The organism is Pseudomonas sp. AMR01 (genome assembly GCF_041946035.1).
GTDB classification, from domain to species: Bacteria; Pseudomonadota; Gammaproteobacteria; order Pseudomonadales; family Pseudomonadaceae; genus Aquipseudomonas; species Aquipseudomonas antarctica_B.
Map to the genome: position 1 here is coordinate 1 of NZ_JAUTYR010000025.1, position 57671 is coordinate 57671.

The window sequence follows — 57671 nt, forward strand, 5'->3', positions numbered from 1 at the left end:
AAGTGAATGGCCGCCTGCGGCGGTTCGCGAGCAAGCCCGCTCCCACAGGTGACCGTGTTTTAACTGAATAAATGCGGCCGAATGTGGGAGTCAGATTCAGGGCGAGTCGCCGGAGCAGGCTGCCTTGGCGGGGCATCGGTTGGCCAGCCGGGTAATTCAGGTGCCGGGGGCTTTAATTCCCAAGTGAATGGCCGCCTGCGGCGGTTCGCGAGCAAGCCCGCTCCCACAGGTGACCGTGTTTTAACTGAATAAATGCGGTCGAATGTGGGAGCTGGCTTGCCTGCGATAGCAGTCTCAAGCCTAACCCCTCAATCGCGGTAAAACACCTGCACCAGGTGATACCCAAACTTGCTCTTGATCGGCCCATGCACCACCCGCAAAGGCTTCTTGAAGATCACCGCATCAATCGCCCCGACCATCTGCCCTGGCCGCACCTCGCCCAAATCTCCACCGCGCTTGCCGGACGGGCAGGTGGAATACTTCTTGGCCAACACATCAAAGGCTTCGCCCTTGGCGATGCGCTGCTTGAGCTGTTCGGCTTCTTCGCCGGTTTTTACCAGGATGTGACGGGCTTGGGCTTTCATCTTGTTACCTTGCAACGCTCAAACGGAAGGGCGCGCGAGTATGCCTGAACTCACTCGACGACGTTGATCATGCTGCGGATTTTCGTCGCCAGCAGGTCGATGGAAAACGGCTTGGCGACCATGTCCATGCCTTCTTCCAGAAAGCCTTGACGCTCAGCGGCTTTCTCGGCGTAACCGGTCATAAACAACACGCGCAAGCCGGGACGATGCTGGCGGGCAATCTCGGCCAGTTGCCGGCCGTTCATGCCCGGCAGGCCGACGTCGGTCACCAGCAAGTCCACGCGCAAGTCCGACTCCAGCAACGGCAGTGCCGTGCGCGCATCGGCAGCCTGGTGTGCGGTGTAGCCCAGTTCATCCAGCACATTCACCACCAGCATGCGCACCGCCGGGTCGTCCTCGACCACCACCACCGCTTCGCCGGCCAGCGCCAACGGTACTTCGCTTGAATGGGCCGGCAAACTGCTTTCCAGCGCGGTGCCATGCAAACGCGGCAGATACAGGCGCACGCAGGTGCCTTGACCGGGTTCACTTTGAATCGTCACGTGGCCACCGGATTGCTGGGCAAACCCATAGATCATCGACAGCCCAAGGCCGGTGCCCTGGCCAATCGGCTTGGTGGTGAAGAACGGGTCGAACGCCTTGGCGAGAATCTTCGGTGCCATGCCGGTGCCGTTGTCACACACGCCGAGCATCACGTAGTCACCGGCCTTGACCGGCTCCAGGGTGCTGATGTCGGTGCCGTCGAGGTAGCTGTTGGCAGTTTCAATCAGGATTTCGCCGCCATCGGGCATGGCATCACGGGCGTTGATCACCAGGTTGAGCAGGGCGTTTTCCAGTTGGCTGGCGTCGGTATTGACCGGCCAGATATCGTGACCCAATTGCACCTTGAGCCCGATGTGCGCGCCTTTTGTGCGCCGGAACAAATCCTCCAGTGACACCACCAACTGGTTCGGGTCGAGCGGGCGACGGTCCAGCGACTGGCGCCGGGAAAACGCCAGCAGCCGGTGGGTGAGGGCGGCGGCGCGGTGTGCGGAGGACACCGCTGCGTCGGTAAACCGACCGATTTCGTCGCTGCGCCCGGCGGCGATGTAGCGCTGCATCAGGTCCAGGCTGCCAATGATGCCCGTGAGCATATTGTTGAAGTCATGGGCGATGCCGCCGGTGAGCTGGCCCACCGCTTCCATTTTCTGCGCATGGCGCAGGGCGTCTTCGGCGCGCTCGCGCTCGAACATCTCGTTTTGCAGGCGTTCGTTGGCCTCCGCCAGCGCCTGGGTGCGCTGGGCCACGCGTTCTTCAAGGTTTTCGTTGAGGTGGCGCAGGGCTTCTTCGGTGAGTTTGCGTTCGGTTTCATCGATCACAAAGATGTAAAACCCGTTCACCGAGCCGTCGCTGCTGAAGCGCGGCAGGTACTTCATCAGCGCATGGCGCGGGCGACCGTCGCGGTGTGGCGTGATGGTCATGAAGCTGCAGGCCTTGCCCTTGAGTGCGGCGGCGATCTTGTCTTCGCGCCCGGAATACACGTCATCGCCCAGCACTTCGCGGATGGTCTTGCCGTACAGCTCCTCGGGCGTCATGCCGTACCATTCCAGGTACGCGCTGTTGTTCAGGCGAAAACGCTGTTCGTGGTCGACATAGCCGATCAGCACCGGCATGGCGTTGATGATCAACTGCAGCTCGGTCTGGCTTTGGCGCAGGGCCTGTTCCGTGTGCTTGCGCTCGGTCAGGTCCAGCGCGGCACCCAAAAACCGCGTCGGGCGGCCCTGCTGATCCTTGTAGCAGCGGCCTCGGGCGAACACCCAGCGCACCTGGCCGTCGGCTTGCAGCAGGCGATATTCTTCCGCGTATTCGGTGCCAAAGGTGATGCAATGCTTGATGCTGCGCGCCACCGTGCCGCGGTCTTCAGGGTGCACGCCGTGCAGGTAGTCGCTTATCGGCAAGCGGCCGGCGTCACTGGGGTCGACGCCATGCAGGTAGGCGAAGTGGGCGTCGGCGATAAAGTGGTCTTCACCGATGTCCCAATCCCAAGTGCCCACTGCGTCAGTGGCGGCCAGCGCGAGTTGCAGGCGTTGTTCTGTGTTGTGCTGGGCTTTCAGGCTGTCTTCGGAGCGCTGTTGCAATTCAAGGGTTTTGCTGCGGCGCTCGTTGGTTTCGATGGCCGTGACCAGGATGCCGGCCACGTTGCCACTTTCGTCGCGGACCGGGCTGTACGTCAGATCGAGCCATATTTCGGCGTCGCGGTTATTGCGCTGCAGGACGAAGCGCTTTTCGCTGAAGGTGCGCACCTGGCCGCCGAGGACCGCCTCATAGACTGGCGCAGTAAAGCTTCGCAGCTCCGGCCAGGTTTCATGCGTCGCCTGGCCCATGGCCGCAGGGTGCTTGTTACCCGCCAGCATGGCAAAACTGTCGTTATACAGTTGGGTGAGTTGGTCGCCCCACAACAGCAGCATCGGCATCGGCGAGTGGACGACAATGTCGACCGCCGTGCGCAGGCTTTGCGGCCAGTCATTGGCCTCACCGAGTGGGCTTTGCGCCCAGTTCAGCCGCGCGATCAAGGCGGCAGCGCTGCCGGTGGATGTTCCATTCATGAAAAAGCCCTACGCGTAACGCTTTGAAAAATGACAAAGACCGATTATCCCGCGAGTCGGGAACGGCTGACTACCCCCGAAAAATAGCATGACTTGGGGCATTTTCTTCAAATGAGTGCGCCAGCGCTGAAACCTTTCATCAAAACGCCCAATTGTGGGAGCTGGCTTGCCTGCGATGGCGGCGTGTCAGTTGGCTAATGTGTTTCTGATTCACCGTCATCGCAGGCAAGCCAGCTCCCACATTTTGATCCGCTGTGTGTCGGACATCGGGGTTTACTGGGCCAGCCAGCCGCCATCGATGTTCCACGCCGCGCCGCGCACTTGGGCGCCGGCTTCGCTGCACAGAAACAGTACCAGTTCGCCCAACTGCGGTGGCGTCACAAACTCCAGCGATGGCTGCTTCTCTGCCAGCAAATCATGCTGGGCCTGCTGCGGGTCCACGCCTTTGGCCACACGGTCATCAATCTGCTTCTGCACCAGCGGCGTCAGCACCCAACCCGGGCAAATCGCATTGCACGTCACGTTACTGGTGGCCGTCTCCAGCCCTACCACTTTAGTCAACCCGATCACCCCATGCTTGGCCGCCACATACGCCGCCTTGCCCACCGAGCCCACTTGGCCATGCACCGAGGCAATATTCACGATACGCCCCCAACCCTTGGCTTTCATGCCCGGCAAACTCAGGCGCGTGCTGTGAAAAACCGCAGACAGGTTGATCGCAATAATCGAATCCCAACGCTCAGCAGGGAAGTCTTCCACGGCGGCCACATGCTGGATGCCGGCGTTGTTCACCAGAATGTCCACGCCGCCGAACTCGCGCTCTGCATAGGCGATCATGTCGGCGATCTGCGCCGGGTCGCTGACGTCCGCCGGGTGATGCCCCACCTTGACGCCAAGCGCCTGCACCTGGGCGACTACCGCGCTGGCGTCGCCGAAGCCGTTGAGGATCAGGTTCGCCCCGGCCTTTGCCAGGCTCAGCGCGATGCCCAAACCGATGCCGCTGGTGGAGCCGGTAACCAGAGCCGTCTTGCCGTTCAATGTCGTCATGAAAACCTCACACAATGCCGGTGGCGTAGAAAGTACCAATCACCACGAACACCGCGAGGGTCTTGATGATCGTGATGCCGAAAATATCCTTGCAGGATTCGCTGTGGGTCAAACCGGTCACCGCGCCGTTGTGGGGCAGGGTGTCCATGCCGCCGCTTCCACAATCGGGCGCCCCTACAGAGGAATGTGCGCCGCCGCCAAAAGCTCTTTGGTGTAGGCATGCTGCGGTGCTTCAAACACATCATGGCTGGCGCCGCGCTCCACCACCTTGCCGTCCTTGATCACGATCATGTCGTGGGCCATGGCACGCACCACGGCCAGGTCATGGCTGATAAACAGGTAGGTCAGGCCATACTTTTCCTGCAGTTCGCGCAGCAGCGCCACCACTTGTTTCTGCACCGTGCGGTCCAGCGCCGAGGTGGGTTCATCCAGCAGCATCAGCGCCGGCTTGAGCACCAGCGCACGTGCGATCGCAATACGTTGGCGCTGGCCGCCGGAAAATTCGTGGGGGTAACGGTGGCGGCTGTCGGGGTCGAGGCCGACGTCCTTGAGCACCTGAACCACCTGCGCATCACGCTCGGCCAGGCTGCACGGCGCGTGCACTTCCAGGCCTTCGCTGATGATCTGTTCCACGCTCATGCGCGGGCTAAGGCTGCCGAACGGGTCCTGGAACACCACCTGCATCTGCTTGCGCCACGGGCGCATTTGCTGGTGAGTCAGCGGGTCGAGCGCCTCGCCCTGAAAGCGGATGCTGCCAGTGGAATCCAGCAAGCGCAGGATCGCCTGGCCCAGCGTGGATTTACCCGAACCGGACTCGCCGACAATTCCCAGGGTTTTGCCACGCTGCACGCTGAGGCTGATGCCGTCCACGGCCCGCAACCAGGTTTTGCGCGTGAACAAACCGCCACTGAGCGGGAATTGCACAGTCAGGTCGTCCACCTGCAGCACCGCCTCGCGTGCGTCACTGCACAACGGCTCACCCGCCGGTTCCGCGTCCAGCAGCAAGCGGCTGTACGGATGTTGCGGCGCATTGAACAAGGCCTGGCAGTCGGCCTGCTCGACAATTTCCCCGGCGCGCATCACGCAGACGCGCTGGGCAATGCTGCGCACCAGGTTCAAGTCATGGCTGATCAATAGCAGTGACATGCCCAGGCGCTCTTGCAGAGACTTGAGCAGCAGCAGGATCTTGCGCTGCACCGTCACATCCAGCGCGGTGGTGGGTTCGTCGGCGATCAGCAACTCCGGCTCACAGGCCAGGGCCATGGCGATCATCACCCGTTGGCGCTGGCCACCGGACAACTGATGCGGGTAAGCCTTGAGCCGCTCCCGGGGTTTTTGAATGCCCACCAATTCGAGCAGTTCGAGGATGCGCGCCTGCGCCGCTTTGCCGCCCAGGCCCTTGTGCACCAGCAGGGTTTCGCCAATTTGTTTTTCGATGCTGTGCAGCGGGTTGAGCGAGGTCATCGGCTCCTGAAAAATCATCGCAATGCGGTTGCCACGCAGTTTCTGCAAGGTGCCGGTGGAGGCGCCGACCATTTCCTGGCCGCGATAGCGGATCGAACCTTTGGTTTCGGTGCCGGCCTCAGGCAGCAATTGCAGGATCGAATGCGCCGTCACCGACTTGCCCGAGCCCGACTCGCCGACCAGCGCCAGGCACTCTCCGGCGCGCACATTCAGGCACAGGTCTCGCACCACGGTCTGGCCGTTGAAGGCGACGCTGAGGTCGCGGATCTCGATCAGGTTGTCGCTCATACGGATTCACTCATGAACGGGGGTCGAAGGCGTCACGCAACGCCTCGCCGATAAATACCAGCAGCGACAGAATCAGCGCCAGGGTGAAAAACGCCGTCAGGCCGAGCCACGGTGCCTGCAGGTTCTGCTTGCCCTGGGCGATCAGTTCGCCCAGCGACGCGCTGCCGGCGGGCATGCCAAAACCGAGAAAATCCAGGGCGCTCAGTGTCGAAATTGCGCCAGTCAAAATAAACGGCAGGTAGCTCAAAGTGGCGGTCATGGCGTTGGGCAGGATATGCCGCCGGATGATCTTGCCATCGCCCAAACCCAACGCTCGCGCGGCCTTGACGTATTCCAGGTTGCGCCCGCGCAGGAACTCGGCGCGCACCACGTCCACCAGCGCCAGCCAGGAAAACAGCGCCATGATGCCCAGCAGCCACCAGAAGTCTGGCTCTACAAACCCCGACAGGATGATCAGCAGGTACAGCACCGGCAGCCCCGACCACACTTCCAGAATGCGCTGGCCAAGCAAATCGACCCAGCCGCCGTAGTAACCCTGCAACGCCCCGGCGGCTATGCCGATGGCTGCACTGATGGCGGTCAGGGCCAGGGCAAACAGGATCGACACCCGCGCACCAAAGATCACCCGCGCCAGCACATCCCGCGACTGGTCGTCGGTGCCCAGCCAGTTCACCGATGAGGGCGGGCTGGGGGCAGGGCGGCTCAGTTCGTAATTGGGCGTGTCGTCGCTGAACGGTATCGGCGGGAACAGCATCCAGCCGCCGTCCTGTTTAATCAGCTTTTGCACATAGTCACTGCGGTAGTCGGCCTGGAACGGCAACTGCCCGCCGAATTCCTGCTCGGTGTAGCGCTTGAACACTGGGAAATACAGCTCGTTCTTGAAGCTCAGCACCAAGGGCTTGTCATTGGCAATCAACTCGCCGCCAAGGGTCAGGATAAACAGGCCGATAAACAGCCACAGCGACCACCAGCCACGCCGATTCTTTTTGAACCGTTCAAAACGCCGACGGGCTACCGGAGACAGATTAAGCATCAGGCGTTCCTCGCGGCAAAATCGATACGCGGGTCCACCAGGGTGTAGCAGAGGTCGCCGATGAGTTTTATCAAGAGGCCGAACAGGGTGAAGATAAACAGTGAGCCAAAGACCACCGGGTAGTCTCGGGACACCGCCGCTTCGTAGCTCATGCGGCCAAGCCCGTCGAGGGAGAAGATCACTTCGATCAGCAGGGAGCCAGCGAAGAACACGCTGATAAACGCCTGGGGAATCCCCGAAATTACCAGCAGCATTGCGTTGCGAAACACATGGCCATACAGCACGCGACGCTCGCTCAAGCCTTTGGCACGGGCGGTGACCACGTATTGGCGGGTGATTTCATTCAGGAAGGAGTTTTTGGTGAGGATGGTCAAGGTCGCAAACCCGCCGATCACCAGCGCGGTGACGGGCAGTACCAAGTGCCAGAAATAATCGGCAATCTTGCCGACGGTGCTCAGTTCCTCGAAGTTCTCCGACACCAACCCGCGCACCGGAAACCAGTTCAGCGACGTGCCGCCGGCAAACACCACAATCAGGAACATCGCGAACAGGAACGCGGGCATCGCATAACCGATCACAATCGCCGTGCTGCTCCAGACATCAAAGCTGCTGCCGTGGCGCACCGCCTTGCGAATACCCAGGGGGATCGACACCAGGTAGGTGATCAATGTGGCCCACAGGCCAAGCGAAATGGTCACCGGCATCTTTTCCAGGATCAGGTCGATGACCGTCGAGCCGCGAAAGAAGCTGTTACCAAAATCCAGCCTGGCGTAGCTCTTGAGCATCAGCCACAGGCGTTCCGGGGCGGGCTTGTCGAAACCGTATTGTTTTTCGATGTCTTTGATCAGCTTGGGGTCCAGACCACGGCTGGCGCGCGAGCCGCTGCTGACGCCCTCGCCGGACGAACCACCGACATTGCCGCCGCCAATGCCTTGCAGGTGTGCGATGGCCTGTTCAACCGGCCCGCCGGGCGCGGCCTGCACGATCACGAAATTCACCAACAGGATGATCACCAGCGTCGGAATAATCAGCAGCAGGCGCCGCACGGTATAGGCGAACATCAGCGCGCACCTCCGCGTTTTTTCAGCTCGGCTGTCATTTGTTCATTCGTCAGTGGCGTGGGGCTGATTTCCCACCAGGTTTCCAGGGCTTCATCGTTCTTCGCCTCGATGGCCGGGCGGCCGAAGCGGTTCCACCACGCGGCGGACGTGCCGGGCGGGTAGTAGTTGGGAATCCACAGGTAACTCCATTGCAGCACCCGGTCCAGGGCGTGAGCGTAGGTGAGCATCTGCGCCTGGTTATTGGCCTTGACCAGGCCTTTGATCAGGCTGTCGACGGCCGGGTCTTTGAGCACCATGTAGTTGTTGGCGCCCGGGTCGAACGCGGCGCTCGAACCAAAATAGTTGTACAGCTCCAGGCCGGGTGACGTGGTCACGGGAAAGCCGATGACGATCATGTCGTAATCGCGCGTCATCAGCCGGTTCACGTATTGCGACGAGTCGATACGGCGGATGTTCAGGGTAATACCGATTTGCGCCAGGTTGCGTTTGTACGGCAACAACAGACGCTCCATGCCGGGCTGCGTATTAAGGAAGGTGAACTCAAGCGGTTCACCCTCGGCGTTCACCAGTTTGTCGCCCTTGGGTTTCCAACCGGCTTCTTCGAGCAGGGCCAGGGCTTGCAACTGTTTGTCGCGAATCATGCCGCTGCCATCGGTGACCGGCGCCTTGAAGACCTGGGTGAACACTTCGTCGGGCACTTGGCCGCGCAGCGGTTCAAGAATCTCCAGCTCCTCCTGTGTCGGCAACTGGCTGGCGGCCAGCGGGCTGTTGGAGAAGAAGCTCTGCTGGCGAATGTACAGGTTACGCATCATCTGCCGGTTGGCCCATTCGAAATCCCATAGCATTGCCAGCGCCTGGCGCACGCGGCGGTCCTTGAACATCGGTTTTTGCACATTGAACACATAGCCCTGGGCCGGTTGCGGCATCTCTTTGGCCAGGTGCGCGCGTTGCAGTCGGCCATCGTCGAGGGCCGGACCGTTGTAGCCGATGGAATAACCGGTGGCCGAGAACTCACGGTTGAAGTCATACGCGCCGCCGCGTAGCACCTGGCGCGCCACTTCGGTGTCGCCGAAATACTCAAGGCTCAGGTGATCGAAGTTGTACAGGCCACGGCTGACCGGCAAGTCCTTGCCCCACCAGTTCGGGTCGCGGGTGAAGGTAATGGTGTTGCCGGCGTCGATCTTGCTGACCTTGTACGGGCCGCTGCCCAGCGGGGCTTCGTAGCCGCCACCATTGGCAAAATCGCGAGTCTTCCACCAATGCTCGGGAAACACCGGCAAGGTGGCAATATCCAGGGGCAGGGTGCGGTTTTCGTTGCTGGAAAAATCGAAACGCACCTGGCGCTCGCCTTCGACTTCGACGTGTTTGACGTCAGCAAACAGGGTGCGAAAGCGCAAGCTGCCTTGGGTCATCAGCAGGTCGAAGCTGTAGCGCACATCTTCGGCGGTGATGGGCGTGCCGTCGGCAAAGCGTGCCTTGTGGTTCAGGTAGAAGCGCAGCGACAGGCCATCATCGGCGCGCTCCATCTTCTCGGCGACCAGGCCGTAGACCGTATAGGGCTCATCGAGGGAACGCTGGGCCAGGGGCGCATACAGCCAGCCATCAATTTGGGAAACGCCAATGCCTTTATCGATGTAGGGCAGTACATGGTCGAAACGCCCGATCTCGATGGCCGAACGTTTGAGGCTGCCGCCTTTGGGCGCATCGGGGTTGGCGTATTCAAAATGAGTGAAGCCGGCGGGGTACTTGGCCGGTTCGCCGTATACCGTGAGGTAGGGCTGCGGGGCCGCGATCACGGCCGAGCTGGCCAATAGCAGGGCCAGCGCAGTGCTGAGCAGTGGTGTGAAAAAAGCCAATCGCATTATCAGCCTTGAGCGCCGGGTAGAGAAAATAAGGACCTGTACGTTAACGCCATCTGCCTCGCCAGTCATCACATGCACAACGGCCCGCCAAAAGGCGGGCCGTTGTTTATAGCATCAGCGCAGACAGGATCAGTCCTGGCGGCTGGTGACTTCCAGCAGGTGGTAACCGAATTGGGTCTTCACCGGGCCTTGCACGGTATTGACCGGGGCGCTGAACACGACGGTATCGAATTCTTTAACCATCTGGCCTGGACCGAACGAACCCAGGTCACCGCCTTGGCGGCTGGATGGGCAGCTGGAATTGGCTTTGGCGATTTCTGCGAAATCAGCGCCGCCTTCGATCTGGGTCTTCAGTTCGTTGCACTTGTCTTCAGTGGAAACGAGGATATGACGGGCGGTGGCTTTTGCCATGGTGAGTAACTCCTTGAATTAAAAAGGGTGAGCCTACCCGATTCAGGTGGTTATTTCCTGGCAAAGTTCCCGCCGATTGCTCGAGCGGTTCAAGAGCGGGCCATGGCGCCGCTGCGAGTCAGCCAACCTATAAACAGCGCAAACAGTCCAGCCTGAGAATTGAACGCCCGCTTTGCCTTAAATTCTTACAGTCAGCCCTTTCAAGGTCTTTGGGAATCTGTCTGAAAGGGCGAACACTATCCCTGTGGCGAGCGGGCTTGCCCCGCGTTGGGCTGCGAAGCAGCCCCAAAACCAGCGCCCGAAGAATGCCTGACCCACCGCATTCTTCTTTCTGGGGTCGCTTCGCAACCCAACGCGGGCGGTGCGACGATTCGACAAGCCCGCTCGCCACAGGTACAGGAATCAGCCAGATATGGTCGATTTCCAAAGACCTTGAAACGGCTGATTCTTACAGTGCATGGGGTGCGTTTCCGGTGAAATATCCAGCAAACGCCGTTCGGGAAGGGTTCAGGCCAGCACGATATAGTCGTTCTGCTGGACTATCGGCCGGTGAGGACCCTGTACCAAGTGGATGTAACGACCGTCTACCAAGTCGATGGGCAGGCAATCGTCGATATCCATCACGGCGTCTGTATGCGGTTGGGACCACTGACGCAGCATCTGCTGCTTGCCCAGGTTCATCGCTTCCCGCGCAGTGCGGGCCACCACCAGCAGGTAATGGTGCGCCTCGCCAAAAGCGTTGGCCTCATAACCGCCCAGGTTGATGAAGTACAGGTGATGCGCGCCGGCCTGGGGCGCCAGAGGGCTGAGTTCGACTTTCCAGCCGTCGACGCCATCGACCATCATCCACGAATCGATGTGCACACCCTTGGGGCTGCCAAACCAACCGTCGCGCAATTGTGAATAAGTGCCCTGCAGCGTATCCGCCACAGCAAACACCACATCGTGAACTTCAATTTTGGCCCGTGGGTGCTTGCCCCCGAGCATGACGACAAACAGCATTGCAGGTTCTTCCCCGTGACTTGGCAGGGGCTAACCATACTTCGATTGAACCCTTTTGTCCGGTCAGTGCCACACTGTTAATCCGCCAATTCATCAGGAGATTGTCATGCGTACCATTGATCTGGCCGGCGTTCCCGTCCCTGTCATCGGCCAAGGGACCTGGCGCATGGGCGAAAACCCGGACCATCGCCGCGCCGAAGTGGCGGCGTTGCAACTCGGCATCGACGAGGGCATGACCCTGATCGATACCGCTGAAATGTACGGTGAAGGCGGCGCGGAAGAAATTGTCGGCGAGGCCATTCGCGGCAAGCGCGACCAGGTTTTTCTGGTGAGCAAGGTTTACCCGCACAACGCCAGCCACAAAGGTGTACCACGCGCCTGCGACGCCAGCTTGCAGCGACTGGGCACGGACTACATTGATTTGTACCTGCTGCACTGGCGCGGCCAGTACCCTCTTGAAGAAACCGTTGAAGCGTTCGAACGTCTGCGTGAAGCCGGCAAGATCGGCCGTTGGGGTGTCTCCAATTTTGATGTGGCAGACCTGCAGGAACTCGCGTCCCCCGTGTGCGCCACCAACCAAGTGCTCTACAACATCGAAGAGCGCGGTATCGAATTCGACCTGTTGCCCTGGTGGCAACAGCATCATTTGCCCTTAATGGCTACTGCCCAATTGCACAAGGCGGTGAGCTGTTGGCCAGCCCCACGCTCAAGCAGATCGCCCATCGCCATGACGTCACGCCTGCGCAAGTGTCTCTCGCCTGGGTCCTGCGCCAGGACGGCGTGATCGCGATTCCAAAGGCTGTTACACCTGATCACGTGCGGCTCAATGCCCGCGCCGCAAACCTCGTACTGGATGAGCACGACCTGGAGGCCATCGACCGCGTCTTCGGCGCGCCCAAACGCAAGCACCCGCTGGCGATGGTCTAGCCGCCAACCGGCAGGCACGGCGCCGTCCCTGGCGACCGTCCCTGCCGGTTTCGACCTTAACCGGCTACCGGGCTGCGCCAGTCATCCGAGCCGGAAGTGCCAGCCACTTCGTGGGTCCAGATGATCTTGCGATAGGTGAAATACACATCCTCCAGATGGGTGAAGTGGGCGTTGTCCGGGTCCTGGCAGTTGGGCATGCGCGATTGAATGTCCACGATGGTCGCGCCCTCCAGCTCAATGGTGAAGTAGTGCTCTTGAGTGCCGGCAGAAGAGGTGCGCAACCATTCCAGCCGGCACGACACTTCTTCGCCCGAGGTCAGCGCGCTGAACAGCAACGGTGAGGATTTATCGAAGACTTTGCTGATCATCAGGGGTTTATGAACCCGTTGGCCGGTGGGCTGGCCCGACTGTGGGTCGCGCGGGATGATCACCTGATGCGCAAACGCCTGCACGAGGATCTGGTCCTCGTGACCTTCCTGATAAATGTTGCCTACTGAGTCCTGGGTAAAAGTACCTGCCGTAATTAAACCTTGTTTGACGCCGGTGATTGAGAGGTACGCGGGTGTTGGCATTATTGGTTTCCTTGCCTGAATAAGTAGGTAGCCCCCACGGCGAATATACCGGGCGGGCAATAACCCCATAACAAGAAGCGTGCCTGAAATATCAAAAGCCAATGAAATAAGGAGGATGAGATTTTATTGGCTTATATGTTTATAGGATATACCGGTTTTAAAGGCTTTTTTGTGTTTGGCATTGCGCAAGTGTGCGCAGTTAGTTGCTCATGCGGTTTTCACGGGCGATTGATATCGTTGCAGCTTGAATAGGGCTGTTTTCAGAAAACAACCTGCGCATATATCTGCGCAGGCCTTTATTGGCGTGGCTTGTAGGAAATTACTTAAGTGCGATTGCTGCCCTTGCTCAAAACTTTTCAAGTGGCTAAGGTTCGCTAACTTCGCTGCAGGCCGAGCGAATATTAAATGGCATTCTGATGCGTAATTGTATTGCGCTAAGTTGGCCGTCTTCGTCTTGCATAGTTACGTGCGGTCCACAATGGTGTATTCAGACACGCTTTGCGCTTATTACCTTGAACTTGCCCGGCACCCTTGCTCGACAACGGAGTTTGCCGGCTGTGATATGCGCTTTTCTATCGAATACGAAACGTTGGAAGGCGAACTGTGCAAAGCACAATCGATTCATGGTGGCAGCCTGCCGGATTGGCAAAAGGTCAGCGATATCAGCGAGCGACTGCTGCGCGAACACTCCAAGGATCTTCGGGTTGCGGTCTGGTTGACCTGGGCCTTGCACCAGCGTGATTCATTTTCGGGGTTGCTGGCAGGCCTCGGTCTGTTGCTGGAGCTGTGTGAGCATCATTGGGCAGGCGTGTACCCGATCAAGTCGCGTACCCGATGCGCGGCCTTTGGTTGGTTAGTGTTGCGGCTTGACCAGCTGTTTGTGCAAAACATTTCGTTGACCGATCAGTTACCCGTGTTCCAGGCACTCCTGGAACACATCGTGCGCCTGGATGAGCTTTGGGGTAAGCGTCTGGGGGACGAAGCGCCTCTTTTGTTACCGATTCGCCGGCAGTTGTCAGAACGCTTGGCACTGGCCACGCAAGCCGCTTCTGAGCCTGCAGGTGTTGCCGGCGTCATCGCTCAGGTCAAGCAGGTCACTACGCAACTGCTTAAACCTGAACAGCCGATCAATAACGAAAAAGACGCCCAAAAAACAGTGCGTGCGTTGCAGGAGCAAGCCCGTCCCTTGTGTGCATGGTGGCTGCGCCAGAGCGCGACTGACCTGCGTGCATTGCGCCTGAGCCGAACGCTGGCGTGGCTCACACTCATCAACTATCCGGACGCCAACAGCGAGCGGGTAACGGCACTGCGTGCTCTTGCGCCAGACAAGCTCAAGCGTTACCAGGCACGTTTTATCCAGGGACAGTATGCCGACCTGTTGCTTGAACTTGAGGTCAGCGTGAGCGGTGCCTTGTTCTGGTTTGACGGCTTGCGCATGGTCTGGGAATGCCTCGAAGCGCTGCACGCACAGTTGGCCATGACCGAACTGGAAATGAATTTCGCCCTGTTGTTGCAGCGCCTGCCCAGCTTGCCTGAGTTCAGGTTTGACGACGGCACGCCCTTTGCCGACCCCGCGACCTGTGACTGGATAGCGCTGCATGTGGCTCGCCACCTGCCTAAAGCCGAACCCGCCAGTGTCGTGACCGATGCGAGTGCCGAGCCCTGGGAGGTTGCCTTGCAAGAGGTGATGTTCAGCCTGCGCCAGGACGGGCTCAAGGCCGCGGTTGCCACGCTCAAGCTTGGCCTGCAGGCGGCGCGCGGAGAGCGTGCCCGATTTCACTGGCGCCTGGCGCTCGCCAGGTTATGCGTGCGTGCCGGCAAACATGAGCTGGGCAAAATTCAGCTCGAACAGCTTGACCTTGAATTGCAGCACGCAGGCCTGGACCGCTGGGAGCCCGACCTGGCTTTTCAGGTCACCCGGCTCTTGTACCGCTGTTATGACCTTTTGCCGCAAGACCACGCCGTGCGCGAACGCCGGGAAGTCACCCATCGCAGGTTGTGCCACTTCGATCTGGAAGCAGTACTTGAATAGGCCTTCGAGCCCACTAAAAAAGGAGAAATACCATGGCCAAAGACGGTTCGGTTGCACCCAAGGAACGTATCAATATCACCTTCAAGCCCGCCACCGGCGGCGTGCAGGAGGAAGTGGAGCTGCCACTGAAGTTGCTGGTTCTGGGTGACTTTTGCGGGCGTGAAGACCCGCGCAAGCTTGAGGATCGAAAACCCATTGGTATCGACAAAAACACCCTTGATGACGTGTTGGCCAAGCAAGCGTTGAGCTTGACGTTAAGCGTACCCAATCGCTTGCAGGAGCATGCCGACGTTGAGGAGTTGGCCATCCAGGTCCGTATCAATTCAATGAAAGACTTCAACCCCGCCAATCTGGTCGAGCAAGTACCCGAATTGCAAAAGTTGATGGCGTTGCGTGAGGCATTGATGGCGCTCAAGGGACCTCTGGGTAATACCCCGAGCTTTCGCAAAGCCATTGAGCAGGCGCTGGCCGATGACACCTCTCGTGCGCGTGTACTCGCCGAGCTGGGACTGAGCAGCCCCACCGCCTGAACCTTTCAGTAAAAGGACACTGACACCATGACGATTACCCAGCACACCCCGCAGCCCGCACATACAGAGGGTGAGTACAGCATCCTCGACAATATCATCGCCCAGACATTGCTGAATGCCGACGATGAGGCGTACAGCATCGCCAAGCGCGGCGTCTCGGCGTTTATCGAGGAACTGGTCAAACCGCATAACCGTGCGGAGCCGGTGAAAAAACGTCTGGTCGACCGGATGATTGCCGAGATCGACACCAAGCTCAGCCAGCAAATGGACGAGATTCTTCATCACCCGGAGTTCCAGGCAGTGGAGTCGGCCTGGAAGGGCTTGCAATTGCTGGTGGACCGGACCAATTTTCGCGAAAACATCAAGATCGAGCTGCTGAATGTCTCACGTCAGGACCTGCTGGATGATTTCGAAGATTCGCCCGAAATCACTCAGTCGGGTCTCTACAAGCATATCTACAGTGCCGAATATGGTCAGTTTGGTGGTCAGCCTGTAGGCGCCATCATCGCCAATTATTTCCTGTCACCCAGTGCGCCTGACGTGAAGCTGATGCAATACGCTTCCAGCGTCGCGTGCATGGCTCACGCGCCCTTTATCGCGGCTGCCGGGCCGAGCTTTTTCGGCTTGGAAAGCTTCACCGGCTTACCCGATCTCAAAGACCTTCGGGACCATTTCGAAGGGCCGCAGTTTGCCAAATGGCAAAGCTTTCGCCAGAGCGAAGATGCGCGTTACATCGCCCTTACGGTGCCGCGCTTTTTGCTGCGAACGCCTTACGATCCTCTGGAGTGCCCGGTCAAAACCTTTGCTTATCAGGAGAACGTGGTCAACAGCCACGAACACTACCTGTGGGGTAACACTGCCTACGCGTTTGCCACTCGCCTGACCGACAGCTTCGCGCGGTTTCGCTGGTGCCCGAACATCATCGGGCCACAGAGCGGCGGCGCCGTTGAAGACCTGCCCTTGCATCACTTCCACAGCATGGGCGAGATCGAAACCAAGATACCGACCGAAGTCCTGGTATCTGACCGGCGCGAATACGAGCTGGCGCAGGAGGGGTTTATCGCCCTGACCATGCGCAAGGGCAGTGATAACGCGGCGTTCTTTTCCGCGAGTTCCGTGCAGAAACCAAAGACCTTCGGCATCAGCGAGGAGGGCAAGGCGGCCGAGCTCAACTACCGTCTGGGTACCCAGCTGCCGTACATGATGGTGGTCAATCGTCTGGCCCATTACCTCAAGGTGTTGCAGCGCGAGCAGTTGGGGTCGTGGAAAGAACGCACAGACCTGGAGCTGGAGCTCAACAAGTGGATTCGCCAGTACGTGGCCGATCAAGAAAACCCCAGCGCCGAAGTGCGAGGGCGCCGGCCCCTGCGGGCTGCGCGCATCGTTGTCAGCGACGTTGACGGAGAGCCAGGCTGGTATCGGGTTAACTTGAGCGTGCGTCCGCATTTCAAATACATGGGCGCAGACTTCACGTTGTCCCTGGTTGGAAAGCTCGATAAAGAATGAGCAGAGGCCAAGGGATGCACCTCAAAAACAGCCTGTTTGAACGGCTTGATCGCGATGCGCCAACCCAGGCCGGGAGCGTGGCGTCCGTCGCCGCGCACCTGGGGAAAATGCTCAGTACCCGCGCTGGCAGCGTCCTGACGCTGCCTGACTACGGTTTGCCGGACCTCAATGACATGCGCCTGAGCCTGCATGAGTGCCTGACCCAATCGCGCGTATTGATCGAACGTTTCATCCAGGCCTACGAGCCGCGGTTGGCGAATGTGCGCGTCAGCGTTTCGCCGCGCGTGGGTGAACCTTTGGCGCTGGCCTTTGCGATCGAAGCCGCGCTGATTGTTGACGGTGTTACTCAGCCTGTTGTGTTTCATGCGCACTTGTTGGATGCCGGGCGAGTAGAGGTGCGTACGGATGAGCTTTAATCGCTACTTCCAGAGCGAACTCAGTGCGCTGCGCCAACTCGGTCGGCGCTTCGCCGAGCGCAACCCCGCGTTGGCACCCTTTCTCGCACAAACGGGGCAGGACCCGGATGTCGAGCGATTGCTGGAGGGGTTTGCGTTTCTGACCGGTCGCTTGCGCCAAAAACTGGACGACGAGTTGCCCGAGTTGACGCATTCCTTGATGCATTTGCTTTGGCCCAACTACATGCGGCCGCTACCGGCTTTCAGCATTCTGCAATTTGATCCCTTGAAAACCGCAGGGCCGACGGTTCGCGTCGCCCGGGATACCGCCGTGGAAAGTGCAGCGGTTGAAGGTGAACGGTGTCGCTTTCGGACCTGTTACGCCACCGACGTTATGCCGCTGCAACTCAGTGGCCTGGATTATATAAGCCAGGGCGAAGGAGCATGGCTTGACCTGCGCCTGAGCCTGAGTGCCGAAGGCAGTTTTGCCGATCTGGCGTTTGACGCCTTGCGATTGCATCTGGCCGGTGACCGCTACGTCAGCCAGGGTTTGTACCTCAGCCTGCTGCGTCATCTGGACGGCATCCGCTTGCTGATGCTGGGCCGTGATGGCTTGCCGGTCCTAGGCGCCGACGGGGAACCCGTGAGCGTGCGCCTGCAGGCAGGTCAGGTCCGGGCGGTGGGGTTTTCGGAGGAGCAGGCACTGATCCCCTATCCGCAGAATACGTTCCGTGGGTATCGCCATCTGCAGGAGTACTTCGCCTTTCCCGACAAATACCTGTTTGTCGATGTCGAGGGGCTGAATGTGTTGCACACACTGCCCCATGAGCTGCTCCAGCAGGTGCATGGCATGGTGCTGCGCTTCGAACTCCGGGCCGAGAGTTACAAGGCCCAACGCCCGACGCTGGACAATGTGAAGTTGTATTGCACACCCATCGTCAATCTGTTCAAGCATGACGCAGTGCCCATTCGCCTGGATGGGAAGAGGGACGAGTACCTGCTGGTGCCGGGGGAATATACGCCGGGGAATGCGGGAGTATTTTCCGTGGACAGCGTCACCGGCTGGCGCCCGGGAGGCTTGGGTTATCAAGCGTACGTTGCGTTTGAATCCTTTGAACATGATTGCGATATCAACCCGTCAACGGCGCCCCCCAGCTACAGCATTCGCCAGCGCTCATCGTTGCAACACGGTGGCCTCGATACCTGGATGGGGTTTGGCGGCCACAAGGGCACAGGTCAGGAAACCCTGTCGATTGAACTGACCTGTACCAATGGCGACCTGCCCAGGCACTTGAAAGCCGGCGAGATCGACCAGCCCTGCGAGCAGGCGCCGGAGTCACTGACCTTTCGCAATATCACTGTGCCTACCGCGAGCTTTGCGCCGCCGCTGGATCAGGATTTTCTGTGGAAGCTCATCAGCAACATGTCGCTCAACTATTTGTCGTTGACCGACATCAACGCGCTGAAAGTGATCCTCGACACTTATGACCTGCCTCGCTATCACGATCGACAGGCGCAAAAAATCAGCGAGACCCGGCTCAATGCCTTGCGCTCAATCAGCCATCAGGCGGTTGACAGGCTGCACCGTGGGTTGCCGATCCGCGGTGTACGGGTGGACCTGACCGTCGACCCGCAGGGGTTTCTCGGTCAGGGCGACATGTTTGTGTTTGCGTGCGTCCTCAATGAGTTTTTCGCGCTCTACGCCAGCCTCAATTCGTACCACGAGTTGCGAGTCATCAGCACACAAGGAGACGTGTACCTATGGCCATCACGGATGGGCCAACAGCCCCTGCTTTGAACCCGTTGTGTCGAGTTATTCGCGAGCACACGCTGTTTCAGGCCGTACTGCAGGTGATGGAGCGATTGCGCGAGGCCCACCCGCTGATGGATGAAGACGCGTTGTATGACCAGCTGGAGTTTCAGGCCAATCCAGGGCTGGGGTTTGCTGCGCACGATATTGATCGTGTGGAGTTTTTTGTGGAGCGTGGGCAAATGCGGGCGCGTCTTCGGCTCAATATTCTGGGGTTGTTCGGGGCCGGATCGCCACTGCCGGCGTTTTACGGTGAACAGGCATTTGCCGAGCACCCAGGCGGCAATCCGACCCGTGATTTTCTCGACGTGTTTCATCACCGCCTGCAACGGCTGATGTTGCCGATCTGGCGCAAATACCGCTACCGCGCCCGCTTTCAAACTGGCGCCCGTGATGCGTTTTCAGAGCAGATGTTTGCGCTGATCGGCCTGGGTGGCACCGCGATACGTGGCGCCGTGCAACTGGACTGCAAACGCTTGTTGCCCTACTTGGGACTGCTGAGCTTGAGGGCTCATTCGGCCGCGTTGATCGAGACCGTGCTGCGGTATTACTTCAAGCATCCCTTGTTGTTCATCGAGCAATGGGTTGAGCGCACGGTGGAGGTCGCCTCCTGGCAACGCAATGATCTGGGCCGCGCCAACAGCGAACTTGGCCAGTACCTGGTGTTGGGCCAGCGGGTTGCCGACCGTAGCGGCAAGTTCAGGGTGCACGTCCTGGCACTGAGTTGGCAGCGCCTTCACGAATTCCTGCCCACGGGCGCGGGCTATCAGCCGCTGTGCTCGCTGGTGCGATTAACCACCCGGGACCCTTTGGAGTACGACGTACGGCTGGTGTTGGCCGAGGGCGAGATCAGGGCGTTGCACATTGGCGCGGCCAATGTCTGTCGCCTGGGCTGGACCAGTTGGTTGGAACACGAGCACGCCGATGGTGTGGTCACGCTTGCTGGCAACTTTCATTAGGGACCGATGATCATGATTAATGTGGACCTGCAACACCTGATACGCACCTTGACGATCCAGGCACGCCGCGATCTTGAACGCTCGTCTGAGCGCTGCGTCCTGCGCGGTGGCCGTGAAGTGTTGGTGGAAGATTTGCTGCTGACGTTGCTGGAGCAAACGGATGGGCTGTTGGTCAAGGCATTGGCGGACGCTGGTGTGCAAATGGGCGAGTTGCAAGCGGCACTGCAACCTCGCAGTGAGCAGAGCGCAACACGCAACCCGGTCTTCGCCCAAGCGTTGGTGCAATGGTTGCAACAAGCGCTAATGGTTGCTCATGTTGAGCTGGGGCAACCGTTTGTTGACCACGCAGCCCTGTTGCTGGCGTTGTTGCGTCACCCGCTGGAGTACTCAGGCACTGGGTTTCACGCAATATTGAAGCGCCTGGATGCAGACCGGGTACGTGATTTTGTATCGAGCCTGGCACCTGAACTTGAACCCGTAGCGACAGAATCATTGTTGCAGCGTTTCACCCATGACCTGACGCAACAGGCCCGCGAAGGCTTGATCGATCCGGTGCTGTGCCGCGACAGTGAGATCCGGCAACTGATTGATATCCTCCTGCGGCGGCGCAAGAACAACCCGATCCTGGTCGGGGAGGCGGGCGTGGGGAAAACCGCAATCGTCGAAGGCCTGGCACTGAAAATCGCCGCCTCGCAGGTACCCGAGCCCCTTAAGGCTGTGCGTGTACTGACCCTGGATATGGGCCTGTTGCAGGCGGGCGCCAGCCTCAAAGGGGAATTTGAACGGCGCCTCAAGGGCCTGATCGATGAGGTCAATGCCTCGCCCCAGGCGGTGATCCTGTTTATCGACGAAGCCCATACGTTGGTTGGCGCGGGAGGCACGACGGGCGGTTCAGATGCAGCCAACCTGCTCAAGCCTGCCCTGGCTCGCGGCGCACTGCGTACCATCGCGGCCACCACCTGGTCTGAGTACAAGCAATACATCGAAAAAGACCCGGCGCTGGCGCGACGTTTTCAGCCGGTGCTCGTCGATGAGCCAAGTGTCGAGGCCGCGGTGTCCATCCTGCGTGGTCTGGTGCCGGTTTATGAGGCGGACCATGGCGTGTATGTTCGAGACGATGCCGTGGTGGCAGCGGCACATATGAGTGCGCGTTACCTCGCCGGCCGTCAGTTACCGGACAAGGCGGTCGACGTGCTGGACACCGCTTGCGCACGGGTGCGTACGCGCCAGGCCATGCCACCTGAGGCGCTGCAGGCGCTGTGCGCAGAGCAGGCCGAAAGCCTGCGCCAACACACGGCATTGAGTCGCGACAGGGATGCCGGGTTGCCGGTGGATGCACCGGCGCTCCAGGCGTTGAGCCTGCGATTGAAAGCGATGGAGCCCGAGCGTCACGCGCTGGAGCAAGCATGGCGTGAACGCGAGCCATCCTCCAGCGACCTTGAGGTGTGCCCACGGTTGGTAGCGCAGGTTATCGGCGCCTGGACCGGCATCCCCGTCGAACAACTAGCCCTTGAACCCAGCGAAAAAATCCTCGGCTTTGCCACCGCCCTGCGCGAACGCATCCTGGGCCAGGAACAGGCCGTGCAAGTTCTTGATCGTGCCTTACGGGCGGTCGCCGCGGGCCTCAACAAGGCAGATGCGCCAGTGGGGGTGTTCCTGCTGGTGGGCCCAAGTGGTGTCGGCAAGACAGAAACGGCACTCGCGTTGGCCGATCTTTTGTACGGCGGTGAACGGTTTATCACCACGATCAACATGTCGGAATACCAGGAAAAACATGCCCTTTCCCGATTGATCGGTGCGCCACCAGGCTACGTGGGATATGGCGAGGGCGGGATCCTGACGGAAGCCGTGCGTCAACGGCCCTATTCAGTGGTATTGCTCGACGAGGTCGAGAAGGCCGATCCCGAGGTGTTAAACCTTTTTTACCAGGTGTTTGACAAAGGCCGCGCCAATGACGGTGAGGGCCGCGAAATCGATTTTCGCAACACCCTGCTGTTGATGACTTCCAACCTGGGCAGCGACAGCATCAGCGAGTTGTGTGCAGACGGCGAGCGACCTGATGCCCAGGCATTGCAAGCGGCCATCCAACCCGTTCTGCGCGCTCATTTTAAACCGGCATTGCTCGCCCGCATGCGTGTCGTGCCGTATTACCCGCTGACGGGGCAGGTGCTGCACGACGTTGCGAGGCTCAAACTGGCAGGCCTCGGTGAGCGCCTGCATCGGCGCAAGCTGGCGTTCACCTATTCACCCGAGCTGATTGCGCACATGACTGAACGTTGCGCGCACGGCGACAGCGGCGCGCGGTACATCGATCAATGGATCGAGCAGCACTTGCTGCCACAGATGGTAGATCGTCTGCTCAGCGCTATGGCTGCGGGCGAAACCTTGTCTTCGGCTCACGCCGGGCTGGATGACAACGGCCAGCCCACCTGCGAGTTCAGCCAATGACGAACAGTCTGTTTACCGATGTTTGCGACCCGTTGGATTATGCGAATGAGCTGTTGCACTGCTTGATGCGTCTGGGATGGGACAGTGATGAAACAAGCCTGCCTGACGTGTGCGTCGCAGGCGCCGCTCAACTGAGCCAGTGCGAGCTCAGCCAGTTGTATCGGCGTGACGAGGCAGATGGCCGACTTTATCTGGTCGCCCAGCACTTGCCGGTGACGCTGGCATCGAAAGCGCTGCCGTCAGGTCGTGCTTTACATGATGAACAGGTGTTGCATTACGCCATTGAGCAAAGGCGTTCTCTCAGTCTCGATGATGTAAAAAACAGCTTCTACGACACCGGTTTTCTCCCGACAAGCGGGGCACCCTGGTGCTCTTTGCTCAGTGTGCCGCTGTTCAACCGTCACAAAGTGATTACGGGGGTGCTGCTCTGCGCCAGTCGGCGTCCGGCGCAGTTGCATGTCTATGCGGCGTCACTGGGCCAACTGGGCAGTTTTGCCTTGAATCAGTTGCTCATGTTGCGGTGCCGGCAGCCTGCACCAAGCGACACTCCACCACTGCGTGGTGCGCCGATGACGGGCGCGTATGGCTTGATCGGCAACAGTGTGGCGATGGAGCAAACCTGTCATTTGATCGGGAAGGTCTTGCAGACCCCTTACACCGTGCTGCTGCGAGGCGAGACCGGCACCGGTAAAGAAGTGGTGGCGCGCGCTATTCACGCCGCCGGGCCGCGCAGAGCCCAGGCGTTTGTTGTGCAGAACTGTGCCGCGTTCCCGGAGGGGCTGCTCGAAAGCGAGCTGTTTGGCTACCGCAAGGGTGCGTTCACCGGTGCCGAACGCAATTACGCGGGGCTGTTTGACGCCGCAGATGGCGGCACGTTGCTGCTGGACGAAATCGGCGATATGCCGCTGTCATTGCAAGCCAAGTTGCTGCGGGTGTTGCAGGAGGGTGAGGTTCGCCCTTTGGGTGCCAGCGCCGCCCATAAGGTTGACGTGCGCATTATCGCCGCCACCCACCGTGATCTGGCGGCGATGGTGGCAGAGGGCAGTTTCCGCGAAGACCTCTACTACCGGCTCGCACAATTTCCCATTCAACTGCCGGCCTTGCGTGAGCGGGACGGCGACGTGTTGCAGCTGGCACGGCATTTCGCAGACAAGGCCTGCGCAGCGCTTGGCAGGGAGCCGGTTGCCTGGTCAAACCCTGCTCTGGATCAACTGTCGAGTCACGCCTTCCCCGGCAACGTGCGCGAGCTTAAGTGCCTGGTGGAGAGGGCGGTGCTGATGTGTGACGACGACGTGATTCTGCCGGCGCACCTGTCACTGCCTCTCGCCCCAGCTGCAAGCGCCACCGACGATGTGACGCTGCGCCAGCGCATGGAGCGGGTGGAACGGGTATTTCTGATCGATTGCCTGCACAAGAACCGCGGCAATCGCACCCGAACGGCGCGTGAACTCGGGGTGGCTCGTCGCACGCTGCTCTATCGCCTTGCGCGCTTGAACATCCCGTTTGGCGACGCCAGGGGCGAATGTTGAATGCCGCGTTTGATTGTTGCCTTTCATTACCGCCGACTGCGCCGAATCGCGCGTGGCCGCTTTATTTCCGTGGGGAGAAACCTGATGCCTGATCGTCCGTGGCAAGCCGTCGTGCTTGTGCTGTGTTTGCTCAGTGGCTGCAGCGCCAACTACGTGTTTGATGACGCCGACTACCGCCCTCTGGGTGAGCCGCCGGCAGGTACGCGTAGCCAGTGAACGAGGAGAGCCAGACCATGCAACTTGTGTTTGAGGCATGCGATGCCGAGGGCGGTAGTGCCATACCCTCGGCCCGCAAAACGTTTGACGGTGCGGGCGGTGTCATTGGCCGTGGCGCCGGCTGTGACTGGGTGATTGCGGATCCCAGTCGCTTGCTCTCCAGCCACCATGGGTTGGTCGCGTACCGTGAGGGGCGCTACTTCCTGACCGATATCAGCAGTAACGGTATCGCAGTGGCAGGCAGTGCTGAACGTCTGCGCAAAGGGCAGGCACGGGAGATCAGTGACGGCGACGAGTTCCGAATGGGGACGTTAACGATCCGCGCGCGACTGATCGCACCGTTTGGGGCTGACAGCGGGAGCGTCGTGGGCCCGTGCGAATCAATTCCCGATGATGCCTTCCTGGCACTGGACCCCCTGGATTCGTTTGATCGCGAACAGCGGCAAGAGACCTCGTCCCACGAATTGGAGGCGTTGGAGGAGGCCGTTGCCGAGCCTGAACCGTGGACGCGCCACAGCGCAGTCGAGAGGGATCATCTGGTGGTTCCGCGACGGGCTGAACCCGCTCCGCAAGCGTTCTCGACTCAACCCGCCTGCACAGCACCGCCGGTTGATGAAGCGTTTTGGACACAGTTTGCAGAGGCGCTCGGCATTGGCGTGGAAGCCCTCGAAGCATCGGGTCGCGAGGTCCTGGCGATCAAGGTGGCGCGCCTGCTTCGCCTCGGTGTCGAGGGCTTGCAGCAAAGCGTGCGCACCTGTGACGAGCTTAAAAGTGAACTCAGTCTGCGGCGTGACGAAAGCCTGCTCGAGAGCCGGAACCCCTTGAAGGATTGCCCTGATACGCACGCGGCGTTGACGGCAATGCTGGGGCCGGGTGAGTTGGGCCAACTCTCTGCCGAGCGGTCCTTGATACAGGTTCATCGGGAGCTTCAGGTGCATCAGGTGGCATTGCTGGCTGCCTGTCGCAGCGCGTTGCGCACTGCACGCAGCACCTTCTCACCGGGTCATTTGCTGATGTGCTTCGACTCTCAGGGCAAACGGCCCCGATTTTCCACCGACGGCGGGCACTGGCGCGCGTACCGGCGTCACTACCAGCGCCTGATCGCGGATCAACAGGGCAGTGATCAGCTGTCCGGTGGCGACTTCGCCAAGGCCTACGAAGAGCAGGCACGCCTTATCTCAACCCTGCACGTCGACTATTCAGGATGATGTTTATGTTTCGTGTTGCGCGCTTATCAATACTGCTCTTCCTTGGCCTGATGGCCGGTTGCAGCGCTGTGTCGCCTTTTTCCACGCTGACCAAACTGGACCTGTCGCTGGCCGCCAGCGAGCAAGTCAACCCAGACCTCAACGGTCGCCCCTCTCCGGTGGTGGTGAATCTGCTTGAGTTGCGACATGCCGTGGCCTTCGAGAATGCTGATTTCTTCAGCCTCTACAGCCATGCCGAGCAAGCGTTGCCCAAGGACTGGGTCAAAGGCGCTGAACTTGAACTGCGCCCTGGAGAACAGCAAACCCTGAAACTCAGGCTGGAGCCTGAAACTCGCTACATAGGCGTTCTCGCCGCCTATCGAGACCTGCCCCATGTTCAATGGCGGTGGGTGGTTCCGGTCACGGCGCAGCAACTGACCCGCGCCGATCTGGTGCTGGACCAGGCCGGTATTCGTGCGGCCTCGAGCGGTTCTGACGGGGAGGCTGAGTGATATGCACGTTCACAAAGTCATCTGGCAAGAAGGCATGCTTCTGCGGCCCCAGCATTTGCAGCACAACGACCGCTATTGGCACCAGCAACTCAACCGAACTCGCTTGCTGGGCGATGATGCGTGGGGGTTTCTAACCCTGGAAGTCGATTTGGAGCATCTTAATTTCGGCAAGGTCGTGGTCAATCAGGCCAGTGGCGTGCTGCCGGATGGCAGCCTGTTCGAGCTGAGTGCAGCAATGGAACCGCTGGTTTTGCAAGTCCCTGCGAACTCGGGGAAACAAGCGATTTACCTGGCGTTGCCGCTGGCCACGGGTAACCAGATTGAGGTTCGTCGTCCACAGCAAACCGAGGTGCTGGCACGCTATCTTGCCTGTGATGTAGAGGTGGGTGATTCCAACGCCGGGGCCGACTCCCGATGCCACATCAGTTGTGCACGGCCTGACCTGCGTCTGGTGTTGGGCGAGCAGCAAAGCGAGCAGGGTTTCGTCAAACTCAAAGTTGCCCAGGTAATCGACTCGACCCGTGAGGGTGGCGTGAGCCTGGACGCGGATTTCATCCCCAGTTTCATCTTTCTTCAGGGCAGCGGTTATGTGTCGTCATGCCTCAAGGAGGTGATCAGCCTGCTTGCCAGCCGAGGCGATGCGATTGCGGCAGGTATCCGGGGAGAGGGCACGGCGGTCGGCACGCAAATCGGCGATTTCCTGATGTTGCAGCTGATCAACCGTACCGAGCTGGAGCTGCGTCATTACCTGAGCCAGACCCAGGTTCGCCCGCAAACCCTGTTCCGAGCGCTATTGGCGTTGTTCGGTGAGTTATCAACCTTTGCCAACGACAGCAAGCGCGCGCACCTGGAGGTGTATTACCGGCATGGCGACCAGGGTGAGAGTTTTCGTGGGCTGATGGAAGGCGTCCGGGCTGTGTTGTCGATGGTGCTGGAGCAACACGCCATCGAGTTGACCCTGCAGCAGCGCCAGTATGGCGTGCTGGTGTGCCCGGTGAGCGATTTGAAGTTGCTGGGCAGCGCGACGTTCATTCTGGCAGCCACTGCGCAATGCGATTCGGAGGCGCTGCGTCAACGCCTGCCGGCGCATTTGAAAGTCGGGCCGGTGGAGCGCATTCGGGAATTGGTCAACCTGCATTTGGCGGGTATCAAGGTCAAGCCACTGCCTGTGGCGCCGCGACAGATTCCATTTCATGCCGGCAAAACCTATTTCATGCTCGACCTGAGTGCTCGCGACATTACGCAGCTGGAGCAGTCGGGTGGTTTCGCCTTCCACGTCAGTGGGGAATTTGCGGCACTTGAACTTAACTTCTGGGCCATCAGGAATTGAACGCTATGGACAGTGAATACCCGCAGGATGAGAAAACCATTCTGCTCGACCATGAAGGCCGTGGACCGACGCAGTCGCCCGTCACGGATTTCCCTTCGCCACCACGTATTGAGCAACTCGAAGACCGGATGATCTACGCCGCCCGCGTGCACGAGGTAACGGGTTTTGAGATGGGGCCCAATCCTTTGGTGGTCGCGGCGTCGGGCGTATTGTCCCAGGTGGTCCAGCTTAAGGGCTGTTCCGGTCGCGAAAGCATCGCGACGGTGAATGACCGGTTGGCAGCGGCCGTTACTGCATTTGAAAGCCGCGCCTTGCAGCGGGGCGTTGAGAACAGCCAAGTCATCTCTGCGCGCTATGTGTTGTGCAGTGTCATTGATGAAGCCGTGGTCACCACGGCGTGGGGCAATCGCAGTGACTGGTCGAAGATGAGCCTGCTGAGCCGGTTTCACAATGAAACCTTCGGGGGAGAGAAGGTGTTTCAGCTGCTGGAGCGGCTGTCTCGCGACCCGGTCAAGCATTTGGCCATGCTGGAGCTGATGTACCTGTGCCTGTCGATTGGATTCGAGGGTAAATACCGGGTCATGGAGCGAGGCGTGTCACAACTTGAGGCCATTCGCGATGCCTTGCATCGGCAGATCAGGCAAGTGCGCGGTGACCCGCCACCGGAGCCTTTATTAACAGCCGGCGCCGGGCCGTTACGCCGCACGCGATACCCCATGATTTCGGCGCCTTGGGCCACGGTATTCGTCCTGGCCTGTGTGGTGGGGATGTACGCAGGGTTTGCCTGGACGCTGGGAGAAGCGCGTGAAAATACGCTGCAAGCCCTTCAATTTTCGGCGTCGGAACTGACTCAGACGCCCTTGTAAACGCTGGGAGCAATCAATGAACGCATTCTTCAAGAACGCGCGCACCGTGCTGGGCACAATTTGGGTCTGGAGCTTATTGCTGGTGCTGACCTGCGCGGTTCTGGTGTGGTGCATCGGGCCGCTGCTGGCGGTGGATGACTACCGGTTCTGGCAGGGCGCGACTGCTCGCCTGGTGACGATCAGCGCACTGTTATTGCTGTGGGGATTGGCGATGGCACTTGTTGGTGGGCGTCGCACCGCAGGCCTTGAAAGGCCCGAGAACAGCGTGCGCGATCAGCAATTGGGTTGGGTTGAGGATGAGCAGAAGCAGGTCCGTGGCCGCTTCAAGGAGGCAGTCGACGTGCTGAAAACTGCCCAGCGTTATGCAGCGCATACTGCCCGTTGGCGTAACGACTTGCCCTGGTACGTATTGATCGGTGAACAAGGCAGTGGCAAGACCCAGCTGTTGGCGGCAGCCGGATTGGCGTTACCGCTTGACCGCGTCGAGGCGAGCCAACAGGGCGACACCGCTCACTGTGAGTGGTATTTCGCCGACGAAGGCGTACTGATCGATACCCCCGGGCGCTACCTGACGCAACCTGACAGCAGGGTTGACGCCGAGGGCTGGAAAACACTGTTGAACCTGCTCAGGTTGCGGCGCCGGACACGCCCACTCAACGGGGTGGTAGTGGCACTGTCGGTGGATACGCTGTTGAGCAGCAATGAACACGATCTGGATCACCACGCACGCCATGTGCATTCGCGCCTGCAGGATATTCAGCAGACGTTGCGAATGGATGTGCCCATTTATCTGGTGCTGACCCAGGCTGATCGGCTGCCGGGTTTTTGCGAGTTCTTCGATGCATCGCCCACAGAGGATGCCGATAGCGTGCTGGGCCAGCGCCTTGAAGCGGGTAGCACGGGCATCGACGTGGGTCAGGTCCGCGAGGCGTTCGAGGCACTACTGCAACGCTTGAGTGCCCAACTGATCAGCCGGTTGCACCAGGAACGCAGCGTTGAACGGCGTGGCCAGATGCTTGAGTTCGCGCAACAGGCGGCGCAGGTCGGTGAACGTTTGTGCCAGTACGTAGAGTCAGCTTTTTCTGCGCATCGTTATCAGCGTATCAATGGTTTGCGCGGGTTCTATTTGACCTGCGCGGGGGAGAGGCGCAGCCGCTTTGTCCAGGGGCTGTTCAGCCTGGTGATATTTGCCGGCGCGCATTTGGCTGGCCTGCAGACTCAGGAGCAGCGCCGCATTAATCGGCGTCAGGGCATGTTGGTAATGGCAGTGGCACTGGTCGTCGGCGGTGCCGGATGGCTATGGACGCACAGTTACGGAGTCAACCTGCAACGCTTGGCGCAGTTGGCAGCGCTGGCACCACAACCTTCGCCCGCTGCGCACGGAGGCGACGAAACCCTGGCACTCCTGACGTGGCTGGATGCGCGGCTGGCGGCGACGCAGGTATTCCCGGCGCCGGGTAACGTCCGGTTTGTGGACAGTGCGGGCCTCTACCAAGGCGAAGTGAGCCGTCCAGTCTTGACGCGAGCCTACGAGCAAGCACTGCAACAGCAATTTCTGGCGCGAACCACGGCAGTGCTGGAAGAGCAGGTGCGCGCAAGCCTGGGGGATCGCGAGCGGTTGCTGCAAAACCTGCGCGCGTACCTGATGATCAAATTGCGTGATCGCCGGGATACCCGGTGGCTGGCGCAACACATGGCCGATCACTGGTCGGTGCGTTATTCGGCGGATACATCGGTGCAGACGCGGTTGAATCAGCACTTGGCGCGGCTGCTGGAACAACCATTTACCGCGCCCATTAACGAAGAATTGGTGGCCAGGGCACGTGAAGAGCTGCGGGGCGAATCGATGGCCGATGCGGTGTATCGCGTGTTGCGGGAGCAGTCCCGAAACCTCGAACCTTTGCGTCTTGGCGACGGCAAGGTGTTCGCTGCGATTGAACCACCGATTCCCGGTTTCTATACCAAACGGTATTGGCAGTACTTCGAGGCGCAGGGCCCCAGGCTGGTGAATGGTATTGCGCAGGACAACTGGGTTGTCGGGGAGGGCGCCGACCTGAGTGTGATGGACTTGCGCCGGCTGATGGTGGAACTGCAACAGCGCTATTTCAGTGAGTATGCCGATGCCTGGAGCGACGCCCTTGGCCGTGTCAGCCTGCAGCAGACTGACAGCCTCAGGCAGGACGCCGAGCAGCTTGCGAGCCTGACGTCGGCCCAGTCGCCGTTGATGCAGCTATTGCTGACGCTTCGTGAAAATACCCGCTTGCTACCAGCCCCGGCAATGTTGGCCAACGTCGCCGATCAGGCCGGTGAGGCTGGCGCGATCGCTCAGTCGGTCGTCGCTGCCGCGCAGTCTGCGGCTCTGCCAGACTCCGCTCGCCGCGCATTGCAACGGCGTTTTGAACCGTTGCACCGCTTGCTGGATGAGCAGCACAACCCGGGTGTCGAGTTGACCCAGGCGTTACGCCTGTTCGACGAGTTGCACCTGCAACTGGCGGGGCTGAACCGCGAAAGTTCGCCGGAGCAGGCAGTCTTCCAGAGGGTCAAACGGCGAATGGAAGGGCAGCAGGATGTGCTCGGCAACCTGCGAAATGCCGCTGCGCGTTTACCGGCGCCGCTCGCCGGCTGGTTTGACAGGGTCGCTGACGACAGTTGGCGCCACCTGTTGGAAGGGGCGTATGCGCACGTCAATCAACGCTACCAAAGTGAGGTCTACGGCCTCTACAGCAAGGCCATTCGCCAGCGTTATCCGTTCAATGCCCACGCCGCCAGCGATGTTGCTCTCAACGATTTTCAGGAGTTTTTCAAACCTCAAGGTGTCATGGCGCGCTTTTATGAGGGCTACCTGCGGCCATTCATCAGCGCCGATGGCAGCCGTTACAAGTTGCGAGGTGTGGATGGCAACAGCCTTCCGGTGTCGCGCGCGCTGCTGGATCAGTTGATGAAAGCCCAGGTCATCCGCCGTGGCTTCTTCAACGAGGCGCAAGGCGAGTTTTCTGTGCGGTTCACTTTGGCGCCCTACAGCCTCGATCAGTCGGTCAGCAGGGCGATCCTGCGGCTGGGCGAAAAGCAGCTGGAGTATCGCCATGGCCCCATCGTGCCCATGGTGTTTGAGTGGCCCATCGAGGCAGACAACGGTCGCAGCAGCCTTGTGCTGGAGAGAGGCTCGCAGCAGCGGCCCCTGGGCCTCGAGAAAAATACCGGGGCCTGGTCATTGTTCAGGCTTCTCGACCTGCTGCAGAAAGAAGCCGCCAGTGGCCGTAATGCGCAGATATACAAGGCTGACCTCGCCGGTTTGCGCGCCAATTTCCTGCTCACCACTCAAGGTTCAACGGGGCCGTTTGAAATCGACACCTGGCGCACTTTTCGGCTGCCGGAGCAACTGTGAGCCACGTGCACAGTCACTGGCGCAGCGCCGCGCGCACTCAGCGGGGCCAGGCGAGGTCGCGTAACGAGGACGCATTCCTCGACGCCCCGCGGCACGGGTGCTGGGCAGTGGCGGACGGCATGGGCGGCCATCAGGATGGAGACGTCGCCAGCCAGTGGGTGGTCAGCAGCCTGGCCACTTTGCCGGCCGAGGGCAGCCTTGATCAGCGCGTCAACGCGGCACGCCAATGCTTGCAGGAGGTCAGCCAACGACTCAGGGCGGCAGCAACGCAGCGCTCTACGGAGGCGCACGTCACCATGGGCAGTACCGTCGTGGCGTTGTTGATTGAGCAGGGGCGCGCGGCTTGTGTGTGGGCCGGAGACAGCCGCTGTTACTTGTGGCGTGGACAGCGGCTGTACCAGCTGTCGAGGGACCATTCTGTGCTGCAGCGCCTCATGGATGAGCGCCAGCTGAGTGTGGTGCAAGCCCAGGCTCATCCGGATGCCAGGGCGTTGACCCGCGCGGTGGGGGCTCGGGCGCCACTGCAGCTTGAAGTGCTGGAGCTCAACACCCGGCCGGGCGATGTATTCCTGCTGTGCAGCGACGGGCTGTATCAGGTCCTGAGCCATCGTGACCTGGGCCGGGCGCTGAGCATGGGGTCACCGCAGCACGTGGTGGATCGGTTATTTGCGCTGGTGGCGCGCAGGCCGGTTCGGGATGATTTCACTGCCGTGGTGGTGCAGCCATGAGTGCAGCAATCACTGCGCCCAGCTTGCTTGCCGGGCGTTATCACCTTGAGCGCGAACTGGGACGGGGCGGGATGGGCGTGGTGTATCGTGCCCGGGACCTGCTGCACGAGCAGTTTGGCGAGCCAAGCCCGGGCGTGGCGATCAAGCTGTTGGGCGAGGCGTTTTCCCAGTGCCCAGACGCGCACCTGTTGCTCTACGGCGAGTTTTCCGTGACACGAAGCCTGCGCCATGAAGGTGTGGTGCGCGCGTTTTCGTTCGAGGTCGATGCCACGCACGAAGCGGCCTTCTTCACCATGGAATTGCTGCACGGCATTACGCTCGACCGACTGCTCCCGGAATGCCCGGCTGGGTTGCCCTGGCGAGAACTGCAGCCAGTGGCCTTACAGTTATTGGACGCGTTGGTGTACACCCATCAGCAAAACGTACTGCACGGCGACATCAAACCGGCCAACATCATGCTGGGCGAGGAGGGTGTGCGTTTGTTCGATTTCGGCCTGAGTGTGGCGCAGGCGCAGGTGACGGCGGGTTTGCCGGGTTTGAGTCGCAACCGTTTTAACGCCTGGACACCGGCTTACACCGCTCCCGAGCTGCTGGAAGGTGGCGTGCTTACTGGCGCCGCCGACCTGTATGGCGTGGCCTGTGTGTTGTATGAACTGGCCCATGGGCAACGTTTGGATGCGAAAAAACCGTGGGAAAGGCTGGCACGACCCCGGCAATTGCCAGGGCGTTACTGGCCTGCGTTGCGTACGGCCTTGGCGGTTGACCCTGAGCGGCGATGCATCAGCGTCCGCGAGTTGCGCCATGTGATGGGCCGCAACCGACGCTTCTGGAACCTGTAGCAAAACCGTTAACTGGCCAATTCATGCAACTTGCAGTATTCAACCCAACTCAACCCCGCCATCTGCGCAACTTCCTTATGCACTTCCAGGCGTTGCGCTTCGAAGGCAGCGGGGGATTCAGCAGTCAACTTCAGGGTCAGCTCCCAGGCAAACATATGTTGGCGCTCAGCTTCGGCTTCGAAAGCTTCATGCAAGCGCTCGGCACGGTACTGCGCGAGGGTTTCACCTTTGGCCTGGGCGGCCAGGGGGTTGAGGGTGTCGAGTTCGATGGCGACGTCCGGGTGTTCGATCAAAAATCGGTCCAAGGCGCGCTGATGGTTATCGCCGGGTGGTGACAAAAGTTAACTCCTGTGACGATTTTCTCGGCGCCGGGCACGTTTTTCCAGGCGACGATTTATTCGTTTGCGTATCGGTTCAAGCAAAAACAATAGCACGTAGGCGCAGAGCGCCACGCCGAGGTCCAATGGCAGCCAATCATCTTCATCGACTTCCAAGGTCCGCGCGATCGTGTCCTTGACGATGATCAGTAACGCAACCCCAATTACCCACAGCAATGCGTTGGATGCCACCGGTGGCATGGGGTTTGATAGCTTGCCTTGCATGTTTAACCGACCTCCTTTTATGTCCGGCCCGGATCCTTTGGGAAAAACGCCGACTCTACACAATGAAATGAACCTGCCGTTTGCTGCAGATCATCAAATCCAACGTTGGGAGACATTCAGCCCCCGGCGTTTCAACTGACTATTCGTCAGTAGTCGCAACGGCCAATTTCCGTTGCCGTGTCGGAAGTTTACCCTTGCGGCGCGGGAAATTCCCATGATGTGACGTAAGACCCTCTTACAAAGGCCGTAGTTCTAATCATTGTTAATCCTGAAAAATAAGGCGCCCCATTGCAAAACCCTATCGCTCCCGGTATCAGGGCGTGTAGCGTGACCCAGGGTTTTCGTACCTGCCCACCAGGGGCAGTGAGCGATGGGCAGAGGGACGGGTCATGGCGCAGACGCTGTTTAAACTTTTCCTGACTCAGCGCCTCGCGGCCCTGGCGAGTACGGAATCATTGCGTGCCATTCGTGAAGGGTTGCTGTGGGTCCTGCCATGCCTGCTGGTGTCGGCGGGTTTTCTGATGCTGTCCGAGTGTGCCAGGGCGCTGGGCTTTAACCCGCAAGTGGTGGCCTTTTTTTCGGGGCTGCACAACCAGATCAGCTCGGTGATCCCGCTGTTGGTGGCGGCATCAATCGGCTACATGCTGGCCATCCAGCATCGCCTGCCACAATTGCCCGTGGCGTTTTTGTGCCTCGCCCACGTGGTGGTCGCCACGTTTGTCCTGCGCGAGTATCCACGCGCCTCGGCCACTTTCGTGTTGTTCATCGCCATCGCATCCCCATTGATCAATGTGCCAGCGATTGCCTGGCTGCACCGTTTTCGCTGGACCCGCCTGGTCAATGAAGACCTGGTAGGGCACAACCTGCGCGGCACCATCAATATGGTGGTGCCGGGGGCCATTGCTGCGCTGTGCCTGGTGGCGCTGTTGTCGTTGCTGTTACAGATTCCCTATGTGGCGCAACTGCAGGGGCCGCAGGTACTCGACGCGCTGCAATCGCCTTACGGCAGTGGTTTGTTTGTAACCCTGATGAATTCGCTGCTGTGGTTCTTTGGTATCCATGGCGTGTATGCCATGCAGCCGTTGTTCGATGTGCTGGATCAGGCCGTGGCACTCAATGGCGCCGCACTGGCCGCCGGTGAGCCAGCCAAGTACCTGCTCAACGGCGGCCTGCTGGGCTGTTTTGCATTTATCGGCGGCTCGGGCGGGGCGTTGTGCCTGTTGGTGGCAGTGCTGTTGTTTTCCAGGAGCCAGTCCATGCGCCTGCTGGCGATGGCCAGTTTGCCGCTGTCTTTATTCAATGTCAGCGAGGTGCTGCTGTTCGGCCTGCCGATCATTCTTAACCCGCGCTTGTTCATTCCGTTTCTGCTGGTGCCGGCGCTTAACGCGACGGTGGCCTTGACGGTGGTACAACTGGGATGGGTCTCGCCAGCCGTCACCAGCGTACCGTTTACCTCGCCGGTGCTGCTCAACGCCTACCTCAGTACCCATGGCGATGTGGCTGCCGTGGTGCTGCAAGTGCTGCTGTTGGGCCTCGGGACTTTGGTGTATGCACCCTATGTTCGGGCGATCCATCGCCAGCCCGGCGAAGGCGGCACGGTGTACCTCAAGTCGCTGGACATGACCTTTCGCGGCCTCGAAGAGAAGGGGCGCTTGCTCGAATTGGACCCGGTGCTGGCCTCCCACAAGATCCTCGCGCGTCAGGCCAGCGAACTGAGCCACATCCAGCAGATCTGCGACTACGAGTTCTACCTCGAATTTCAGCCGCAGGTTTCCACCCGCACCGGCCTGTGCACGGGTTGCGAAGCTCTGATGCGTGCCCGGGACAATCAGGGCACGGTGCACTCACCCTGGGAGTTCCTGCAATGGCTGGCCCAGGCGCGGCTGATGCCCGACGTCGACGTGTGGGTCGCCTCCCAGGCCGTGCGCCAGTATCAGAAGTGGCAGAAGGCTGGCTTCGCCTTGCCGATGACCATCAATATTTCCAGCGCTACCCTGACGAACGCCGCCTATGGCGATCGCCTGGTGGACATCCTCGCCCAGGCCCATGGTCAGGTGTCGGTGGAAATCACTGAAGACGCGCTGGTCAGTGACGTGCCAGCCACACGCCAGACCATCCAGAAACTCCAGGCCATTGGCGCCAAAGTGTATATCGACGACTTCGGCACCGGTTTTTCCGCACTGAGCTATCTGCACCAGTTTCCGGTGGACTTCATCAAGATCGACCGCAGTTTTGTGGTGGCTCAGCACGATCCAAAAGGCGCCCTGGTACTGACTGGCATGCTGCGCTTTTGCGAGGCGCTGAACCTGGGCGTGGTGGTTGAGGGCGTAGAAACCGCCGAGCAACTGGCGTTCTTGAATACCGGTACTGAGCTGTTTATTCAGGGCTGGTATTTCAGCAAGGCGCTGCCTGGCGATCAGGTGCCAGGCTTTGTGCGCGAGCGTGAGCAGGCCGCTCGCTAGGGCAAGACGCGGCGGCGTTGCACCCTGGCGCGGGGGGAGAAGGTCAAAATCATCGTGGGCTAAGTCCTCTGTGGGAGCCGGGCTTGCCCGCGGTTGAGGGTTAGACCGAGATAACTTCAACCCAACGTTCTTCTTTAGCCGACACGCGAATCGCCGTGGCCAGCCGCTCCACTTCCCAGGCCGACTCAAAATCCGTGCCGTCGGCGCCTTGGCCTGCCAGTGCCATGATCAACTCGTGTACCTCCAGCGTCTTCAGTTCGTTGTACCCCAGCTGATGGCCTGCGGCCGGACTGAAGGCCGCATAGCCGGGCAAGGCAGGGCCAGCCAGCAGCAATTGGAAGCCCGGCTGGCCGGCGCGATACAGGCGCAGTTCATTCAAACGCTCCTGATCGAACGCCAGCGTGCCTTGGGTGCCGCTGATCTCAAAGCTCAAGTGGTTCTTGTAGCCATGCTTGACCCAACTGCTGCTCACCGTGCCGCGCGCGCCATTGGCAAAGCGCAGCAGGGCGTGTACCTGATCGTCAACCGTGATCGCGCGCATGTCGTGGCTGCCAGCGCTCGACGGGCGCTGTTTATGCACGGTCTGGGTGTCGCCACACACATGTTGCACATCACCCACCAAATAGCGGGCCATGGCCAGCAAGTGGCTGCCAAGGTCGGCGAGGGTGCCGCCTGCGTGGTCCGCTTCACAGCGCCAGGCCCAGGGCGTTGCCGGGTTGGCCATGAAGTCTTCGCTGTTTTCGCCTTGAAAGCTGATGATCTCGCCCAGCTCGCCACTGGCAATCATCTGGCGCGCCCAGCCGATCATCGGGTTGTGCTGATAGTTGTAGCCCACCCGCGTGACCACGCCGGCGGCGCTCGCGGCGCGGCGCATGGCGTCGGCTTGCTCCAGGCTGACGGCCAGGGGTTTTTCGCAATACACCGCTTTGCCCGCCGCGATCGCAGCCATGGCCATGGGGTAGTGCAGGTGATTGGGTGTGGTGATCGCCACGACGTCGACCGCCGGGTCGTCGATCAATGTTTGCCAGTCGCCATGGGCCCTGGCAAACCCCCAGGCGGTGGCGCAACGACTGGCGCGCTCGGTGTCGGCATCGGCCAGGGCGGCGAGCTTGAGGTGTACCGGCAGTTCAAATACCGCCCGAGCGTTATTGAAGGCCAACGCATGGGCGCGCCCCATGAAGCCTGTGCCAATCAAGCCGATTCCGAGTTCACGCATCGCCGTGGTCCTTTGAATTATTGTTGTTAAGAGGTCTATTAATGGAATAAAAATTCTCTAAATTCAATAGATGGAAAATAAATTCATTTGCGCGCTGCCAATCATCCTGACGAATGCAGCTATATTCAGGTTGTGACGAAAGGCCATCAGTTAACAAAAGATAACGTAGCGCCGATTGTCAGACGATTCGAAAGCCCGATAGGATGGCCCCTGCTTCCTCCAGGCGCTCTAGATTGCAGGTTTCAGAGCCCGGGAAGGCGAGACGACCTAACAATAATAAATGGGGAGAAAGGTCTATGAGTGAGCCTGTCATGGGTTGGGTTGTTTGCCGCCCACGCGCCGCACGCAGGGTTGCGTTGCTGGCCACAGCGCTCTCGCTGTTCGCAGGTGCCGTGTTGACGACGCCCGTGTTGGCAGCCAGCGATCCCGCCGCTGCGCCGGCGTTTGCGATTGAATCCCCCAAGGCCGCCAAAGGCCTGATGATTGACGTGGTCCATGCCGGCAAGCGCCTCGTGGCGGTCGGTGACCGCGGGCACATCCTCTATTCCGACGACAATGGCGGCACCTGGGCCCAGGCCAAAGTCCCCACCCGCCAGCTGCTTACGGCGGTATTTTTCGTCGATGACAAACACGGTTGGGCCGTGGGCCATGATGCGCAAATTCTTGCCAGCACCGATGGCGGCGCCACCTGGACCCAGCAATATCAAGACCTCAAACGCGAAGCGCCGTTGCTCGACATCTGGTTCAAAGACGCCGAACACGGCCTGGCCGTGGGCGCCTATGGCGCGTTGATCGAAACCACCGACGGCGGCAACACCTGGGCAGACGTCAGCGACCGCCTCGACAACGAAGACCAGTTTCACCTCAATGCCATCGCCCACATTAATGACGCCGGGCTGTTCATCGTGGGTGAGCAGGGCAGCATGTTCCGCTCCAGCGACGACGGCCAGACCTGGGAAAAACTCGAAGGCCCCTACGAGGGCTCGCTGTTTGGCGTGATCAGCACGTCGCAACCGCAAACCCTGCTGGCGTATGGCCTGCGCGGCAATCTTTATCGCTCCACGGATTTCGGTAGCACCTGGCAACAGGTCGAGTTGAACGCGGCGCGCGGTGCCCTGGAATTTGGTTTGTCGGGCGCCACGTTGCTCGATGACGGTTCCATCGTGGTCGTCGGTAACGGCGGCAGCGTGGTGGTCAGCCATGATGATGGCCAGACCTTCAGCGTGTTCAATCGCCCGGACCGGATCTCACTGTCAGCGGTGACTTCGGCTGGCAATGGCAACTTGATTCTGGCTGGGCAGGGTGGGGTTCGCATTGCTGCGCCCACCGGCGCCGAACCGACAAAACAATAAGAAGGCGGGGAATCAATGAGCAGTCATCACAACGATAAAGCGACTTTTCTTGAGCGCCTGATCTTCAACAACCGCCCGGCAGTGATCGTCATCTGCCTGTTGGTGAGTATTTTCCTGTTCTGGCAGGCGACCTTGATTCGCCCGTCCACCAGCTTTGAAAAGATGATCCCCCTCAAGCACCCCTTCATCGAAAAGATGATGGAACACCGTAACGACTTGGCGAACCTGGGCAACACGGTGCGCATCTCGGTGGAGGCCAAGGACGGCGACATTTTCAGCAAGGCATACATGGAGACCCTGCGTCAGATCAACGACGAGGTGTTCTACATCTCCGGCGTTGATCGCTCAGGCCTCAAGTCGCTGTGGAGCCCCAGCGTGCGCTGGACCGAAGTGACCGAAGAAGGCTTTGCCGGCGGTGAAGTGATCCCGCAAAGCTACAACGGTTCGCCGGAAAGCCTCGATCAACTGCGCAATAACGTGCTTAAGTCCGGCCAGGTCGGGCGCCTGGTGTCCAACGACTTCAAATCGAGCATCGTCGATATTCCGCTGCTGGAGTCCTACCCGGACCCGCAGGATCAGGGCAAGTTGCTGGCCCTGGATTACCGCAAGTTTTCCCATGAACTCGAAGACAAGATTCGCGACAAGTTTGAAGCGCAAAACCCCAACATCAAGATCCACATCGTCGGTTTCGCCAAGAAGGTCGGCGACCTGATCGATGGCCTGGTGATGGTGGTGCTGTTCTTCGGCATCGCTTTTGTTATCACACTGGTTCTGCTGCTGTGGTTCACCAACTGCCTGCGCAGCACCATCGCCGTGTTGAGCACGACACTGGTGGCGGTGGTCTGGCAATTGGGGCTGATGCACTTTTTTGGTTTCGGCCTCGATCCGTATTCGATGCTGGTGCCGTTCCTGATTTTCGCCATCGGTATTTCCCACGGCGTACAGAAGATCAACGGCATTGCGCTGCAATCCAGTGAGGCCGATAACGCACTGACGGCGGCGCGACGGACGTTCCGGCAGCTGTTCTTGCCGGGGATGATCGCCATCCTCGCTGATGCCGTGGGTTTTATTACGCTGTTGATCATCGACATCGGCGTGATCCGCGAACTGGCCATTGGTGCTTCCATCGGCGTGGCGGTGATCGTGTTCACCAACCTGATCCTGCTGCCCGTGGCGATCTCCTACGTGGGCATCAGCAAGCGTGCCATCGCCAAGAGCAAAAAAGACGCACACCGCGAACACCCGTTCTGGCGCCTGCTGTCCAAATTCGCCAGCCCTAAAGTGGCGCCAGTCTCGATTTTGCTGGCCCTGATCGCCTTCGGTGGTGGCCTCTGGTATAGCCAGAACCTGAAGATCGGCGACCTCGACCAGGGCGCGCCGGAACTGCGCCCCGACTCGCGCTACAACAAGGACAACAACTTCATCATCAATAACTACTCCACCAGCTCTGACGTATTGGTGGTGATGGTCAAGACCAAGCCCGAAGGCTGCTCGCGTTATGAAGCCATGGCGCCGATTGACCAATTGATGTGGAAGATGCAAAACACCGAAGGCGTGCAGTCGGCGATCTCGCTGGTGACCGTGTCCAAACAGATGATCAAGGGCATGAACGAGGGCAACCTGAAATGGGAAACCCTGTCGCGTAACCCCGACGTGCTGAACAACTCCATCGCCCGCGCCGATGGCTTGTACAACAACAATTGCTCGCTGGCGCCAGTGCTGGTGTTCCTCAACGACCACAAGGCCGAAACCCTCGACCGCGCTGTGCATGCGGTGCAGGATTTTGCCAGGGAAAACAACAAGGATGGCCTGGAGTTTATCCTCGCCGCTGGTAACGCTGGGATCGAAGCCGCCACCAACGAGGTGATCAAGGAGTCGGAGTTGACCATTCTGATCCTGGTGTATTTGTGTGTGGCAACGATGTGCATGATCACCTTCCGCTCCTGGGCGGCAACCTTGTGCATTGTGCTGCCACTGGTGCTGACCTCGGTGCTGGGTAACGCGCTGATGGCGTTCATGGGCATCGGTGTCAAGGTGGCGACCTTGCCCGTGGTCGCCTTGGGCGTGGGGATCGGCGTGGATTACGGCATCTATATCTACAGTCGCCTCGAAAGTTTCCTGCGCGCCGGTTTGCCGCTGCAAGAGGCTTACTACCAGACGCTCAAGTCCACCGGTAAAGCCGTGCTGTTCACTGGCCTGTGCCTGGCCATCGGCGTGTGCACCTGGATTTTCTCGGCCATCAAGTTCCAGGCCGATATGGGCCTGATGCTGACCTTCATGCTGCTGTGGAACATGTTCGGCGCGCTGTGGCTGTTGCCGGCGCTGGCGCGGTTTTTGATCAAACCGGAGAAATTGGCAGGGCAGAAGGGCAACTCGTTATTTGCTCACTGACCGTGTTCCCTGTAGGCGCGTGTTCGCACGCACCTACAGGGGCGTTGCTTACAGTTTCAGGAACAACTTTTCGTCCAGCGGCGCCGAAACCCGCGAGCGGATAATCTGCTCCACCAGCCGGTTATTGCCGGCCTCCCTGATCAAGTCTTTTTGGGTCTTGGTGCGTTGGGAGGGGATTTTCAAATGCGCTGCGGTGTAGGTATTACGCACCGCGCCTTTCTCCGGGTAATGAAAATGGGCGTACCACAGTACGTTGATTTTGCCCTTTTCCCGCACCGCATATTCGGTAAAAACATCGCCACTTTTGGTCGGTACATCGCGCTTCACCAGGTTGATATCGACAAACCCGTGGAGCCACAGAAAATCCACGTTTTCCGGTTTCGGCGGTTGCACGAGATAGCCCTCTGCGGTGTGCTGGATCGCCGCATGTTGCAGGTTGTCTGCTGCCGTTTTCCATTGCGCAACCAGGTCGCCTGTTTCCGCCTGGCCGCTATGGTTGGCTTGGGTTTGCCGGGCAACCTCGCGCAGTCTGTCGGCCTGAGCCCGTAGCATGTCATACCAGTCCAGAGGGTTGACGGTGTCCCGGCGTGCGGGGTCGCTGAGTTTGCGCTTCTGGTAGGTAATCGAGGCTTGCAGCTTGTCCGCCTCATCCAGCAGCTGTTGCGCCTCGGCCTTGTACGTTCTGAGCGACTTGGGCGATGGCAGTCGCGGTGCTTGCACACTGGGGCCGCGCACGATCTCCACCCACTCGTGTTGCGAAGGGTGTTCGCTGTAGCTGGCGAGCGGGTTCCCGGTTGCGGGGTCCAGCACGTCAATGATGTCGTTGCGCCCGGCCTCTGCCGGGCGCAGCGTGCCGATCAGGGTCTTTTTGTCGCGGGTATGGAACACCCGCTGGTTGCGCGGTTTGACTCGCCGGTCCGTGCGGCCGGGCGATTCCGGCATCAAGTGCTGCTCTTCGCGAATCACCTGGGCAAGGTCTGCTTCGGCATCGGTGATGATCTCGCCCAAGTGCTGCGTAAACAGGGCGTGGTATTCACCACGAAACAGGTCGGGGCAAGTCTCTTGCAAGTAAATGCTGTCGTTCAATGATTGCTGGTAGGTGCTGATAACGGTCTGTAGCGTGGCTTTGCGTTCCTCAAGTGTGTAGCCCTGATATTCGCGCTGATCACGGAATGCCTGGTTGACCGGCTCGATAGGGGTGTTGCCAAAACGCTTCAAGAAAAACGCAGCGTCAGGCCCACGGCTGGAGGTGCCCCTATTGATACTCAACTCCTTCAGGTTGGTCAGGACACTGAGCCTGGCAGACAGCAAATCAATATCCGGCGGGGTAGTGTAGCGCTCCTTGATGTACTGCTCGGCCTGGTTGGCCCCATAAGGAGAGTCGGCTTTCCACTGTTCGAACAGGGTGTTGATCGACTGTTTGGCCTTCGCCAGGTTTACACGGTTGCGGTATGTGGTTTTGAAGGCCGCGACGGTCGCATCGTAGGCAGGCGCGGATTGCTCTCGAGCGGCTTGAATGATGGTGGCCAAGGGTTCGCCGCTGGCGGTAAATCGATTGCTGACATTGAATAAGCGTCGATGAACATCCTCTATTTCCTCCATCGCTCCCAGCATGCTCCGGTATTCCAGTGAGCGGTTTTGCTTGTACTCGGACACGTCGTCCAACCCGGCAAGCTTCTTCGGCTTGATGCTTTCAACGGTTTTTTCGCCTGCAGCCATAACCGCGTGGCTCAGCGGTTCGATATCGAGTAATTGCTGATCGACCTTCGCTCGCAGCGCATCTGCGGCGCGCCGTTGTTCGGCGTAGCGCGCATCGTAAAGACCGGCCGAGTCGGGGCGGCTTTTCAACTCCCACAGTTTCCTCAGGTTATTGTGGGCATGCTCGTACTCGCCAAGGGTTTCGCCCATTTTTTTCAGGGAGTTGCCGTGAGCTTCCGATGCGTTGAAGCCTTCCAGGAAGTTGCGCCGGTACTCGGCGTCTTTCAGCGCCTTGGCCTGCATGTTTTTGCTGACCGTACGGCCCATCGCACCTTTAGGCATACCGCCCCTTAGTTTCGGGCTGATGTCGAGGCGCCATTGGCCCTGTGCATCGCGTTGAATCGGCGGGCCACTGCGGGTTTTGTCCTGGGCATCGATAATGAACGGCCCGTCGAGGTCCCGAGCGACACGGAACCATTGGCGGTCAATTCGGACGTGTAAATGGCCGTCAATCGAGTACAGCCCTTGAGTGGCGCCCTTGGAAATCGGTTCGCCTGGATGCGCGGGCGTCTGCACAGCAAATGAAGCAATGTGAGCGCGCTGTGTGGCACTCAGATCACGCGAGGCGCTGAACGCGAAGTCGAACGAGCTTCCAGCGGTTTCAATGAATTGGCCAGCCGTTGCCGAGGGCGCTTCCCGAATAATTCCTGGCGCCGTGTTCGCGACAGTGTCAGCGGGACGCACCAACGGCAGAGCCACTTCCGGTCGCTGAGCGAAGGGCAGGGCGCCCAATGGACGTTCGGGTACTGCGGGCGCCGAAGAATGGCTGAGCAGCGTCCCCATGTTCACCAACAGGTCCACTATGGCAGCCGTGGGGTCAGGGTTACCTGGATCGCTGGCGCGTTGTATGTCGTTGTCGACCGCCGCCATCTGCAACAGCCAACCTACCATCGCGCCCGGGCCACGCAGCACCGGCAGCAAGCTGTTGAATAATAGCCAGCCCAGCTCTTTGTGGGAGGCCCAGCGGCTTTCGGTGTCGGAGGCGGACTGGTCTTTGGCGAGTGAGACCAGGCTGTGGGCATTGGCGCTGAACAGGTGTTTCATCAGGTCGCCGCCGCCAAAGGCTCGCTGCAACCTGGCGGCGGCAGCGTAGCCGTCGACGGCGAGTCTGGTGGGCGCAGGTGTCTGGGGGGCGTCAAACTCGTTGAATACGCTGTAGTGGGCGATATGCGGCGTGTGGAAACCGCCATTGCCATACACCGCCCGGGTTTTGGCGTCGGGCAACCAGGCAAGAATGCTTTGTTGCAGCGGGCCCGATTGCTGGATGGCGGTCAGCAGTGCTTCGCGGCTGGCAAACTCCTGCAAGGGCGGCGAAAGCTGGGGTCGATAGAGAATGTGCGGGCCTTTTTGCGGATCGTGCGGTTCGATCAGGAACATGTTGTCGACCACATCGGGTGTAGCGCCCGGCTTACGCAGGAATGCCAGGGGGCGAACGGTGATGTCTGCACCGTCAAGCGTTCGCGGCCCCGCGCCCGGTCGCACGGCCGCTTCGATCAATTGGCAGCCACGCGCGGTGAGGCCATTTTCGCCGCGCAGCTTGAACTCCATAGCTTGCATAGTGAGCTGCACAGGTACTTGCTCGCTGAACAGCGCCTGGCGTTCGCGGCTTTGCGCGGTATCGCCGAGCAGATGGGTTTCAAGCAACGCCGGGTAGTGTTTTCCAATGTCGACGAGGCTGATGAGGTCCTTGAGCTGTTGGGCCATCTTCGGATCAGTCACCGGCACGCCCCGCAGGCGGATATCCATCGCGCCTTTGGGCAAACCGGCGAGGTTTTCCAGGGCCATTTGCACCAGGCTCATTTTGACCGGCTCGATGTAGCCACCGCCGAGGGTGCCGACCGGCACTTTGAATGTAATTTCCAGGTCTTTGGCACGGTAGCCTTTGGCTGCCAGTTGCGCGTCCAGCTGTTGTTCGGCGTACGTGTGAAGATCCGGGATGTCGGTCAGAAAGTTTCGACCGTTGCTACGTTGCACACTGCTTGCCAGCGCGAGTGCGTGCTGTCGATAGGTGAACCGGTCAGCGCCACTGGCGCGTTTGAGCCAGTCAGGCAGCGTTCGCGCCAGGGGTTCCAGCACCGCCGATGGGGCATGCAAGGCGCCGCTGAACCAGGGTGCGGTGGCACTCGCCTGGGAAAACAACTGTTCGAGTTCCTCGACACTGGCATGCGTCGGCAGCTGGATTGCCTCGATATTTTGCAATTGCCGATCAAGAAGAATGGCGGCCTGGGTATCAAAGATGGAACCGTCGGGTGCAGATCGTTTCCACACCATTTGATCAAACACAAAGTCTTTGTTGAGTTGACGCTCCCACGCCTGGGCGAACGTTTCCCGGGAAGAGTAGGGCGTGACCACGCCTGCCGCGGACGCGTGCAGCACTACTTGTCGGCCGTTGACCTGACGAGTAATCAGCAGGTCGGGGCTCAGGACTGTGGCGGTTTTACCGGCTTCGCTGAGTGTGGAATCCACGATGAAGACTTGCGCGGCTGAGTCGCCCAGCGCTGCGGCGCGCTCTGCCGGGTCGGGGTAGCGTGTGACTTGATCCAGCGTCTGGCGCTGCAGGTCATCCAGGCCGGGCTGCTTGAGGGCTGCGATGCGCAGGGTATTTTGCAAAGTGTCGCTGAGCCATGACCACTGGCTGACCGGCGACGCAGATGAACTGAATGCGTTTTTTGCCCAATACTGACTCAGTGCATCGGCGAATGCCGGCTTGAGCAGCGGGCGCAGGTTCTGGATAGCTATTTCCAGGGTTTGCATGCCTAAAGGCATAGCAAGGTGGCCGCCCGTACCGGTGGTTTTCAGGAGTCTGGATTGCGCGGTATTGATCCATTTGCAGGGCACGCCATGTCGATCGGTGAAATTCAGCTCGGTACCGGAGGCCAGATGCTCGAGTGCCAGGTCCAGCAGAGGGGTCAACTCATACTGCAACGGGTTGGCACTGACGGGTACGGCCAGTGACGTGTTGGCAATGTCGATTTCGAGCGTGGGGTATTGCGCCTTGAGCGCTTGTGCCAGTAGCTCGGCGACCACTGAACGGACGCTGGGACGACTGGCGAAGTGTTCAGCCACCACCGTTGCGGGTGTATCTGCGGCAACGCGTTGACGCTGAGGCTGAATGCCACGAGGCAATGACTGTGCTCGGGAGGCCGGTGGCTGAACGGGTGTATTGAGCACCGGCGCTTGAGCGGGCGATGGCGACTCGTCCGGCAGTGAAACGACGTAGGCGCGCGGGGTATTTCTAACCGATAGCATGCAAGCGATTCCTTTGCTTGAGGGATAAACCGTACTCCGGGAAAAATACCCGCCCGTGGCCGCATCGGTATCGTCAATGCGTTATCAGGTGTTTCGCATGGGGGCTGCAAACCGAGCGTATGCAGCCATTGGCGCGGGGTTGGGCCGTCTGTTTCGGGGTATTTATGGCGTTGCTGCTGCTGAAAGCGGCGCCGCACCGGCCGTGCTGGGCTATGATTGGCGCTTTCCCGTAGATGATTGACTGCCATGACTGCCGACACCCTGACCGCCGTCCTTTCCACCAGCAACATGCTTGAAATCGATGGGCTGCACGCCTTTGAGTTTGAACTCACCGCAGAACAACTGCGGATCACTGCCATGGACGGCCGTGCTGAAAAACGCTGGTATTTCAGCCTGGAACAGGTGCAGGCCGCCACGTTTGACGGGGACTTGCAAAGCTGGACCCTTACCGGTGATTCGGGCGAGCACCGCCTGATCTGCCTCAGTGCTTTCACCGGCAACAATAACGACGAGGATGAAGCGGATGATGCGTAAATTCTGGCCCCTGCTGATGGCAGGCAGTGTCGGTGCGATGTCGGTTCAGGCCGCACCGGCAGACACTTATGAACTGTTGGTCGGCAGCTACACAGCCGGCACCAGTGAAGGCATCTACCGCCTGCAATTTGACAGTCGCACCGGGCAATTCAGCGGCAAACCGGTACTTGCGGCCAAGACCGCCAACCCGTCCTGGCTGACGATTTCCAAAGACCAGAAGCATCTGTTTGTCGTCAATGAGAACGGCCCGGGTCAGAAAGATCCGGTTGGCCGCGTCAGCAGCTACAGCATTGACCCGCAGAACCATCAACTGACGCTGATTAATCAGGTGCAGAGCCTGGGCAACGAACCGACCCATTCCAGCCTGGCGGCAGATGGGCGTTACCTGTTCGTAGCCAACTATTCGGTGCTGGAAGATCCGGGCGGCAGCCTTGCGGTGTTGCCAGTGGATGCCACCGGCAAGTTATCTGCGCCGGTGCAACTCAGTGGTCACCCGGCCAGCCGCGTGAACCCTGAGCGTCAGGCGTCCAACCATGTGCACTCGGTGGTTTCATCGCCGGATGGCAAATACGTGTTTGTTCAGGACCTGGGTGCAGACAAGATTTTTGCCTACCACTACGACCCCAAGGCCAATCACGAGCAGCCATTGACCCCCGCCGATCCGGCGTCGGTGCAATTGCCACCGGGCAGCGGTCCGCGTCATCTGTTGTTTTCTGCCGATGGCAAGCATGCCTGGCTGAGCACCGAGATGAGCGCCCATATCGCGGTGTATGACTACAACGACGGCAAGCTGACCCAGACCCAGCTGGTGGATTTCGCCGCTGGCCAACCGGTGACCGACAAGGCTGGCGCCGCATTGCATGCCTCAAGCGACGGCAAATTCCTCTACGTGAGTAACCGTGGTACCGCTAACCAGTTGCTGGTGTTCAGCATCGACCCGGCCACCGCGCACCTCAAGGAACTGCAACGCCGTTCCGTGGAAGGCGACCACCCGCGCGAGTTCAGCCTGGACCCGAGTGGCAAGTTCCTGCTGATCGCCAACCAGAAAAGCAATGAAATTGTGGTGGTTGAACGCGACCCCAAAACCGGCCTGCTCGGCAAAACCGTGCAGAAATTGGCGATTGATGCCCCTAGTGACCTCAAGTTCCTGGTGCGTCAATAAGCCACAGGCCCCGCAGTGCGGGGCCTGAGCCTGTCTATTAATTCTATTAATAGCGGCTAATGTTTCAAAGCATTTCTAAGGTGCTGCCCTCGGGCGTAAGTTTGGTTCCAAGGCCTTCCCCGGCCACTCAACCAAACGAACACAAGGGTTACCGACATGAACTTCAATCTTTTCTCGATCATCGCCGCTTCTGCTGTCTCCGCCACCGTGGCATTGCCAGCCGCTGCCAGCGTTGATGTCAGCGGTAAAAAGTCCAGCACCAGTGCTTACACCCAGAAATACCTGCAACAAAGCGCCAACTTCTACGCCGCTCTGGACCACAAAATTCAGCAGTGAGCTTGAATCAAGCGACGGTCAACTGTGGGAGCTGGCTTGCCTGCGATGCAATCGACTCGGTGTTTCAGTTGGATCGAGTTGTCGGCATCGCAGGCAAGCCAGCTCCCACAGTTGATTGTGTTGCGCTCAGGGCTTTGCCATCACTGCGATGAACAATGGCGATTCCAGAAAGCGCTGTAGCCAGGCTTGCAGTCGCAGGTACGGCGCCCCGGCAAACCATTCGCGATCCACATGTGCGAACTGCCGTACAAACGGTGCCAGCGCCACATCTGCCAGGCTCACATGCTCGGCGAGCAAATAGTCCCGCTGCGCCAGCAACCCCTCCAGCTTCTGCAAAAACACCTCGCCCTCGGCCCGATACGCTTCCATCGGCTGTTCGGGGTAGCGTTCGGCGTACTTGTATCGATTCAAATGATACTTGAAGCACTGATCATTCTCGGCGATCAGCGCCAGCACCGCAGGGTCGCCTTGCAGCAACCAGTTCTCTGGATCGTGCTGCGCCAGCGCCCATTGCATAATCTCCAGGCTTTCCTCAATCACCACACCGCCCACGCTCAGCACCGGCACTGTGCCTTTGGGCGACAGTGCCAACATCTCGGCTGGCTTGGCCCTGAGGCTCACTTCGACGACTCGCACGGCGACCCCTGAGTAGCGCAAGGCCAACCGCGCCCGCATTGCATACGGGCAGCGCCGAAACGAATACAGCAGGGCTTCGTTCACTTAACCTCCAGGGTGCTCAAGCCGTTGCCCTGGCGTTTGACCTGAATTTGCACCGGGATGCGTTCGTGCATTTCCTGCACGTGGGAAATCACCGCCACCTTGCGACCCTGGGCCTGCAGCCCTTCGAGCGCGTCCATCGCCAGTTGCAACGACTCGGGGTCCAGGCTGCCGAAACCTTCGTCGATAAACAGCGACTCGATCTTCAGGGTGCTGGAGGCCATCGATGCCAAACCCAGCGCCAGCGCCAGCGACACCAGGAACGTCTCACCGCCTGAGAGCGAATGCACCGAGCGCAGTTCATCGCCCATTTCCGTGTCCATCACCAGCAGCCCGAGCATGCTGCCGCCCCGTTTGAGGCGGTAGCGGCGCACCAGTTGGCGCAATTGCACGTTGGCGTGATGCACCAACAGGTCGAGGTTGTAGGCTTGGGCGATCTTGCGGAACGTGTCGCCAGAGGCTGAGCCGATCAGCGCATTGAGCCGTGCCCAGCGCTGCCATTGTTCATAGGCTCTGGCAATTTGCTCGGCCAGCGCATGGTTGGCGTCCTGGCGACGTTGGTCTTCGGATTGGCGGGCGCGCAGCTCGATGATGTGTTTCTCGCCCTCGGCCAATTGCTGATTCAGCGTTGCCAGCGCACTGTCCAGTTGCTCGGCGTCCACGTTACCGTTGTGCAACGCCTGGTGGTCAGCGAGGCGCTGTTCGCGCTCTTGCAGCAGGACGTTGGCTTGCTCGACGGCTTTCTCGCTGCTGTGCACGTGTTGGCGCAGCTCATTGACCTGGGCGTCATCGAAGGCCAGCAGGCGGGAGAGACCGTCGTCGTCCAGTTCAGGGTGTTGGGCGCGCCACTCTGTGATTCGGGTTTCCAGGGTTTGTTGCTCGGCGTTCAATGCCTGTTGGCGCTCCTGCTGGGCCTTGAGGTCGGCGGCCAGCTGGATCAGCGTGTTGCGGATTTCCTGCAATTGCCCGTTGGCGTCGGTCTCGCTTTGGCGTGATTGCGCCACGCCAGCGTCGAGTTGCTGCTGCCAGTGTTCGGCACTGGTATGGTTGCCGAGCAGGGCGCCGAGTTTTTCCTGTACAGCCTGTTGCTGCGCCGACAGCTCGGTAACCGCGAGTTGCACGGTGTCCAATTGCTGCTGGCGGTGCTGTTGATTGCTCTGTTCTTTATCGACGGTTTGCTGGCGTTGCTGCTGCTCTTCCAGCTCCTCGCGTTGACGATCAAGCTGTTCACGACGCTGACCGACTTGCTGATCAAGCGCCATGAAGGTGTTGGCCGGATCGCTGCGCATGCCTTCCAGCGTCTCGGCCGGCAGCAAGCCGGTGAAAGCGTTGAGCTCTTCATCAAGACGTTCACGGTCGTTGGCCAGTTCGCGCTGCTGGTCGACCAGCAATTGACGGGCTTGCCCGCTGGCTTCCTGGGCGGCGTGCAGTTGCTGCTGCAGGCGCCCGGCATTTTGTTGCAGGTTGAGCAGCGCGCCTTGCCGTTGCTCATCCTGGCTGATGTTTTGCGTCAGTTGAGTCAGTTGCTGCGACAGCCAGGCGCTGCGCTTGGCGGCGTCCTGATTGAACAGCGAGGCAGACAGCGGATGCGCCTCAAGGCTCGGCGCCAAGCTTTGCTGTTGAACCGCCAACTGTTCCTGCTGTTGCAGAAACTCCTTCTGTTGAGCGATCAAGCCACCGACTTCACCGCGCAGGTCGGTGAGTTTTTCCTTAAGGGTATCGACGGCCTTCTGCGCCGTGGCCTCTTCGTTTTCGTCATGGCGGCCGAGGCTCTGTAACAGGGCCTCCGGCTGATGATAGGGATGCTCGTGGCTGCCACACACCGGGCAGGGCTGGTCATCCTGCAACTGCTCGCGCAGTTCCTCGACGCTAGCGCTGCGGGCCAGCCGCTGGCGCTCCAGCAATTGCTTGGTCACCGTCAGGGTTTGTTCGGCAACGGCCAGTTCGGCTTTGGTTTGCAGGCCGCTCTGGTTGAGTTTTTCGCGCTGTTGCTGAGCGTCTGCGAGCTTCTGGGTCAACGAGGCCGCGTGTTGATCCAGCTGTTGTTGGCTGTCCCACAGGCGCGTGAGTTCTTCGAACGCGCGCTGCTGCTTGCGATTGTCTTGCAGCAGGCTGGCCAGCAACTGGATTTGTTCGGCCACGGCATGGGGCTCGGCACCGGCTTCTTGATACAGCACCTCCAGCGCCTCGCGCTGCTGGGCAAACTGTTCGGCGGCGGCGTTTGCGCGGTGTTCAAGCTGCGGCAGTTCGGCCTGGCCCTTGTTGAGGCGATTGCCGATCAGCATCAGTTGTTGCAGTCGGTCGCGATAGGCCGTCCAGGCATCGCTGAGCGGCGCCAGGGCGGCGCTGCGCTCAAGCTCGACGGCCAGGCGTTGCAGGCGCTCGGCAACTTCGGTTTGCTTGTGCTGCAAGCCTTTGAGCAAGGCCTGGCCTTCGACGCAGGCGGCTTCCTGTTGCTGTTTCTCCTCGCTGCGCTTGGCCAGTTCCTTGTTCAAGTGGGCGAGGGTGTTTTGTTCTTCAAACGCCTGGCGCAGCAACGGCACGGCGTCGGCCTGATTTTTCAGGGCGTCGGCCAGTGCCGTCTGCGCCGCCGATAGCTGCTGTTGTGCCTGTTCCTGCCGGGTAAGCAGCGTGGTTTGCTGCTCAATGTGCTGTTGAATCTGTGCGGCGAGGGGCGTGAGCAAGGTGCCGAGTTCGGCCTGACGCGCAAAGTGATGGCGTTGTGGTGCCAGTTGGTCCAGACGGCTCAGGTCCTGACGTTGCTGGCCCTGTTGCTCCCAATCGGCCTGCGCCCGTTGTAGCTGTTCGGTTGCGCTGAGCTGGCGATCCTGCCATTCGCGCAGTTCCTTGAGCCAGGTGTGCTGCAGCTCCAGCTGTTTAAGTTGCGCTTGCTGGGTTTTGAACTGCTGCTGAGCCTCGGCCAATTGCTGATCCAGTTCGGCGCGGGCTTCGGCGGCCAAGGGCACCACGCCGGTGGCCTGGTCTTGCAGCTGCTTGTGGGCGTCCCTGGCATCTTTGGCCTTGTCGAACGCGCGGCGACCGAGCTGCGTATACAGCGCTGTGTCCGTGAGCTTTTCCAGCAGTTCGCTGCGCTCATTGTCGTTGGCTTTGAGGAAGGCACTGAACTCACTTTGCGCCAGCAGCACCGCGCGGGTGAACTGCTCGAAGTTCAGGCCCAGAGCCAGTTCCAGCTGGGTTTTGTATTCGGTTTTCTGGCTGGCGAGCAATTGGTCGCTGTCCAGATCGATCAGGCTTTGCCGGCTGTTTTGCAGCTTGCCGCTGGCCTTGTCGCGGGCGCGGTTGGCTTCCCAGCGCGCACGGTAGCGACGCCCGCTGACGCCGACAAAATCCACTTCGGCATAACCGCCGCCGGTGCCACGGCGCAGCAATGTGCGCGGGTCGCCAATCGAAATGTCGCTGTCGGCATCCTGCATCTTGGCCTGGCCGGTGTCGCCCAAGCGTGGCACAGCGCCGAACAACGCCAGGCACAGCGCGTCGAGCAGGGTGCTTTTACCGGCGCCGGTGGGCCCGGTGATCGCGAACAGCCCGGCGCTGGCCAAGGGCTCGGCGGTAAAGTCGATCTCGAACGGGCCTGCGAGGGAGGCGAGGTTTTTCAGGCGGATGGCGAGAATCTTCATGGCTGTTCCTCCTCCTGTTGCACTTCCTGGAGCAGCACGGCGAAGTCCTTCAAGGTTTGTTCATCCACTTCACTGCCGTAACTGTCCTGCCAGGCGCGGCTGAACAATTCCTGGGGCGTGAGCTGGTCGAGTTCGATCAAGCGCTCTTCGTCCGTGGCGTCGCTGCCGCGTTTACCCGCGTACTCGGCGGCGATACGCACCAGGCGCACGGCCTTGCCTTGCAGGGCGCTTTCGATTTGTTGGCGCAGGTCCGGTTGCGGTTCGTCGAGGCGCACGCGCACTTCAAGCCACGGGTGGCGTTGGGTCTCGGCCAGCAGGTCGACATCGGGCAAGTCGGCCAGTTGTTTGAGAATGTCCGCCAGCGGCGCAGCGTCCAGGCGTTGCAGGTTGACCGAGCGCGGAATCAACAGCGGTTCGACGCCGACGAGTCTTTCGCCCTGAAATGTCACGTCGAGAACCTGATGCTTGTAGCCGATTTCGGAAAACGACAGCGGAATCGGCGACCCGCTGTAGCGAATCCGATCTTCACCGTTGACCTTTTGCGGCTTGTGCAAATGGCCGAGGGCCACATAGCCGACCGTTTTGTCGAACAGCTTGGCGGGCAACGCCTCGGCATTGCCGATGATCAGGCTGCGCTCGGAGTCTTCCGATACAGAACCGCCGGCCATGTGCGCATGGCTGATGGCGATCAGTGCCTGGCCTCTTTTGCGCTTGGCATTGGCGGCGCCGATCAACCATTCATGCACCTGGCCAATACCGCGCAGGTAGTCGTCGCCCAAGTGCGCGCCGGTGACTTCGGCCGGGCGCAAAAAGGGCAGTGCCAGGCACCACGCGGCGATCTTGCCTTTGGCGTCGGGCAGCGGGATCAGCAAACGCTCGGCATCCAGTTGGCCATCATCCAGCCACAACACACGGCCCAGCGCATGGGTGCGCAGGCGGCGCATCAACGGCGCCGGCAGCTCGATACGCGAGCCGGAGTCGTGGTTGCCGGCGATCATCACAATCGTCAGTTTCGGGTTTTGTTCGTGGGCGCTGATGATGAAGTCATACAAGCGCTCCTGGGCCTTGAGCGGCGGGTTGACCGTGTCGAAGATATCGCCGGCGATCAGCAATGCGTCCGGGCGCTCGGCCTTTAATTGGCCCAGCAGCCACTCAAGAAAGCAGGCATGTTCGTAGTCGCGTTCCTGGCCGTGCAGGTTTTGCCCAAGGTGCCAATCGGAGGTGTGAAACAGACGCAAGGCGAACTCCGTGGAGAAGATGAAAAGGAGGGGAGTTTACCTGTAAAAGCAGATGCAGTACTTCAGGCAACACAGATCACCTGTGGGAGCGGGCTTGCTCGCGAAGGCGGTGTGTCAGTCAGCACATCTGTTTCTGACACACCGCCTTCGCGAGCAAGCCCGCTCCCACAGGGGTTATGCGGCGTGCAGGCAGTTGAGTGCGCGGTCGGCCAGGGTTTGTGCCTTGTCGATCAGGTGTTCGGTGGCGCCGGCTAGATGGCGTTGATCGCCAAGCAGCTCCTGGGTGGAGACGGCTGCGGTGGCGGCGGCGCAGCGCAACAGGTCGCAGATTTGCGCGAGGGCGTCCTCGAAGCTGAGGTCGTGGTGCACGCTGAAGGAGGGCGGCACGTCGGGTTGCAGGTAATGGCTGAGGGCGCGCTCGAAGATTTCGCGGTCGAGGATGATGCGGGGTGGGTCGGGGACGATTTTTTTCATGAAGAATACCTGCTCAGGTTTGAAGCCATTTTTTCGCCGATCTCACACGTCAAAAAAGGTGGCAGCTATGTGCGGGGTGAGATACCGGAGAGCAGGACCCGGCCAGACCGAAGTCTGCCCGCACACAGCCGCCATAGACGGATGTAGCGCATCAAGTCTGCTTTACACGGGATCTCACACCCGATCGCTGATATGCAGCGACGGAGCGAAGGCTAGCCAGTGAAGTGAGCAGGCGCAAGGCCGTGGGATTGTCTAGGAAACTTCCTGCAAGTTAAAGGGATATGGACTGCTGGCCTTTAACAACGCATGTCCGCCCAGGCAACACAGAACCCATGTGGGAGGGGGCTTGCTCCCGATAGCAGTGGGTCAGCGGTAGATAAGCTGACTGATACACCGCTATCGGGAGCAAGCCCCCTCCCACATGTGATCTGTCGTGTCAGGAAAGTCTGGGGTTATTTGGGATACAGCGGCGGCAAACTGGTGGTGTCGGTGGCTGGGTCTTGCTCGCGTTCGGCGACGGGGATGGCTTTCACCGCGCGCCACAGGTCTTCGCCCAGCCAGAAATGCCCACCTTCGCTGTAGAGCGCGCCGTTAAGGCCATCCAGCGCATCGGACAGCGGCACAAAGCGCGCCGCCATCGCCGCGAGGGTTTCCGGTTGTTGGCGTGCCCAGGCGTCGAGTGCCTGGCGGGTGGCGTGGGGGTCGTTGGCTTGTGTCGCGCGTTTGAGGTCGTCGAGCAGCGAGCGTGGGCTGGGGCCGGTTTGCGCGGCGCGTTGTACGGCGGGTTGCCGGCGCGCGCGCCACCACAGGCCGAAGCCGAGCAGGGTGGTGCAGGCGAAGATCAGTGTGCTGAGTTGCCACAGCCACAGGCGCTCATCGTCCGGGGCGGTGATCACGGTGGGGGTGGCGGGCGTGTCCACGACCAGGCTCGGGTTGGTGGCCACTTGCAGGGTGCGCGCGGGCAGGCTGCTGCGTTCAAGGTGGTCTTCGTGGGTGTTCCACCACACCACGTCCACCGCGGGCAGCTCGATCGCACCGGCGCGGGTGGGCACCAGGGCTTCGCGGTCTTCACGGCTGCCGATCAGGCCACGGTCGTTGTTCTGGTTGCCGAGTACCGGTTGGTCGGGGTAACGGCGCAGGCCATTGATGTCGGTGCTGGGCAGGGCGGGCAATTGCGCGCTGGACAGGCCCTCGGCTTTGACCGTGAGGCTGCGGGTCAGCGAGTCGCCGACTTGCACGTGGTCCGGCTCCGGGTTCCAGGCTTCACTGAGCGTGAGGCTGCGCGCCGGTATCCACGGCGCGTCGGCGGGGTACAACTCAGGTTTGGGCTTGACCGTCAGCGGCAGTTGCGCCGAGCTGACGTGGATCAGCTTGCCCGGCTTGGTGCCTTGCAAGGTGTTTTCCTGCGCTGGGCGTGACTCCACCAACGTCGCACTGAACGTTTGCGCCGGAATCATCACGGCGCCGCTGTGCTGCGGGTAGATCGCGTAACGGGTTTCGATCACGCCATGACGAATGCTATTGATGACTTTCTCGTAGGTACGCGATTCGCCCAATTGCTCAATGCGCGCATCCGGAATCTGCAACGCGGTGAGGCTGCTGTCGTCGTACAGCGACACCGAGTGATACACGCGCACAGTCAATAAGGCCTGGGCCTGGACGTACACGTTGCTCTGGTCGAGGCTGGTTTCAATGAACACCGGCGCCAGTTCGGCGCTGGTGTTTTGGCTTGCGGTTTCGACCACTTGCAGGCTGATGGGCTGGGTCTTGAGTTCGCCCACTTGCAGCGGCGGGATCACCACCGTGCCGTTTTCCCTGGGCAGCAATGTGATGATCCAGCGCGTGGTGGCGTGGTTGTCGCCGCCCAGGGTGGTGAGTTGGTTGATTTGGCGTGTGCCGCTGACTTCGAACTGCGCATCCAGCGGAGACAGGTCAGGCTTGCCGAACTGGGTGACGTCGCTGGACTCGACCGTAAGCTCCACCGTTTCCCCGGAATTGAGGCGGCTGCGGTCGACGCTGGCCACCAGGTTTGCCGCCTGGGCGTAGCCTGCCGATAACGCGAGCAGAAGCAGAAGGGGGGTGCGGCGGCTCATCGAGTCTTGTCCTGATGTTGTTGCTGTTCGTACCAGAATTTGCGGCGCAGCAGTTCACCGGGGTTGTCCGGGATCTCCCGCAGCCATTGCTCCAGGGCCTGGCGGTGTTCTCCATCAATGTTCATGTCGGCGGGGCGCAAGGGCGGCGTCGTGGTTTGCTCATCGCCCAACTCGCTGCCTGGCACCTCGTTACCGCCGGCTTTTGGTGTGGCGCCGGTTTGGCTATCGGTGGCGCCGGCCTCGCCCTGGCCTTGGGCGGTTTGTTCGCCACCCGTGTTGCTTTGCCCACTCGCGCCCGGTTGCGCAGTTTGGCCGGGTTGGGTGGTTTCGTCATCCTCATTTTTGACAGAGTTTTCGGGCTCGGGGTGAGCTTTTTCCTGTAGCAGGGTTTCTACCAGCGCCTTGTTTTTCAGGGCCGGTTGCAGGTCGGGCTGGGCTTCCAGGGCTTGCTCGTAGGCATCGATTGCCGCTTCCAGCTCGCCTGACTTGGCCAGGGCATTGCCGCGATTGTAGTGAGAATAGGCGTCATCACTCAGGGCAAACCGCTTGATGGCTTCGGCATAGTTGCCCGCTTCGTACAGCGCCACGCCTTGCCATTGCGGGTCTTCGAAGCGCTCTGCGGCCTCGGCCGGGCGTTTGTGCTTGAGCAGGTATTGGCCTTGCTGGTCGGGGCGCAGCCACAGGTCTTGAAGCCCGAACGCATAGCTAGGTTGCGGCGCGCCGAGCAATAACAGCGGCAGGCAAAACAGCCAGCCACGCCGCCCGGCGCAGGCCGCCAGCAGCAACAGCGGCAGCAGCAGCCAGTAACCCTGGTCGGCCCAGGTGTCGAGGTGCAGCAGTTGGCCGTCGTTGCGCAGGGACTGCGGACCGTCGAGCAGGTTGAGTTGGCGCAGGTCTTTGTCGTCCAGGCGCGCGGCGCGGTAGCGACCGCCCATTTCGCTGGCAAAGGCCTTGAGCGTCGGGCTGTCGAGGCGCGGTACCAGAATCGCGCCTTGATCGTCCTTGAGGAACTCGCCGCTTTCCTGGGTCACCGGCGTGCCTTCGCGGCTGCCGATGCCGAGGATCGACAAGGTCGGCGCCTGCGCGCCTTGCAGTTGCAGGCGTATGCCCTGGCGTTCCTGTTTCGACAGCGAAGAACCCACCAGCAGCAAGCGCCCTTGGCCGAGCCCGCCTCTTTTGAGCAGAACCAGCGCTTTTTGTACTGCCAGATCGGCACGGTGGCCGGGCTCGGGCATGATCGAGGGGCGCAACGCTTCCAGCAGGTTGCGGCTGGTCGCCAGGTCGTCCGACAGCGGCACCAGCGTGTGGGCGCTGCCGGCATAGACGACGATTGCAGTCGGC

43 protein-coding genes and 2 pseudogenes (1 of these 45 running past the window's edge) are annotated in these 57671 nt (G+C 60.2%); 24 read left to right on the forward strand and 21 right to left on the reverse strand.

Features of this window, described 5'->3' with window-relative positions; all coding sequences use genetic code 11:
• Window positions 1–308: 308 nt before the first annotated feature.
• From Q7C20_RS19580 to Q7C20_RS19625, 10 genes and pseudogenes are all read right to left on the reverse strand, one after another.
• Window positions 309–584: a peptidylprolyl isomerase gene (locus tag Q7C20_RS19580; RefSeq protein WP_348060649.1), complete on the reverse strand. Its 276-nt coding sequence runs from the start codon at window positions 582–584 to the stop codon at window positions 309–311.
• Window positions 585–634: 50 nt separating this feature from the next.
• Entirely contained in the window at window positions 635–3169 is a 2535-nt protein-coding gene (locus tag Q7C20_RS19585; protein ID WP_375069589.1) for a PAS domain-containing protein, read from the reverse strand.
• Window positions 3170–3442: 273 nt separating this feature from the next.
• Entirely contained in the window at window positions 3443–4216 is a 774-nt protein-coding gene (gene hbdH / locus Q7C20_RS19590) for a 3-hydroxybutyrate dehydrogenase (RefSeq protein ID WP_348062081.1), read from the reverse strand.
• A 7-nt stretch (window positions 4217–4223) separates the two neighbouring features.
• Window positions 4224–4373 (reverse strand): annotated as a pseudogene (locus Q7C20_RS19595) (GntP family permease); the annotation flags it as partial.
• Between the two features lie 17 nt (window positions 4374–4390).
• Window positions 4391–5968 (reverse strand): ABC transporter ATP-binding protein, encoded by a 1578-nt coding sequence (locus tag Q7C20_RS19600; RefSeq protein ID WP_375069591.1) that lies wholly within the window; start codon window positions 5966–5968, stop codon window positions 4391–4393.
• 10 nt (window positions 5969–5978) lie between these two features.
• A complete protein-coding gene (locus tag Q7C20_RS19605) occupies window positions 5979–7001 on the reverse strand; it encodes an ABC transporter permease (protein WP_348062083.1) in 1023 nt (340 codons plus the stop codon).
• Window positions 7001–8062 (reverse strand): microcin C ABC transporter permease YejB, encoded by a 1062-nt coding sequence (locus Q7C20_RS19610; protein ID WP_375069593.1) that lies wholly within the window; start codon window positions 8060–8062, stop codon window positions 7001–7003. Before Q7C20_RS19610 ends, Q7C20_RS19605 begins: the two co-directional genes overlap by 1 nt.
• On the reverse strand, window positions 8062–9924 hold the full coding sequence (locus tag Q7C20_RS19615; protein ID WP_375069595.1) for an extracellular solute-binding protein: 1863 nt from the start codon (window positions 9922–9924) through the stop codon (window positions 8062–8064). Before Q7C20_RS19615 ends, Q7C20_RS19610 begins: the two co-directional genes overlap by 1 nt.
• A 129-nt stretch (window positions 9925–10053) precedes the next feature.
• Window positions 10054–10335 carry a peptidylprolyl isomerase gene (locus tag Q7C20_RS19620; RefSeq protein WP_375069597.1) on the reverse strand — a complete coding sequence of 94 codons (282 nt, stop codon included), beginning with the start codon at window positions 10333–10335 and terminating at the stop codon, window positions 10054–10056.
• A 507-nt stretch (window positions 10336–10842) separates the two neighbouring features.
• The gene (locus tag Q7C20_RS19625) at window positions 10843–11337 is read right to left on the reverse strand and encodes a DUF1543 domain-containing protein (RefSeq protein WP_375069599.1); all 495 of its coding nucleotides are present in this window, start codon (window positions 11335–11337) and stop codon (window positions 10843–10845) included.
• Between the two features lie 106 nt (window positions 11338–11443).
• Here Q7C20_RS19625 and Q7C20_RS19630 point away from each other — a divergent pair.
• Window positions 11444–12264, forward strand: a pseudogene (locus Q7C20_RS19630) (aldo/keto reductase).
• 56 nt (window positions 12265–12320) lie between these two features.
• Here Q7C20_RS19630 and Q7C20_RS19635 read toward each other — a convergent pair.
• Window positions 12321–12836, reverse strand: a complete 516-nt coding sequence (locus Q7C20_RS19635; RefSeq protein ID WP_078742905.1) for an Hcp family type VI secretion system effector — start codon at window positions 12834–12836, stop codon at window positions 12321–12323.
• 478 nt (window positions 12837–13314) lie between these two features.
• Here Q7C20_RS19635 and tssA point away from each other — a divergent pair, with 478 nt between their 5' ends.
• The 16 genes from tssA (at window position 13315) to Q7C20_RS19715 (ending at window position 33108) form a co-directional block, all read left to right on the forward strand.
• Complete coding sequence (tssA, locus tag Q7C20_RS19640; RefSeq protein WP_375069602.1) at window positions 13315–14868, forward strand: type VI secretion system protein TssA; 1554 nt, start codon at window positions 13315–13317, stop codon at window positions 14866–14868.
• 32 nt (window positions 14869–14900) lie between these two features.
• The gene (tssB, locus tag Q7C20_RS19645; protein WP_348057786.1) at window positions 14901–15398 is read left to right on the forward strand and encodes a type VI secretion system contractile sheath small subunit; all 498 of its coding nucleotides are present in this window, start codon (window positions 14901–14903) and stop codon (window positions 15396–15398) included.
• A 27-nt stretch (window positions 15399–15425) separates the two neighbouring features.
• The gene (gene tssC, locus Q7C20_RS19650) at window positions 15426–16904 is read left to right on the forward strand and encodes a type VI secretion system contractile sheath large subunit (RefSeq protein ID WP_375069605.1); all 1479 of its coding nucleotides are present in this window, start codon (window positions 15426–15428) and stop codon (window positions 16902–16904) included.
• 14 nt (window positions 16905–16918) lie between these two features.
• On the forward strand, window positions 16919–17320 hold the full coding sequence (gene tssE / locus Q7C20_RS19655; protein WP_375069606.1) for a type VI secretion system baseplate subunit TssE: 402 nt from the start codon (window positions 16919–16921) through the stop codon (window positions 17318–17320).
• Complete coding sequence (gene tssF / locus Q7C20_RS19660; RefSeq protein ID WP_375069607.1) at window positions 17310–19097, forward strand: type VI secretion system baseplate subunit TssF; 1788 nt, start codon at window positions 17310–17312, stop codon at window positions 19095–19097. The genes tssE and tssF overlap by 11 nt, the downstream gene beginning before the upstream one ends.
• Entirely contained in the window at window positions 19061–20068 is a 1008-nt protein-coding gene (gene tssG, locus Q7C20_RS19665; RefSeq protein ID WP_375069608.1) for a type VI secretion system baseplate subunit TssG, read from the forward strand. The genes tssF and tssG overlap by 37 nt, the downstream gene beginning before the upstream one ends.
• Before the next feature lie 12 nt (window positions 20069–20080).
• On the forward strand, window positions 20081–22516 hold the full coding sequence (locus tag Q7C20_RS19670) for an AAA family ATPase (RefSeq protein ID WP_375069609.1): 2436 nt from the start codon (window positions 20081–20083) through the stop codon (window positions 22514–22516).
• Window positions 22513–24045 carry a sigma 54-interacting transcriptional regulator gene (locus Q7C20_RS19675; RefSeq protein ID WP_375069611.1) on the forward strand — a complete coding sequence of 511 codons (1533 nt, stop codon included), beginning with the start codon at window positions 22513–22515 and terminating at the stop codon, window positions 24043–24045. Before Q7C20_RS19670 ends, Q7C20_RS19675 begins: the two co-directional genes overlap by 4 nt.
• 84 nt (window positions 24046–24129) lie before the next feature.
• Complete coding sequence (locus Q7C20_RS19680; protein ID WP_375069613.1) at window positions 24130–24261, forward strand: type VI secretion protein; 132 nt, start codon at window positions 24130–24132, stop codon at window positions 24259–24261.
• Between the two features lie 17 nt (window positions 24262–24278).
• Window positions 24279–25469: a type VI secretion system-associated FHA domain protein TagH gene (gene tagH / locus Q7C20_RS19685; RefSeq protein WP_375069615.1), complete on the forward strand. Its 1191-nt coding sequence runs from the start codon at window positions 24279–24281 to the stop codon at window positions 25467–25469.
• 5 nt (window positions 25470–25474) lie between these two features.
• Complete coding sequence (gene tssJ / locus Q7C20_RS19690; RefSeq protein WP_375069617.1) at window positions 25475–25960, forward strand: type VI secretion system lipoprotein TssJ; 486 nt, start codon at window positions 25475–25477, stop codon at window positions 25958–25960.
• A 1-nt stretch (window position 25961) separates the two neighbouring features.
• A complete protein-coding gene (gene tssK, locus Q7C20_RS19695) occupies window positions 25962–27290 on the forward strand; it encodes a type VI secretion system baseplate subunit TssK (RefSeq protein WP_375069618.1) in 1329 nt (442 codons plus the stop codon).
• Window positions 27291–27295: 5 nt separating this feature from the next.
• Window positions 27296–28156 carry a type IVB secretion system protein IcmH/DotU gene (gene icmH, locus Q7C20_RS19700; protein WP_375069620.1) on the forward strand — a complete coding sequence of 287 codons (861 nt, stop codon included), beginning with the start codon at window positions 27296–27298 and terminating at the stop codon, window positions 28154–28156.
• A gap of 16 nt (window positions 28157–28172) precedes the next feature.
• A complete protein-coding gene (gene tssM / locus Q7C20_RS19705; protein ID WP_375069622.1) occupies window positions 28173–31541 on the forward strand; it encodes a type VI secretion system membrane subunit TssM in 3369 nt (1122 codons plus the stop codon).
• 5 nt (window positions 31542–31546) lie between these two features.
• Window positions 31547–32269 carry a PP2C family protein-serine/threonine phosphatase gene (locus tag Q7C20_RS19710; protein ID WP_375069664.1) on the forward strand — a complete coding sequence of 241 codons (723 nt, stop codon included), beginning with the start codon at window positions 31547–31549 and terminating at the stop codon, window positions 32267–32269.
• On the forward strand, window positions 32266–33108 hold the full coding sequence (locus Q7C20_RS19715) for a serine/threonine-protein kinase (protein WP_375069624.1): 843 nt from the start codon (window positions 32266–32268) through the stop codon (window positions 33106–33108). Before Q7C20_RS19710 ends, Q7C20_RS19715 begins: the two co-directional genes overlap by 4 nt.
• An 8-nt stretch (window positions 33109–33116) precedes the next feature.
• Here Q7C20_RS19715 and Q7C20_RS19720 read toward each other — a convergent pair whose 3' ends face one another.
• Both Q7C20_RS19720 and Q7C20_RS19725 read right to left on the reverse strand, forming a co-directional pair.
• Window positions 33117–33446, reverse strand: a complete 330-nt coding sequence (locus Q7C20_RS19720) for a DUF6388 family protein (protein WP_375069626.1) — start codon at window positions 33444–33446, stop codon at window positions 33117–33119.
• A 3-nt stretch (window positions 33447–33449) separates the two neighbouring features.
• Window positions 33450–33710 (reverse strand): hypothetical protein, encoded by a 261-nt coding sequence (locus Q7C20_RS19725; protein ID WP_375069628.1) that lies wholly within the window; start codon window positions 33708–33710, stop codon window positions 33450–33452.
• Window positions 33711–34099: 389 nt separating this feature from the next.
• Here Q7C20_RS19725 and Q7C20_RS19730 point away from each other — a divergent pair, with 389 nt between their 5' ends.
• On the forward strand, window positions 34100–36172 hold the full coding sequence (locus Q7C20_RS19730) for an EAL domain-containing protein (RefSeq protein ID WP_375069629.1): 2073 nt from the start codon (window positions 34100–34102) through the stop codon (window positions 36170–36172).
• Between the two features lie 100 nt (window positions 36173–36272).
• Here the strand turns inward: Q7C20_RS19730 and Q7C20_RS19735 are convergent, their stop codons facing one another.
• Window positions 36273–37388 (reverse strand): Gfo/Idh/MocA family protein, encoded by a 1116-nt coding sequence (locus Q7C20_RS19735; RefSeq protein WP_375069630.1) that lies wholly within the window; start codon window positions 37386–37388, stop codon window positions 36273–36275.
• Window positions 37389–37684: 296 nt separating this feature from the next.
• Here Q7C20_RS19735 and Q7C20_RS19740 point away from each other — a divergent pair, with 296 nt between their 5' ends.
• Together Q7C20_RS19740 and Q7C20_RS19745 are read left to right on the forward strand one after the other, a co-directional pair.
• Window positions 37685–38740, forward strand: coding sequence for a WD40/YVTN/BNR-like repeat-containing protein (locus tag Q7C20_RS19740; RefSeq protein WP_375069632.1), 1056 nt, complete (start codon window positions 37685–37687; stop codon window positions 38738–38740).
• A 15-nt stretch (window positions 38741–38755) separates the two neighbouring features.
• On the forward strand, window positions 38756–41131 hold the full coding sequence (locus tag Q7C20_RS19745) for an RND family transporter (protein ID WP_375069634.1): 2376 nt from the start codon (window positions 38756–38758) through the stop codon (window positions 41129–41131).
• A 48-nt stretch (window positions 41132–41179) separates the two neighbouring features.
• Here Q7C20_RS19745 and Q7C20_RS19750 read toward each other — a convergent pair whose 3' ends face one another.
• On the reverse strand, window positions 41180–46138 hold the full coding sequence (locus tag Q7C20_RS19750) for a dermonecrotic toxin domain-containing protein (RefSeq protein WP_375069636.1): 4959 nt from the start codon (window positions 46136–46138) through the stop codon (window positions 41180–41182).
• 97 nt (window positions 46139–46235) lie between these two features.
• On the opposite strand from Q7C20_RS19750, the gene Q7C20_RS19755 reads away from it, so the two are divergent.
• The 4 genes from Q7C20_RS19755 (at window position 46236) to Q7C20_RS19770 (ending at window position 48170) form a co-directional block, all read left to right on the forward strand.
• The gene (locus tag Q7C20_RS19755; protein WP_348060320.1) at window positions 46236–46379 is read left to right on the forward strand and encodes a hypothetical protein; all 144 of its coding nucleotides are present in this window, start codon (window positions 46236–46238) and stop codon (window positions 46377–46379) included.
• A 5-nt stretch (window positions 46380–46384) separates the two neighbouring features.
• The gene (locus Q7C20_RS19760; RefSeq protein ID WP_375069638.1) at window positions 46385–46672 is read left to right on the forward strand and encodes a DUF5629 family protein; all 288 of its coding nucleotides are present in this window, start codon (window positions 46385–46387) and stop codon (window positions 46670–46672) included.
• Entirely contained in the window at window positions 46662–47834 is a 1173-nt protein-coding gene (locus Q7C20_RS19765) for a lactonase family protein (RefSeq protein ID WP_375069640.1), read from the forward strand. The genes Q7C20_RS19760 and Q7C20_RS19765 overlap by 11 nt, the downstream gene beginning before the upstream one ends.
• A 156-nt stretch (window positions 47835–47990) precedes the next feature.
• Window positions 47991–48170: a hypothetical protein gene (locus tag Q7C20_RS19770; protein ID WP_048726112.1), complete on the forward strand. Its 180-nt coding sequence runs from the start codon at window positions 47991–47993 to the stop codon at window positions 48168–48170.
• A 126-nt stretch (window positions 48171–48296) separates the two neighbouring features.
• On the opposite strand, the gene Q7C20_RS19775 is transcribed toward Q7C20_RS19770, so the two are convergent.
• The 6 genes from Q7C20_RS19775 to Q7C20_RS19800 all read right to left on the reverse strand — a co-directional run.
• Entirely contained in the window at window positions 48297–48890 is a 594-nt protein-coding gene (locus Q7C20_RS19775) for a glutathione S-transferase (protein WP_375069642.1), read from the reverse strand.
• Window positions 48887–52525 (reverse strand): AAA family ATPase, encoded by a 3639-nt coding sequence (locus tag Q7C20_RS19780; RefSeq protein ID WP_375069643.1) that lies wholly within the window; start codon window positions 52523–52525, stop codon window positions 48887–48889. Before Q7C20_RS19780 ends, Q7C20_RS19775 begins: the two co-directional genes overlap by 4 nt.
• Complete coding sequence (locus Q7C20_RS19785) at window positions 52522–53763, reverse strand: exonuclease SbcCD subunit D C-terminal domain-containing protein (RefSeq protein ID WP_348060331.1); 1242 nt, start codon at window positions 53761–53763, stop codon at window positions 52522–52524. Before Q7C20_RS19785 ends, Q7C20_RS19780 begins: the two co-directional genes overlap by 4 nt.
• Before the next feature lie 174 nt (window positions 53764–53937).
• On the reverse strand, window positions 53938–54237 hold the full coding sequence (locus Q7C20_RS19790) for a DUF6124 family protein (protein WP_375069644.1): 300 nt from the start codon (window positions 54235–54237) through the stop codon (window positions 53938–53940).
• Window positions 54238–54689: 452 nt separating this feature from the next.
• Entirely contained in the window at window positions 54690–56330 is a 1641-nt protein-coding gene (locus Q7C20_RS19795; RefSeq protein ID WP_375069645.1) for a BatD family protein, read from the reverse strand.
• Window positions 56327–57671 carry the 3' portion of a tetratricopeptide repeat protein gene (locus Q7C20_RS19800; RefSeq protein ID WP_375069647.1) on the reverse strand. It continues 395 nt past the right edge of the window, so only the last 1345 of its 1740 coding nucleotides appear in the window; its start codon lies off the right edge, out of view; the stop codon is at window positions 56327–56329. Before Q7C20_RS19800 ends, Q7C20_RS19795 begins: the two co-directional genes overlap by 4 nt.

What these genes read in the sequence shown, in the direction of transcription:
- Q7C20_RS19580 (WP_348060649.1), bottom strand. Translation starts at nt 584, where the DNA reads ATGAAAGCCCAAGCCCGTCACATCCTGGTAAAAACCGGCGAAGAAGCC.
- Q7C20_RS19585 (WP_375069589.1), bottom strand. Translation starts at nt 3,169, where the DNA reads ATGAATGGAACATCCACCGGCAGCGCTGCCGCCTTGATCGCGCGGCTG.
- hbdH (WP_348062081.1), bottom strand. Translation starts at nt 4,216, where the DNA reads ATGACGACATTGAACGGCAAGACGGCTCTGGTTACCGGCTCCACCAGC.
- Q7C20_RS19600 (WP_375069591.1), bottom strand. Translation starts at nt 5,968, where the DNA reads ATGAGCGACAACCTGATCGAGATCCGCGACCTCAGCGTCGCCTTCAAC.
- Q7C20_RS19605 (WP_348062083.1), bottom strand. Translation starts at nt 7,001, where the DNA reads ATGCTTAATCTGTCTCCGGTAGCCCGTCGGCGTTTTGAACGGTTCAAA.
- Q7C20_RS19610 (WP_375069593.1), bottom strand. Translation starts at nt 8,062, where the DNA reads ATGTTCGCCTATACCGTGCGGCGCCTGCTGCTGATTATTCCGACGCTG.
- Q7C20_RS19615 (WP_375069595.1), bottom strand. Translation starts at nt 9,924, where the DNA reads ATGCGATTGGCTTTTTTCACACCACTGCTCAGCACTGCGCTGGCCCTG.
- Q7C20_RS19620 (WP_375069597.1), bottom strand. Translation starts at nt 10,335, where the DNA reads ATGGCAAAAGCCACCGCCCGTCATATCCTCGTTTCCACTGAAGACAAG.
- Q7C20_RS19625 (WP_375069599.1), bottom strand. Translation starts at nt 11,337, where the DNA reads ATGCTGTTTGTCGTCATGCTCGGGGGCAAGCACCCACGGGCCAAAATT.
- Q7C20_RS19635 (WP_078742905.1), bottom strand. Translation starts at nt 12,836, where the DNA reads ATGCCAACACCCGCGTACCTCTCAATCACCGGCGTCAAACAAGGTTTA.
- tssA (WP_375069602.1), top strand. Translation starts at nt 13,315, where the DNA reads ATGGTGTATTCAGACACGCTTTGCGCTTATTACCTTGAACTTGCCCGG.
- tssB (WP_348057786.1), top strand. Translation starts at nt 14,901, where the DNA reads ATGGCCAAAGACGGTTCGGTTGCACCCAAGGAACGTATCAATATCACC.
- tssC (WP_375069605.1), top strand. Translation starts at nt 15,426, where the DNA reads ATGACGATTACCCAGCACACCCCGCAGCCCGCACATACAGAGGGTGAG.
- tssE (WP_375069606.1), top strand. Translation starts at nt 16,919, where the DNA reads ATGCACCTCAAAAACAGCCTGTTTGAACGGCTTGATCGCGATGCGCCA.
- tssF (WP_375069607.1), top strand. Translation starts at nt 17,310, where the DNA reads ATGAGCTTTAATCGCTACTTCCAGAGCGAACTCAGTGCGCTGCGCCAA.
- tssG (WP_375069608.1), top strand. Translation starts at nt 19,061, where the DNA reads ATGGCCATCACGGATGGGCCAACAGCCCCTGCTTTGAACCCGTTGTGT.
- Q7C20_RS19670 (WP_375069609.1), top strand. Translation starts at nt 20,081, where the DNA reads ATGATTAATGTGGACCTGCAACACCTGATACGCACCTTGACGATCCAG.
- Q7C20_RS19675 (WP_375069611.1), top strand. Translation starts at nt 22,513, where the DNA reads ATGACGAACAGTCTGTTTACCGATGTTTGCGACCCGTTGGATTATGCG.
- Q7C20_RS19680 (WP_375069613.1), top strand. Translation starts at nt 24,130, where the DNA reads ATGCCTGATCGTCCGTGGCAAGCCGTCGTGCTTGTGCTGTGTTTGCTC.
- tagH (WP_375069615.1), top strand. Translation starts at nt 24,279, where the DNA reads ATGCAACTTGTGTTTGAGGCATGCGATGCCGAGGGCGGTAGTGCCATA.
- tssJ (WP_375069617.1), top strand. Translation starts at nt 25,475, where the DNA reads ATGTTTCGTGTTGCGCGCTTATCAATACTGCTCTTCCTTGGCCTGATG.
- tssK (WP_375069618.1), top strand. Translation starts at nt 25,962, where the DNA reads ATGCACGTTCACAAAGTCATCTGGCAAGAAGGCATGCTTCTGCGGCCC.
- icmH (WP_375069620.1), top strand. Translation starts at nt 27,296, where the DNA reads ATGGACAGTGAATACCCGCAGGATGAGAAAACCATTCTGCTCGACCAT.
- tssM (WP_375069622.1), top strand. Translation starts at nt 28,173, where the DNA reads ATGAACGCATTCTTCAAGAACGCGCGCACCGTGCTGGGCACAATTTGG.
- Q7C20_RS19715 (WP_375069624.1), top strand. Translation starts at nt 32,266, where the DNA reads ATGAGTGCAGCAATCACTGCGCCCAGCTTGCTTGCCGGGCGTTATCAC.
- Q7C20_RS19725 (WP_375069628.1), bottom strand. Translation starts at nt 33,710, where the DNA reads ATGCAAGGCAAGCTATCAAACCCCATGCCACCGGTGGCATCCAACGCA.
- Q7C20_RS19730 (WP_375069629.1), top strand. Translation starts at nt 34,100, where the DNA reads ATGGCGCAGACGCTGTTTAAACTTTTCCTGACTCAGCGCCTCGCGGCC.
- Q7C20_RS19735 (WP_375069630.1), bottom strand. Translation starts at nt 37,388, where the DNA reads ATGCGTGAACTCGGAATCGGCTTGATTGGCACAGGCTTCATGGGGCGC.
- Q7C20_RS19740 (WP_375069632.1), top strand. Translation starts at nt 37,685, where the DNA reads ATGAGTGAGCCTGTCATGGGTTGGGTTGTTTGCCGCCCACGCGCCGCA.
- Q7C20_RS19745 (WP_375069634.1), top strand. Translation starts at nt 38,756, where the DNA reads ATGAGCAGTCATCACAACGATAAAGCGACTTTTCTTGAGCGCCTGATC.
- Q7C20_RS19750 (WP_375069636.1), bottom strand. Translation starts at nt 46,138, where the DNA reads ATGCTATCGGTTAGAAATACCCCGCGCGCCTACGTCGTTTCACTGCCG.
- Q7C20_RS19755 (WP_348060320.1), top strand. Translation starts at nt 46,236, where the DNA reads ATGGGGGCTGCAAACCGAGCGTATGCAGCCATTGGCGCGGGGTTGGGC.
- Q7C20_RS19760 (WP_375069638.1), top strand. Translation starts at nt 46,385, where the DNA reads ATGACTGCCGACACCCTGACCGCCGTCCTTTCCACCAGCAACATGCTT.
- Q7C20_RS19765 (WP_375069640.1), top strand. Translation starts at nt 46,662, where the DNA reads ATGATGCGTAAATTCTGGCCCCTGCTGATGGCAGGCAGTGTCGGTGCG.
- Q7C20_RS19770 (WP_048726112.1), top strand. Translation starts at nt 47,991, where the DNA reads ATGAACTTCAATCTTTTCTCGATCATCGCCGCTTCTGCTGTCTCCGCC.
- Q7C20_RS19780 (WP_375069643.1), bottom strand. Translation starts at nt 52,525, where the DNA reads ATGAAGATTCTCGCCATCCGCCTGAAAAACCTCGCCTCCCTCGCAGGC.
- Q7C20_RS19790 (WP_375069644.1), bottom strand. Translation starts at nt 54,237, where the DNA reads ATGAAAAAAATCGTCCCCGACCCACCCCGCATCATCCTCGACCGCGAA.
- Q7C20_RS19795 (WP_375069645.1), bottom strand. Translation starts at nt 56,330, where the DNA reads ATGAGCCGCCGCACCCCCCTTCTGCTTCTGCTCGCGTTATCGGCAGGC.